The organism is Pseudanabaena sp. PCC 6802, assembly GCF_000332175.1.
In the GTDB taxonomy this organism is placed as follows: Bacteria; Cyanobacteriota; Cyanobacteriia; order Pseudanabaenales; family Pseudanabaenaceae; genus PCC-6802.
Map to the genome: position 1 here is coordinate 2,115,485 of NZ_KB235914.1, position 43,883 is coordinate 2,159,367.

A 43,883-nucleotide genomic window follows, 5' to 3' on the forward strand; every position below is an offset into this window, starting at 1 on the left:
GGGAAGAACTTGGAGCTGAAAGTGAGAAGCTTTTTCAAGCCCTGTTTGAGGATACAATACTCGGAATCTCCTTCCCTACTTCTAGCGAACACAAAACAGCAAAACCACAGAAAGTAGTTGGGAAACAGCCAACTGGATCAACTGAAACTGAAGCAACTATGAAGGTGCGTGTTGGACAAGATTTTTTTCGGCAAACTGTGTTGGCAAACTATAATGGTCGTTGCTGCATTACAGGAAATCCAGTACCCGAATTACTGACTGCCAGCCATATACTGCCCTGGAGCAAGTACCCTGAACATCGACTTAATCCTCACAATGGTTTATGTCTCAGCAAAACTCAAGATGCCGCTTTCGACAGAGGGCTGATCGCAGTTGACGAAAACTATCGACTAATTCTCAGCAGCTACCTCCAGAACTTTTTACCAGAACCAAGTCTAGAGCAAAACTTTGTTGCATATTGTGGACAGCAGTTACTCTTACCTGAAAAATTCCAACCTGATTTGGAGTTTCTGAAGCGTCACAGGGATGAAATTTTTCTTGGATAAGTTGATAGATTCTAATAACAGAAAATTTGTGTGCTGAGTTTCGCTCGAACATGACTGATTTTTCCCACATCAATTTTCTCGCGGATCGTCTGCGGGTGGATGCCAACCACCGAGAATCCAGAATTGTCGCGCTTTGAGGATAAAACCATCATTGTGGCGATCATCGTTTAGATCCAAGCGATCGCAGGTTGCACGTCCAACTGCAGTTTTGCCAACGATGCGCTGCCCATCAACTGACCAGATAAAGTGCTCTGGCCACTTTTGCGTGCGAGGATTAAAAAGCTTTACTTCAGAACCCGTTTGCGGATCTTTGCCTGTAGTGAAATTGTAGTGTCTGCTGTTACAGCGAGAGCAGCAGAGACATAAGTTTTCAGATTCATCTGAGCCACCAAGCGATCGCGGCATGATGTGATCTACGGTAAAGCCATCTGGACTCAAATATTCAGGTGAATGGCAATATTCACAAAGATACCTGGCACGTTTTCGGATTAGTTTTCGAGTTTGCTGGGACACCATTTAGCATTTGCAGCAATCTGCGCGTTAATGAGTGTAAAAATACGTTCTAACTCTCCAATCCCTTCTAATTCCGCCTTTTGCTCTTCGGCAAGCATATCATTTTTGTTTTGTTCTAAAAGTTGCTCCAGACGCAGTTGTAACTCTTCTGTAAACTTAAATAGATAAAAATCTCCAAAAGGTTCCAGCCTCAATCCCGAAGGCAAAAGGGAAGAAGGTTGAACCATTGTTTGTGTCAGCATAGACTCTCTCCTTTCAATTAAGGCTCTATGAAGCTTTCGTTTACTGATCGTCCCCTAAACCATTATGACTTAATGCGGGGCTGATAGATTGCTGTGCTTATCCTTGCAAGCGATCGCCATATTGGGGACAGGAAAGTTGCACAACTGAGCGTGTAGATTAACCTGGCAGCCGATGTATATCCTCTAACTCTTTTGCTCCTGCATTGCACGAATTTTTTTGGCAAGGCTGGCAACTGTTTCACCCGCAAACATGCGATCGCGTGTTTTAAGGTAGTCACCATCATCCGAGAACCATAGAGAGATTGGCTCAACCAATTGAGATGGTTCCATAGTTTGCCATAGGATATTCATTGCCTTTCGCATAATTTCTTGTTCAGACTGCATTTTTACATTCATTCTTACATATCAAGCAGGGTGTCCCTATAAACAAAAGTACATCATTGGGTAAAGCTCAAGATTTTCACTTTCCTCATTGTGCTATTGAAGTAAAAACTACCGTCACCCAACAACCCGAACGTCTAACTATTTCCAACGAACAGCAGCTTGATGACAGTGGTATTGAGACACTACTGCTGCTACATTTGGCATTTGACATTCACTCTAACGAGGATGAAACGTTACCCAGTCTTGTCGAAAGCCTGCGATCGCTACTTCAAGATTTTACTGCGGCAAAAATGGCTTTTGAACGTTCGCTTTTTCATGCAGGTTATCTAGATATTCACGCTCCTCTCTATGCATCTACAGGCTACAGGCATCTAAGTAGTAGCTATTTTCGAGTAGCAAGCGGTTTCCCGCGTCTTGTACCGAGCGATCTAGTCACAGGTATTTCACATGTGCGTTATGCAATTTCACTCAATGCCTGCCGACCCTTTGCGATCGCAGAATCTGAAGCACTGAAAATTCTCAATAGTCAAGAGTAAAGGTAAAACTATGAATGAAGATATCGGACTAGAGCAGTTTGCGGAAGATTTGAGGCAAGAGGTTATTGCTAGATCGGATGCTGGAGAAGAGCGTGAGTTTCGTGAAAATGAGTTCACGCGCATTGCGATCGAATATCTCTGTGAAGCAGGTGAGTTGGAGGATGGCGAGGTTTGTTTCTACCAGGCTCGCGGTATGAAGGTCAATGGCTACAATCTTCAGGAAAACGAAGGGAGGCTCGATCTATTTGTATCGATTTTTACTCAGCACATTCCACCTGCAACCGTTCCTAAAGCAGACATCGAAACTGCTCTGAAACGGCTAAAAGGTTTCCTGGAACAGTGCCGCAAAGGTCTGTATAAATCTCTTGAGGAAGCTTCTCCCGCGTTCGATCTAGCACAATCAATCTACAAGTGCAAAGAACTGACCAATATTCGTCTGTTTCTTTTTACCGATGGACTGACCACAATACAGACCCGACAAAGTACGACCATTCATGACAAATTCTACTCTGTCAATATCTGGGACTTACGCAGAATCTATCGCAGCATCAGTTCGGGACGGAAACGCGATGCGATCGAAATAGACTTCACAACCCAGTTTGGCTGTACTATTCCCTGTCTGCCTATTCCAGAATCAAACGCTGACTACAATGCCTGCATGTTAATTATCCCAGGAGAAATTCTCTATAAACTATATGCTGAATATGGGTCTCGCCTGCTAGAGCGCAATGTCCGTTCTTTTCTCCAGGCACGGGGCAAAGTCAACAAGGGAATTCGGCAGACTATACTCAAGGAACCGCAGCGTTTTCTGGCATACAACAACGGCATCTCCGCAACTGCTGAGTCCGTCAAATTCACAAGCGAAGGGCGTGGTATTGAGAAAGTAAGGGATCTTCAAATTGTCAATGGCGGTCAGACAACAGCATCAATTTACCAGGCAGTTCGCAAGGATAAAGCCGATCTGTCACGGGTCTACGTCCAGGCGAAGCTAACTATCGTATCGAGCGATCGCATTGACGAAATTGTGCCGCTTATCTCTCGTTACGCCAACAGTCAAAACAAAGTTAGTGAGGCTGACTTTTCCGCAAACGAACCATTTCATATCCAGGTTGAAGAACTCTCTCGTACAATCTGGGCACCTGCCTTCGATGGTACTCAACGGCAAACACGCTGGTTTTACGAACGAGCGCGAGGACAGTACCTGGAAGAAAAGGGAAGGGAAACTACTGCAGCAAAGAAGAAAGTCTTTGAGGAAACCTACCCAAAGTCTCAGATGTTTACAAAGACCGATCTAGCAAAATTCCAACATACATTTGAGCAAATTCCCCATATAGTCAGCAAGGGAGCACAAAAGAACTTTGCCGAATTTACGGCTCGCCTGGCAGAGAAAAAAAATATACAAGCAGATGAAACCTACTTTAAGCATCTGATCGCTAGGGCGATCCTGTTCAAGGGTACTGAAAAAATCGTTCAGGCGCAGAATTTTGGTGGCTATCGTGCCAATATTGTCACCTACACGCTCGCTTACCTGAGCTATTGTGCTGAGCAGCGCATAGATCTCGATGCAATCTGGAAACAGCAAGCAATCCCACCAGACCTTGGTGAAGCGATCGTAATTGTATCGAAACAAGTTCACCAGTCGATCTTGAGCGCTCCAGATGGTAAGAACATTACAGAATGGTGTAAGCAAGAAACTTGCTGGAAACAAGTTCAGATTCTCGATATCGATTTGCACTCGACGCTTTAGAATCAGAAATCAGAGTAAACAGACTTTTGTCATTTAAGCAACTGCGACAAATTGAACGTCTGGCAGAAAAGCCAGAATGATATCTTGTTCGGGAATGCCGTGGGCAACTAAATCCTGGGTAATACCGCGTTCCATACCATCGTATTCGATATAAACTTTCTCGTCCTGGAGAGTCACGTAGATCAGGTTACCGCGCACGCGCCGCCCCTTATCCCAGCCAACTTGCATGAGCGCAAAGCGGTTTTGCATGTCATCGAATACGGTCTCTAAACGAATGTCTCCGTGAGAAGGACGCAGTTGGGCGTAACGCGAAATTACCTGCTTGACGATCGCTTGATAGGTCTCGATGGTACCCATTGGCTTACCTCCTTTTTCTTTAAGTCTACAACAACAAGCTTGAGCGGCAGTTCGGCGATTACAAGTGTGCCAATCGGTTCGCTGAAAATGTCACTGTAAGTTGCTTCTGAAACAGCCAGGTATAGATCGCGTTCTGGATCGACCTGATTGAGCAACAGGCGATACAGGGTGTATTGCCCGATTGCTTGCTCTAGATCGGCAATCTGGGACTGACCGCGAAACTCTTTAATTTCGATCGCAATGCGCGTGTCCCCTTTTCTAGCACCAATAAAACCCGTGCGAGTGGTGGCAAAAGCACCAAGATCGACGAACAAAAAACGCTCGCCATAGGAGATCACGTAGGGATCGTCGGTGACCTCCCAACCATCTTTCGAGATCGCTTCCTTGACAACCCCATGAATCGAGTCTCTAACTGGCACTTTACCTCTATATTTCTACATCGTGAATTACCTTGACGACCACACCCCAAATTGTAAGTTCCATGTGCTTAGCAATATGTAAGGGTCTATAGTCATCGTTTTCAGGTTCGAGCGTAATCCGACCGTTGCGCTTCCTGAGTCGCTTGACAGTCAACTCATCATCGATGGAAGCAATGACGATACTACCATCCGATGGCTCGATCGCCCGATCCACAACCAACCAATCCCCAGAAAGGATATGAGCATCGATCATCGAATCGCCTTCCACTGGCAAGATAAAGGTCTCATCGGGATGCCTGGTCAACAAGCAAGCATCGAAATCATTATCGCGATAATCCTCAGTATGCACGGGATGTCCCGCCGAGATGGGGCACGTAAACATTGGTAATCGAGCCTTACTCAAAGGATCGAGCTTAAGAATAGCCTTAACTCGCATATAAACCTCACTTTCTGAAATGAGTACACTATTCATCGAACCACAAATCTCAATAAGAATCAATCAATTGGCTAGATTGCGAGGCATTTATGTCACTAATTCTTAATAATTGCTTTAGCATAAGCCTCCGAAATTTGCGCCTCACTAATCCACTGTTGATAGGTTTGCATGTGAACGTTAGGGGAGTGTCCGAGCATTTTTGCCATTACAGGGACAGGCATACTAAAGACGACGGTTCCGCGAACCGCATACGCATGTCGCAGATTGTACGGAGGAAATGGCAGTTTGTATCGACGGAATGCCTTGCAGACGCGATCGCCTAATTCTTTGTTCGCTTTAGCCACGCAGTTAGGTAGCTCAAGCGTGTCGATATCGATAAATTCTGCCCATTCTTGAGGAATTGGCAATACTTTACGACTGCCTGTTTTGCCTTCGGTCACGAGTATCTCTGGAAAGTTCGACACATCTAAATAGAAAATTTCGTGGGGGCGCAAACCATAGGCAGCCATCAACGTGTAAGCGTTTTGCCATTTGGGATTAGTAATGCGATCGCGCACTTCCAGGATCAGGTCATCGCTTGGCAGATCGCGCGCGCTTACTTTCGACGGCGAGTAGTTGCCCGTATAGCTAGTCAAGTCAAGTTCAATGCCCGAAAACTTAGCCAGAGCCGATAATGCCATACACGCACGGCGACGGCTGCGCGTATCGGGTTGAGAACTAAGCACCACCTGCATAATCCTATCTGTCGTCAGTGGATAGTCCTGTGGCAGTTGCTTGTAGACCGCAAGGTAATCATTGCGCCACGTACTCTCACTCTTTGCAGTGCGTTGCCGTTTCGCGAAATAGTCCTGCTCAAACCGTTGCACCCAGTCTGCCGTTGTTTCTGGCGCAGTATATTCGCGGATTTTGAGCCATTGCGACCAATTGAAAGTCTTGCTAATCAAACTGCCACGAATCGCGATCGCATCCTTCTCAGCTTGCTTGATTCCCGCTTCGCTGACAGGGTAGCTGAGGTAGATCCTTTGCTGATGGGGAAACTGATTCTTGCTATCCTCCTTCGGCGGTAACGTTCCTCTCAAGCACAAGCGATCGCGTTTAATTTCTAAGATCAAACCCACTTTCCCAGATTTGAGACGGTTATTAGCACGGTCTACAAGCTTCTCCGACATGGGACTAAATTGCATCCTAAAATAACGTCATACTATGTCATTTTATGGCAGGATGTGTCATGTAGGAAAGGGCTTACAAGCCTTGTAATGTCGAAACTACGTTAAATATGCTTCTGTCTCATAATCCGTAGGTCCCCAGTTCAAGTCTGGGTGCTGCTATTAAGAAAAAACGCAGTTTTCGCATCAGATATGGCTTCCAGAGCTTGTTTCTTCGTAGGCATCTGTTGTGAAAACTGCTACTTATGACAACAATTCGCACATTTTGGTTAAGCCACTGGCTTAAATTTAAGCCATAATTAAGCCAGTAAGCCATCGAAAATGACTGGCTTAATTAGGCAAGCCATGAACAGTACATCGAAAACTGAGACTAAGCTGAAGGCATCCCTGACAGAAGCCAATACACGGCTCAAGTTGGGTAAGTGTGGCATAGCGATCGCTCAACGTGGCGCTCGATTGTCCCTGGTTGCTACTTTACCCCCTAAGCCAAATAGTCAGCATACTAATTGGTATCAACAGCGCATCCCTCTGGGTATCTACGCCAATTTCGATGGCATCAGATTTGCCGAAGCAAAAGCCAAAGAGGTTGGAGCATTACTAGCCCAAGACAAATTTGACTGGTCGAAGGTAGCCGATATCGTAGGGACTGAAGAAACACCTAACAAACAGCCTCCTTGCTCTCAACTGGTTGAAACTTTAAAGGCTGAGTTTTTCGTGCGGGAAAAGCGCAGCCCCATTACGTGGAAAAAGGACTACGAAGCGGTCTACAACCACTTGCCACAGGAGCGACCATTGACCGAAGCAGTCATCCTGGAGATGGTTCGCGGTACAGAGCCGAACACGCGCCATCGCAAACGGTACTGCATCGCCCTCAATGCTCTTGCTAAGTTTGCAGGCGTGCAGGTAGATCTGAAGCCCTATTCGGGTAACTACTCGTCAACCAAGGTACAACCTCGCGACATTCCCAGCGACGAGGAAATTTTGCATTACTACCACGAGATCGTAAATCCAGAGTGGCGTTATGCCTATACTCTGTTGGCAGCATATGGCATACGTCCCAACGAACTTGGCTTTCTTTGTTTTGATGAGTTACCCACGCTAAAGGTAATCAAAGCTGCGAACACGACTAAGGGAAAAAGAGCAGATCGACAAATTTACCCATTGCCGCCCGAGTGGGTGAAAGAATTCAGTCTTGAGATCCCCCAAGCCTTACCAAACGTGCAAAGTTTTGGCGATCGCGCTTGCCATCGGTTTCAAGCTTACAAAATCCCGTTTCAGCCGTATGACCTGCGCCATGCGTGGTGCGTGCGCGGTACGGTGCGGCTCGGCCTGCCGATTCCTGTAATGGCAAAGATGGCAGGACATTCGCCCAAGGTGCATCTCGATACTTACCAGCAGTGGCTGGAGAATGAGGAGATTATCAAGGCATATCAGAAGATCCAGCCAGCTATGGAAATCATCGACTCATGAATTTACAAGAATTACAAAGCCTGGTGGCGAGAAGGGAATCTGAGACTCTGGAGTTTAAGCGCACAACTGGAGAGATGAAGGAAGGCTGCCAGACAGCCTGTGCCATGTTAAACGGTTTGGGGGGCTTTGTGCTTTTTGGCGTGCATGATAACGGCACTATTCAAGGGCAGCAAGTTTCTACCCGCACGATTGAGGATATTGTCAACCACATTCGCCTGAAAATAGAACCGCCAGCGTTTCCAGATATCGAGACTATTGCTCTGAGTAGTGGTATGGCAGTGGTGGTGGGAGCATCTCAACTTTGCACTGAGTAATAATGCTTAATATAGATGGGTAGCCAAAAGGGGGAAGAAATCAGAAGATAGGAATACGAGAAACCAACCCCAAGGAGAGCAACCATGACTCCAGAGCAGGAAAAAGAAATGCAAGCGCACGTTCAAGCTATTGCCGCCATCCTTTATCAGAATACACCATCGGAACAACTAACCAGCTTGGAAGGGATCGAAATCGCTGTGCGGCAGCAAATCCTCGAACATGTCAGCCCAGAAATAGGGAGTTTTTTATCCGCACAGTTACGGGCACAGAAGCAGGACGCCGCAGGCGAGTGCAAAGCAGCATCGGACAGCTCCACCTCACGCAAAAGCAAGCGCAGAAGCTCAAAGTAGCCCCCTATAGCCAGGTGAGCCCGTATGTGGAAAGATGTAGCCTGATCTTGAGTGCGAATGTATCCTACGAACAAGCCGCCAAAGACTTAGCCATGTTGATGGGAGTGCAAATATCGCGCAGTACACAACAGCGCCTGGTGCATCGCCATGAATTTAGCCCCCTAGAGGTAGAAGAGTCGGTCGAGGAATTAAGTGTCGATGGAGGCAGAATCAGACTGCGCACGCCACTTGGACAGCCAAGTGAGTGGAAGGACTATAAAGCTGTGAACTTGCATGGACAAGCCATATTTGCCACATTTCAAGATAACATTGCCTTAACAGACTGGGTAAATCGACAGCCTTTAGCAGATATGGTTACCTGTATTGGGGATGGACATGATGGGATTTGGAATATTATTGCCCAGATCTCTATACCTGATAGTCGCTATGAAATCTTGGACTGGTTCCATTTGGTGGAAAACCTGCATAAAATTGAGGCTACAGCTCAACTTTTGACTGGGGTCGAAGGAGAGTGCTCAGATTTTTGTGTAAGCGAGAAATAAGGTCAGTAATTTAAACGTCCTGGGAATAGGATAGCAAAATATGACAACGCTGCCTTCCAATCTTTAAGGGGGCGAGTCCAACGCTTGGCAATGTTATGCATGGCCAAGAACATGAGCTTTAAAGTGCTCCCCATTGTCAAGACAAAAAACTACAAAAATTAAGATAGGAAGTCGCGCAGATAAAGGGTAAGCAAAATAACTACATATTTACCTCCCTATCAGGGTTGTTTAAAATGAACTGTAGACGGGGGCTGATAGCCCAGAGACTGATGCAGTCTTTCATTGTTGTAGAAGTGGAAATATTTCTCCAATTCCTGCATCGCTTCTTTAACCGATGTATAAGCTTTTGGGTATACCTCCTCGTACTTCACCGATCGCCATAGTCTCTCTACAAATATGTTGTCTAACGCTCTTCCTCTGCCATCTTGGCTAACCGCTATCCCCTTTTCCTCTAATCTGCTAGTGAACGCCACACTGGTAAACTGACTGCCTTGATCGGAGTTGAATATCTTGGGTGTGTTCTGAGTCAAAGCCTTCTCCAAGGCGCTCAGGCAAAAGGTGATGTCCATCGTGTTGGATATTTCCCAAGACAGTACATACCTGCTATACCAGTCGATGACTGCTACCAAATAGATGTATCCTTGGGGCAGTGGAATGTAGGTGATATCTGTACTCCAGACTTGGTTGGGAGTCGTAATCTCCTCCTCCTTTAAAAGATAGGGATACTTTCTCACATTGTCTTTGGCTATACTGAGGTTTGGTTTGGGATAGATGGCCTCTAGACCCATCATTCGCATCAACCTTCTCACCCGTTTAGGGTTGACAACTTCACCTTGGGTCGCCAACCAGGCAGTCATTCTTCGCACACCGTAGAAGGGCGTTGCAGTGAACTGTCGGTCTAGCATCCGCATTAGTCTCAGGTTATGCTCGGTTTCTGGTTTGGGTTCGTAGTAGAAACTAGACCTTGCCAGTCCCAATAGTTCGCACTGCCTGCTGACAGAAATTGACAGATGCGCCGGTTCAACCAATTTTTTTCTCTCAGCTACTGACAATGCCAGATTTTTTTTTCACCCAGTCCAGTTCCACTTTGAGCTGACCTATTTGCTGGTAGAGCGCTGCAGTCAGATCCTCTTGTGTTTTTTGCTTCTGGCCTCGATTACTGGCAAAAAGGGTTGGTATTTCCTCTAGCAGTTGCTTCTTCCATAGTGTGACTTGTGTAGGGTGTACTTCTGCCTCACTAGCTATTTCGTTGATTGTTTTCAATCCTTTGGCTGCTTCTAGTGCGATTTTGGCCTTGAATTCCGCACTGTGTTTTTTTCGCTGCATTGTTTATAATTTCTCCATACTATTGTGGTGATGGTTGGCAGCTTTTCTATCTTAACCTCCTGTCCGATTTCTAGGGAGCATTATACTTGAAGACAGATTCCTCATCGGGGAAGACAGCCTTGGTTTTAATCACCTTGCGCAGGGAGCGATTGAGGGATTCAATGGCATTGGTAGTGTAGATGACTTTGCGGATGTCCATGGGATAGTCAAAGATGGGGATAATGTTCTGCCAATGGCGCAGCCAGATTTGGCTAATCGCGGGGTATAGGCGATCCCACTTGGCGGCAAAAGCCTCAAGCGCAGCTTCGGCTTCTGCCAAAGTGGCAGCATGATAAATGGGCTTGAGGTCAGCCACAACAGCTTTAGCGTCTTTCCAGGGCACATGACGCAAACAGTTGCGGATCAGATGCACAATACATAGTTGCACCTGGGTTTGCGGGAAAACAGCCTCAATCGCCTGGGGGAATCCCACTAAGCCATCGCAACAGGCAATCAGAATGGGAGCATCTCAGTTTTGCAAGGCAAGGTTAAGAGAGCCATTAAGGTAAGCAGAACGGTGTTTGAGGACTTGTGGCACATTATCACGGTTCCATTGAGCGCCAGAGATTTTGATGCGTCTAGCGATTTGCTTAACAGCAGATTCCACTGCGCCAGAACCAATAGAGCAAATCTGCTCGGTTTGGAAATACCAATAATCAGGAATACGATGGCGATGCTTGTGCAGATAAGCAATAAAATTGATGCTCTGAGGACTAGCTAAGTGATTGAGCTCAGCAATAGCTGCAGTCACATTACCCCGCCACAAAAAAGCTTCGACCCCAGTCAAAAGTTGAGCTGTAGCCTCAATTTTATGCAGGTTTTCCACCAAATGGAACCAGTCCAAGATTTCATAGCGACTATCAGGTATAGAGATCTGGGCAATAATATTCCAAATCCCATCATGTCCATCCCCAATACAGGTAACCATATCTGCTAAAGGCTGTCGATTTACCCAGTCTGTTAAGGCAATGTTATCTTGAAATGTGGCAAATATGGCTTGTCCATGCAAGTTCACAGCTTTATAGTCCTTCCACTCACTTGGCTGTCCAAGTGGCGTGCGCAGTCTGATTCTGCCTCCATCGACACTTAATTCCTCGACCGACTCTTCTACCTCTAGGGGGCTAAATTCATGGCGATGCACCAGGCGCTGTTGTGTACTGCGCGATATTTGCACTCCCATCAACATGGCTAAGTCTTTGGCGGCTTGTTCGTAGGATACATTCGCACTCAAGATCAGGCTACATCTTTCCACATACGGGCTCACCTGGCTATAGGGGGCTACTTTGAGCTTCTGCGCTTGCTTTTGCGTGAGGTGGAGCTGTCCGATGCTGCTTTGCACTCGCCTGCGGCGTCCTGCTTCTGTGCCCGTAACTGTGCGGATAAAAAACTCCCTATTTCTGGGCTGACATGTTCGAGGATTTGCTGCCGCACAGCGATTTCGATCCCTTCCAAGCTGGTTAGTTGTTCCGATGGTGTATTCTGATAAAGGATGGCGGCAATAGCTTGAACGTGCGCTTGCATTTCTTTTTCCTGCTCTGGAGTCATGGTTGCTCTCCTTGGGGTTGGTTTCTCGTATTCCTATCTTCTGATTTCTTCCCCCTTTTGGCTACCCATCTATATTAAGCATTATTACTCAGTGCAAAGTTGAGATGCTCCCTTGTGAAAGTGCTTAAACCAGAGTGGCGAGCAACGCCAACACCTGGAGCCAAGCCTAAACTCGGACTAGAAGACCGCATATTGGTTGCCTTCGAGTATTGGCGGGAATATCGCACCTACTTTCACATCGCCACTAGTTGGGGCATCAGCGAGTCTACAGTTTGTCGAATAGTGCATTGGGTAGAGGAGACTTTAATCCGCTCACGTCGCTTTCGACTACCTGGGAAGCGCCAGTTGGTGCGGGGCTTTGGGATACCTACAGTCGCGATCGTTGATGTGACTGAAACTCGCATTGAGCGTCCTAAGCGGCACCAACGTGCCTTTTATAGCGGCAAACAGAAAGGGCACACGCTCAAATGTCAACTCATAATTGACGCTCTTACTGGGCAGATTATCTGTACGTTTTTCGGCAAGGGGCGACGGCATGATTTCAAGCTGTTCAAAGCTTCTGGCATCCATTTCCATCCTCAAACCGAGAGTTTGCAGGACAAGGGTTATCAAGGCATCCAGAAACTGCATCTCTACTGCCGCTTACCCCACAAGAAACCGAAAGGTGGTCAGCTTGCGCCTGAGCAGAAAGCGTTCAACCGCCAACTTGCGCGCCAACGGGTTGGCATTGAGCATGTTAATCGCCGCTTGAAGATCTTCCGCATCTTATCTGGACGCTATCGCAATCGTCGTCACCGCTTTGGTTTGCGTTGCAATCTAATTGCTGGTCTCTACAATTTTGAACGCTCTCAAGGCTCCTCAGTTGGCTAATTTGCAAGAGGTCTATTATTTTGTGTGGTTCAGAGCTTAACCCCCTGTCCAGTTTTTGGGGTCCACCTCACTGTTCCTGTCCATCAAGGTCAAAAAACTCATCGGCGGCAAATTTTGGGAAGAGTGATAGCTGTTCTTCTGGTTCGCGCAATACTTCCAAGCGTCGTTCGAGAGTAGTACGAATGGCTCGCGTTGAGGAAGTCACTAGCCGTTGCATTAAAATCATCAAAAAGCCGACATAGCTTTGCTTTTGTTTGCGAGCTTGGTTATAGCCTTCACGGGCATAGTCGGTCACGGCATCATAGAGCCGCTTTTGATCGCGGTGTTGCGGTTGCCAAGCGATCGCGATCAGTTGCGTATGGCGCGGTTGAAACAAAGGTTTGCCTTGGGCATCGATCGCTCGGCGTTTGGGTATGCGGATTACATAAGGTTGTACGCGATCGCGAGTGACACTAGGCACGGTAGGGAATGCTTGGGAATCGAGCAACGACATCAAGCGATAAAAGGCTTCAGTCTTGCCTTGGTGTGGCGTTGCCGATAGCAAAAGTAAATAGGGGGCTGCCTCTGCCAGTCCTTGCCCTAGCCGAAATCTTGCTACGCGATCGCTACTGCCGCCCAGTCGATGTGCTTCATCCACAATCACCAAATCCCAGCCTGCGGCAACTAGATCGCCAAAGCGTTCTTGGTTATAGGTTGCCTGTTGCTTGAGCGATCGCCCCTTCCGATTTTCGATAGGCTTCACCGCATCCATCGGACAAATTACCTGTGCGTGTAGAGACCAAGGATTAATTGCCTCTGTGCCGTCTTCCCCTTGTGGGATAGTAAGAGATGATGGGTTTAGTACCAGCCGAAAGTCTTCGTTAAAGTGGGTTTTCATTTCGCTAACCCATTGGGAGACAAGTCCTTTAGGTGCGACGATCAGAATGCGCTTTGCTAGTCCGCGCAGTTTGAGTTCTCGTAAAATTAAGCCAGCTTCGATGGTTTTTCCCAAGCCCACCTCATCCGCCAACAGATAGCGCACGCGATCGCTCGACATAGCACGAGTCAAAGCTTGAATCTGGTGCGGTAGTGGAATCACCGAGGCTTCCATTGGTGCTAGCAGAATATCTTCGCTAAGGGCATCGGCAACTTTGGCCGCCGCCACTAGATAACGCAGGCGATCGCCACTATAACCAGCAATATCATCAAAACTTTGCAGCATCTCGGCGCGTAGTCTTACGATCGCATCCTGTTGCGTCAGCCAGACACGACAATAGGTTTGTCCAAATAGTTGTTGAACTTCAAAGATCTGACAGAGTTGCTGGTGTTCTATGCTCCAGTAGCGATCAGCTATTTTGATCATTAAGTCTTATCACAAGAATTTTAAGTTAAACAGAGTAATTCTGCACTGCTGAAGGCGCAGTTTCCAATGTTGCTTAACCCCACAAACCCAGAAGAGACACCTACTCAAAGTCAATATTTTCGTAAAGATCGGCTATTTGGATTGGCAAATCTATAAATCGCAAAGTAATCGTCACTGATGGATCGTCATATTCTGAGAAGAGCCATTGGTTGACCCCAGTTTTGACATGATGTTCCACATGAACACGGTATTGATCGACTAATAAATATTCCTGAAAGTTATCAATTGTGCGGTAGGCGACAAACTTTTCACTGCGATCGTAGTTTTGGGTGGATTTAGATAACACCTCTGTAATAAAGCAAGGATTAGTGATTGTGTCTTTTCGTCCAGGTTGCATTTCTAGAGGATTGGGAGCAACCATCACGTCAGGATATGTGTATTCTTTTAAACTTGGAATCCAGACACGCTGATCAACGTGAAAGACACGATACTCTTTTATTTTTAAGTTTGTTTTTAAGAGTGCTTTTAATAATATGTATATATTCCCAGAAATATCGTTATGATTTGGGGTTCCACCAGTCATCGGAATAATTTCTCCGTTACGATATTCGCTGCGAATATCCGAAACAACTTCTAGCTCTAGATATTCGTCAATAGTATAGTTTTTTTTAGTAAGTTGAGTAACCATGCTGTTTTACCTGCGATCGCTATCTATTCTAAACACAATAAATTAAATACATCATCCACTGTCACCCGCCAATTTAAAACGTCCAAAACAGGCAAAACATCCGCCCCAGACATTCTTTCAGGTAAGCGATCGCCTTCATAAACCATAATCAAATCTTGCGCTGGAGAAATTAGCCAACCAAGCTCAGAACCATTAGTAATAGCCGAACTGATTTTGTTCATTACCCGCAAAGGTGATTGATCTGGCGAAAGAATCTCAATAATCCAATCAGGAGCAATAGGAGCCGTATTCGCAATTCGTTTATTTTCTAAAAAAGGAATATTCGCCCAACGCATCACCGCAATATCAGGCACAATCGATATATCGCCAAAATTACAGCGTAACTCAGGAAATGCAAAAGCAAGTTTTTGAGGCTTACCAACTAGATTAATCGCAGTGGCAATTTCTACCTGAAAGGTACTGTGCTGAAACTGAGGCATAGGTTTCTGATAAATTTGACCATCAATATATTCACTGGCAGGTTGGGTTTCTGGTAAAGCCAAAAACTCTTCGATTGATAATGTGTTTGAGTTTAGCGGCTCACTCGCTTCTAAATTTTTGTACTTATCTGATGCGATCGCCATTACCTAAACCTCCATAAGAATCAGAAAGCTCATATACGCACTATATCAAAAACTTTAGGGTACACATTAAGCTTCTCCTAAGCGTGTTAAGGCATTATCGTAAAACATCAAGAGTTTTTCGTCTTCCTGAATGATTTTTTCGAGGCTGCTGTGTTTGCGAGCAACATCGACTATCTTGCGGAAATCCTTCTCAGCCCATGCTTTTTTGAAACCTGCGCGGATGGCTTCTAGGCGGAAGATTTTGAGCTTTTGGGTGGATTGGCGATATTCTTCAAACTCTTTGAGCAGAGACTGTTCGCGGAGTTTGTCGAGGTCGATTTGTTGATTGAGGTCGGGGACATAGTAGCGATCGCGTGCTGCTTCAACTAATAACAGGTCATCGGTTTCAAGGGGCTCATCGTCTGAATAAACAGCAACGAATTTAGCTTTGCTAACCTCAAGACAGTACTTGAGCAGGTCAGCTTTCTGGTTAACAGCGAGCGCGATCGCTCGTTTCTGTTCATCCGTCCAAAGTTGTGATGGCTGATGTTCGACAGATGCCTCAGTCTCAACCAGCTTGTAACCCTTGCCATCGTGAATTAGTTGCACGTCCTGACCCTTCTTAAGCAAGGAAATTGCATCGTCGGGTTTACCCCAGACCTTAACCTCTTCACCGCCAGCAGTAATTACTACATTGATGCGATCGCCGTGTCCGTAGTCCTTGGCTTTGCCAGCAGCATATTTAACCTTACCCGCAATGAGCGTTGCGCTTGTCATGGCTTAGACCTCCACACTCGCTTCATCGACAACCTGACCGAACTTGGTGAAGGTTTTCTGGATAGTTGGAGCTTGCATCTTGGGCGGCAAGTTAGCTTTGAGTTGCTCCTTTGCCAGCGAAAACAGGTACTCGCATACAGCCGATTCATCCTCATCGACATCTACTTCAGACCAGAGACTGACAGACATTTCCAGGGATTCGTAGTTACCGAGATTGAACTTTCGGGCATATGTAATAGAAGCAGTTTTGACTCTCATAGTTAGTAATTGTTCAAGTGTTGTACGAGTTCGTGATGCGGTGCTTGCAGCCAGTCGTGCGCGATGTCGAGGTAGTTAGCCATCGTTTCTTGATAAAAAGCATCGCGCTGGTCGGTGTCTAGATCCTGTGCTTGCGCTTGCTCTGCGGCGATGTCGTTAATGACCATTGCCAGAGCGCATTTATAGAGGTCGAGTTCGTTGATTTCCATTACGTCCTCAATCAGCAGCAAGTAAGTACAAGTCGGTACCGAACCAGTCGTTAAGCACGATTGCGGCACAGAAAAGCCGATCTACGCTCTTTGCAGCGGCAGGCTCTACTTCGGTCTCGTTGAGGAGTTCGCGGTCGTAGTTTGTGGTTTTCATGAGTTTGTCAGTTGGTCGTGTAAATGTGTCGGTGGTGGGGAGCGCTCGCTCCCCCAAGAAGCTAGAAATCGTCGATGTAGTCAGGATCGGGGTTGTAGGCGGCAAACAGCGCGTAGTCTTGTTGCTGTTCCTGCGTGTAGTAAATGCGATCGCCATCTTCAGCAAACCAGTAATCGTTAGCTGGCTGCGTAATGCGGGTGTTGATGCGCGTCTTAAGAATGAGAGCCTGACGGTCTAGCGCGTTGATGAGTAGATTTGTCATTGTTTTGATTCCTGAAATGTGATGTGTAGAGCGGGGGATTGAGGCTCCCCCTTGCCTTTGCGGTCTTACCAGTTGCCGTCTTGAACGCGGGTGTTGTATTCGATGCGTAGGGCTAAGCGTTGCTCGGCGGTGAAGGCTTGCCATTGCTTTTTGGTAAAACCCATCAGTTCGTAGGTAGGGGTTTTATCGGTGAAAGGAACGGGACGATCTAAGTGGTAGCCTTGCTTGGTAGAGGGTTGGCGGTGTGGGTTCGTGCGTGTTAGCATTGTTGAAAGCTCCTTTTTGGGGTGTTTGTTTTTTGCAAAGGCGATCGCTGATTCTTGGTCGGAGAGGCGGTCGCTTTTGTTGTGGGTTAATTACTTAACTTATTACCAATAATAGTACTACTATAAGTAGTAGTCAACAATAGTAGTATTACAATTTGTGGTAGAGTTGCGGCAGCTTTATAAGAGATTCTTATTACTTTATGTAGTAGTAAAAATCGTAGTATCACTTATTATGGTAGTGTCGAGCTTGTGATGCCTGTGAAACTTAGACTAAAAGAAGTCAGAGAGGAGAAGGGTTTGTCCCAGTTTGAGTTAGCTCAACTAACAGAAATGTCTCCACAAAATATCCAAAAACTAGAGCAAAGCAGAAGCAAAGGCATTCAGTTTGATACGCTTGAACGCCTTTGCACTGCCCTAGAAGTGGACATTAAAGACTTGCTAGTTCTAGTTCCTCGCTGACCAATTGGCTCCTAAAAAATTAAAAGCCGTCGTGTTGCCCTGAAGAAGTTACATGACGGCTACCCCGTTTATAAAGAGGTACTTACATTATGCCCACAAACACTGACTCCCAAACAACCGAAATCAGCCACAAGGTTCCCGAAGACCTAAAGCCCGAACTTGACGCATATGTCCAAACTGGCGAAGCATTGGGGTGTAAGATACGCGATCGCGTTGCCAACGAACTTACTAGTCCTGCTTTTCGCTTGTGTCACTGCTTAAGCAAGATAGAGGACATTGCCGCACTGCTGCACGTGTTGTATCGCTCGTCATTGATGGAAGACGACGTTACACACGATGAAATCATCAACAAAGGTCTTGCGGAATATGGCGATTCTGCCTTAGTCGCACTCATTAACGAGGAAGTTAAAAGCCTGTACGAGGAGCTTAAGGACATAGCTAAAGCAATTCGTGCTTGATTAGCGCTCTGCCACCAAATCCGACAACGTTGTCGGATTTGCTCGTCTTGAAGGTTGTAGGATTCTATAAGCTTTTGTTTTATCAGACGGCAGAAAGATGTATGTCACAAACACCAGAGAGTAAAGCTACTCGCGCTACTGTGCAGATTGGCTCTTTAACCGTCGATGGCTTCATGCTGTCTGATGGTAGTTACAGGATGAGTCAGACGCAGGCAGCAAAGTGTATTGGGAAACCCGAAATTAACGCCCGACGCTTTTTGGAATCAAAAGCGATCAGATCCTTGCTAGGAGAAGGTTATACGCCCGACACCGTAGAGATAGAATCAGAGGTCAGGCAAGTACGAGGTCAGAGTAGATTTAATGCTCTTCCTCTTGAGGCTGGAGTTTAGACTAAAAAGTGGTAAAAAGCAGCCAGCCATTGCAGACTGACCGCTTGATGATGGAAGCTGAAAAGACTATAAAATCAACAGCTTCATCATGATTAGTTTGGATAAACTTGAGCAATTTCGCAAGTACACGTACGAAATTATAGGGAACGGGAGAGATGCGCTGTTCGACTTGATGGATGCGGTACTGACGAGTCGGAGTGTTTCATCGTTTGTGGAACTTTCGTTAAGCCCATTATTTCGGAGGGAGTGGTCGAGTATCTATGAAGCACTGCAAGATAGTCATCCTCCACGTGAAGACTTGATGAAGCAATACATACAGCAAATGCCGGCAGCAGAGGTGACGATATTGGCGGGCGACCATACAGCCTGGTCGCGTCCCTATGCGGTGACATTACAAGAACGCACCTACGAACATCAACCTCAACCGGGAGTAGGAAGCAAACCTGTTACGGTGGGGCAAGGATACAGCACAATTGCCTGGATTCCAGAGTCAGAAGGGAGTTTTGCCTTACCGTTGCGGCATGAGCGGATCACCAGTTTCGAGAACCCGATTCAGAAAGCCGCTAGTCAGTTACGCTTGGTTTGTGCGGAAATTCCTGGGACTGTGCTTTTCCTGGGGGATGGCGAGTATGGGTGCGCACCATTTTTGCAGCAAACAGCAGACATCCCGTGTATCAAGCTGCTCAGGCTACGCCCCAACCGGGTTCTGTATCATGCCCCAAAGGATTACGAGGGGCATGGGCGACCCCATAAGCATGGAGAGAAATTTAGCCTCAAAGACTCTGACACTTGGTCTATTCCCCAAGCAGACATCACAATTGCAGAGCCTAAACTGGGACGATTGCAAATTCGTCGATGGCCAAACCTGCACTTAAAGCAAGCCGCAGACCATCCCTTTACACTCATTCTGGTCGAACGTCTTGATATGCCTGAATCGAAACCCCTGTGGTTGATTTGGGTCGCTAAAGACGAGCCAATCTTGAGTGAGGTATGGCAAAAATATCTGCGCAGATTTGCCATTGAGCATTGGTATCGCTTGGTGCGTCAACGTCTCCATTGGACAATCCCTCAGCTTTCTACCCCTGCTCAGATGGAGACTTGGTCGGACTTGATGCCTTTACTTACTTGGCAATTGTGGCTCGCTCGTGAACTTGTCCAAGACTCTCCTCTGCCTTGGCAGAAACCGATGACTAAATTGTCTCCTGGTCGAGTTGCAAATGCTTTTGCTTTAGTTTTGGTCAGGATTGGCTCTCCTTCCCCTGACCCTAAACCTCGCGGTAAGTCTCCAGGTTGGCCTCTTGGGAAAAAACGAACCCAACGGATTCGTTATCCTACTGTCAAAAAACGCTATGCCAAGCCCCTCAAAAAAGCTTCCGCTGCAACTGCTTAGCTCAACTTCTTCCCTTTTATCCTCTCTCTCGCTAGTTTCTATCTAGCGAGATGCTTCTTGTTGCCTTTTAGTCTAAACTCCAGTTGAGGTTGTCACCGCTTATTGGTTTAGTCAAGCCACGGAGGGAAACAAACAGGCAATTGCCTTGGTTTGGGCGTTGCTCACCGAATCCTTAGAGCGTAGGTTTGATAGTGCGTTTGGGGTAATTCGTACTGAGCAAGAGCTTAACGAGCAATTATCTCAGCGTGTTCTACAACTTGAAGCAATCCTGACTCAACTAGGTGAAGCATTTGCACTTGATGATGACATCAGGCGTGAACGAGATTACCTGGAGTCCTTACTAAGACAGCAAGGTATCGATCCTTGGGGATTGCCTCAAGGTGAAGAAGAGTGACTGGGATAAACGCTGACAGCCCATCGCCGCCTTTCAGGACGCCGTAGATTATATACCCACGTCGCCGATCGCCTTTTCGATCGCACCAAAATCCCGCTTCGCCAATTGCGCAAACAAGGCTTGCTGGCCGAGGTAGAGCAGGTGCAGATCCTTAAGCAGCTTTTTCGCGCTTTCGAGATCCACTGCCTCCACCTGCTGGCAAAACAGCGCGTGAGCAAATTCTTTCTCCGTTGGCAAATTATTCATGAACATCCGCTCCTACTCGTTTGCACCAAGCCTTCAGTCCCTCGATCGCTGCTCTAGCCGCTTCGTAGGTAACTATCCAGTCAATCGACTCCACGCCCGTCTGTTTTTTCAGCTAGGCATTCAGCCCCTTGCGCGTCCCGTCGCACGCGCCCGCATCGCGAAGCAAGTACCACAGCTTCCAGATTTTCTTCTGCTCGCGCGAGTTCTCGATCCGGCGGGGCGGAGAAGCGCCGCGTTTGACTTTTGGCATCCAGCCCTTAGCCCGAAACGAGTTGAGCACTGTATTTAGCTCGGAAAGGCTCATGTCTGCCGTGGATTCCTTGCGAGTCAGCGAAACCAGAATCGTGCGGTACGCTTCGTCGCTCAGGCCGAGATCGGCTTTGGCGATATGCACCAGAGCCTTCAGTCGGTTTGTTACCCCTTTAGGCGGCGCATTACTCATCGTTTTCTCCCTCCTGTTCATAGCCAAAAGCGCGTATGCAGCCATCTATCAACGTCTCGCCAATCAGTTGCAAGAAACGGTGGATTGCATTTGCCGCAGTCACGACCGCTTCCCTCACACCATAAAGCGCTATCAAAACGATCATCAGTATCGTCAAAACCAGAGACAGCAAGAAGCTACAGACTACTTCCAAGACGTGCAATAACCAATCAGGAATTCGATTCATCTTGAGCGACCTCCTCGGTATTAAGTGCTGCCAGCCTCCTGAGCGCGAATCGGCGCGAAACTTCGCTGAGAGCCGGATTGTAGGCTTGTCGCCTGTAGTGCTCCGCCAGCTCGTGCTTCAGGCTACTATTATTGCTATCACCCCTCGGGTGCGTCGTGTTTTCAGTCAGCTTGCGAGCCACAATTTTCCTCCCTATCTTCTTCAAATTCTTGCAGCGCAGCGATCGCTTCGATCATCCCCTCGAACGGCTTAGCCTCCGAAAGGTAATAGCCCGTATCCAGGTCTACAGAACTCTCGGCGACGGCGATCGCACTGGCGGCGACATCGCACAGGTAATCGCGCCAGGTCTTCACGGCTTCCATATAAACTCCTCAGCACTCTGCATGCCCGGAGCGCTAAGCCTGATATCAAAAATTGCATCGTAAATCTGGCGATGCGATTCTTCCTCGCCGTCGCGCAAGTAGGCGACGCGCCCGACAATGCGGTAGACCCGATGAATGTAAGCTCCCATGAGACCAAAGACTTCCGCTCTTTGCTTGCTGGAAAAGAAGTCGAGCGGCAAAATAAACAGGCAGCGCCCGCTACGCTTAATCAAGGTCAGGCAGTGCGCCAGGATTGGCAGGGCTTTCGAGAAAGGCAAATTGCCGATCGCCACATCAAAAGTCTCAAGACACGACTTGGAAGGTTATTCAAGCCGAGGACAGAATGTCAGATGAATCTAAGCAGGCATAAGCACCTCCAATACCTGAGCTATAGAACGTCCGTTGGCAAACAAGCCATGAGCCAACTCCAGTAGTTGAGCAAGCGCTTCACGCGAGAGGGAATGGAGCTTCTGCCCGATGGTTTGCGTTCCCTTAGCAAACGAAAAACTTTCCGATTTTCCGCCCGAGCCCGTTACGCGTTGGAGCAAAGACTGCGCTAGACAACATAAACGCAAGTGGCGTTTGACCGCTTGCTGGTTGCGTACCTGAGCCGCTTCCAATCCTGTAACTTGCTTGCAGAACTCATGAAAGACTTCACAAGACCAGCGATAGTTCCAAGTTTCCATGATGCGCGTGCTTTCCCAATGTTGGGCATCCGTGAGTAAAAAGCGCGGGGCATCACCCAAGTCCGACTGCTCGTGTACAATGACCAAACGCTTGCGTCCATAGCGTTTCAGCCGTATCACTTTCGTAAATGCCCACATGGTCTTACTTTGACCATTACGACAGGCGATCGTCACAGCCCGAAAGCTCTGAGGATGCTGAGACCGTAACAGGGTGGCGACAGCATCAACTCGTTGCCACTGGTTATCCCAAAGGATATGTCGCGATGATTCAATTTCGCTGACCCAGTGCTTGCCCTTACTTTCAATCAAACGCGTCAACTCCAGGGTCAATACGCCGTTGTCAAAAGCATAGTGGGCGTTGGGGAACTGTCCCTCTGTTTCCAGTTGTTCCACGAGGTCTCGCACGATTTCCGTGCGTTTACGATACTCCAGCCGATTGCTCTGGTAGCTGATTAACTCGCTCAGACGCGCCATTACCTGCGTCATCTCCGTGTAACTCTGTTGTGCGCTCATCTGCAAATATGCTTTCTCTGCCTCCTGCCAATTCGGTGGTTGCACTACCACGTCTAACCCATCGATATACTCCCGATTTGAGATTACTGCAGTCACCACTGTTTGGTAGTTGCTCATGCGATGCTCTACATAATCGTAACTGCGTTTGACTCCAAAGATTTCTTGGGAGCATCTCAGTTTTGCAAGGCAAGGTTAAGAGAGCCATTAAGGTAAGCAGAACGGTGTTTGAGGACTTGTGGCACATTATCACGGTTCCATTGAGCGCCAGAGATTTTGATGCGTCTAGCGATTTGCTTAACAGCAGATTCCACTGCGCCAGAACCAATAGAGCAAATCTGCTCGGTTTGGAAATACCAATAATCAGGAATACGATGGCGATGCTTGTGCAGATAAGCAATAAAATTGATGCTCTGAGGACTAGCTAAGTGATTGAGCTCAGCAATAGCTGCAGTTACATTACCCCGCCACAAAAAAGCTTCGACCCCAGTCAAAAGTTGAGCTGTAGCCTCAATTTTATGCAGGTTTTCCACCAAATGGAACCAGTCCAAGATTTCATAGCGACTATCAGGTATAGAGATCTGGGCAATAATATTCCAAATCCCATCATGTCCATCCCCAATACAGGTAACCATATCTGCTAAAGGCTGTCGATTTACCCAGTCTGTTAAGGCAATGTTATCTTGAAATGTGGCAAATATGGCTTGTCCATGCAAGTTCACAGCTTTATAGTCCTTCCACTCACTTGGCTGTCCAAGTGGCGTGCGCAGTCTGATTCTGCCTCCATCGACACTTAATTCCTCGACCGACTCTTCTACCTCTAGGGGGCTAAATTCATGGCGATGCACCAGGCGCTGTTGTGTACTGCGCGATATTTGCACTCCCATCAACATGGCTAAGTCTTTGGCGGCTTGTTCGTAGGATACATTCGCACTCAAGATCAGGCTACATCTTTCCACATACGGGCTCACCTGGCTATAGGGGGCTACTTTGAGCTTCTGCGCTTGCTTTTGCGTGAGGTGGAGCTGTCCGATGCTGCTTTGCACTCGCCTGCGGCGTCCTGCTTCTGTGCCCGTAACTGTGCGGATAAAAAACTCCCTATTTCTGGGCTGACATGTTCGAGGATTTGCTGCCGCACAGCGATTTCGATCCCTTCCAAGCTGGTTAGTTGTTCCGATGGTGTATTCTGATAAAGGATGGCGGCAATAGCTTGAACGTGCGCTTGCATTTCTGAGAGTGTTCAGATTTTTGTGTAAATTGAGTCCTGAAGTACGTATTTACGCTGTTTCAGAGGCTCGATACACAAAATTCCGATCGCACCCGCATTTCTTTTTCCTGCTCTGGAGTCATGGTTGCTCTCCTTGGGGTTGGTTTCTCGTATTCCTATCTTCTGATTTCTTCCCCCTTTTGGCTACCCATCTATATTAAGCATTATTACTCAGTGCAAAGTTGAGATGCTCCCGTTAAATGATTTCTTTGCCCCGTTCGTGATGTGCCAACGTCCAATCCAGGCTGATTACCTCTTTCCCCTTGCCTTGATGCTCCGATGATAATGTCTCCCGATGCTTTTGCATTAACTCTTCGCTATCCCACCCTGCCTCAAACACTGCCTCGTGCATTGCCCGTCGGCTCACGGCTTCTCCCTCTGGCCACACTATTTGGCTGTGGATCCCTTGTAATGTCTTGTTGGGACTTAGAATCAAACCATTGACATATCGACTGACGTGGTTAAATCCCTCTTCGCGACAAAACACGCTGCGATATGCCTGCATCCCTTTAGCTATGGTTGGTGCTACTCCTACCAGCCTGAAAAAAGGTAATAACATTGGCAAAACAAGGCTTTTTCGTCGTTTATTCCTTCATCTTAGCCTTTTGTTGCCCTTTTTAGACCTTACCTGCTTAACCTTCCAAGTCGTGTCAAGAAGCTCGCAATCCAAAATGCTGGCATGTGCCCACATCCGCCCCGACAGCATTCTGCCTTCAGAGTATCGGGTTTCGTCGATCTCGTAGCAGGTAGTCCCAAAGGGCAGGTACTTGGCTACCTGTCCGGTACCCGCCGTTGGCTCCAGTAAAACTTTTTCGTGCGGCTCCAAAAGATTCGCTAAAATCTGCGCCAGCCAGTCTGGAGTTTCCCAATTGTCGGGACTCCAGTCATCTTTCTGTTCTGATTTTTTGGGCTTCAGCAGCGCTTTTGCCAGTTTCAGCGTCACCTCTTGATCTTGGGCTACTTCGATCGCGTTCTCCAGCACTTCATCGGGAGTACTGGGCGCGGTGAGCAGATACAGTGCCGACGGCTGGATTTGCAAATCCGACAACGTTGTCGGATTTAAACGGCGGGCTACCTGCATAAATCGCTGTGCCATGCGCTCGTCCCAGTCGAGTTCGCGCTTCATCCAGGCCAGAAACTTGCCGTGCTCGACGCGCTCCTTTACCTCCAGCAACATCGCACCTACCGAGGCGATCGCATAGGGAATGCGCTTCACCGTATTGCGGATTTCTTGGGCGCGATCGCGCAGGAAATCGTCGTCGTCCAAGACTTTAGACTCAACTACCTCCACTTCTCGCGCTTCTAGGGTCAAAATTTCTTCCATTCGCTAACCTCCAATCTTATTTTTCTCAACCATCTCGCGCAGGCGCTTCAGGTTTGCGTGGCGCTGTTCCGGCGTTAGCTCCGCAGGAGCAGGCACATCTCGATCGTCCACAACTCCAACACCATCACTACACCCAGCAACAAGATCGCCAGCCATAGCGATGCTCGTGCTGCGTCGTTCTTCGCGTTTTGCCCCATATGCCTCCCACTGCAACGTTACCAACTCAAATCTCTCCAGGACAAAGAAACCCTTATTAATCCAGGCTTTCGCGTCGGTTACGCCGTGCGGCTGCTTGCGCTCCTCCAGATAGCGACAAATCCAGCGCACAAAGTCCGGATCGAAATCGAAGAGCTTCGCGCTTACCTGCCACGGTTGCAGGCTGACACCGCTGCGAAACCTGGCACCCATAGGATCGAAGGTCATCGCCAGCCTCCGACCTTATCGAGGTAGTACTTGTCGACAGAAAAGAAGAGATCGTTCTCTTCTTTTAATTCCACTAAGAAGCTATCCGAAGCCTTGTCGTCCGGCAGATAGAGAGCGTACTGATTACTTCCGTTCAAATTTGGATGATTTGCTCGCAAGTGACACAAGTTGGCTACTTCCCACCTCTGACAGCCATAACTTTTCTTGGTATCGCGGCTCCAGAATGGGCAATTTATTTTTTCGCAAACTAAAGCGCTCACTCTTGTTCCGCCTCCCAAAACGCGATCTGACTCACCTGCAAACCAGCAGGTGAGTCGCCATTGAAATTAATAAAAGAAACTCTGTCGTTTACGTTCCTTGTGAATTCCTTGTAGGTGGACTCAAGAAATTTATGGAATACAAGCTCTCGTCCGTTCACAAACACAATTCTGAGCTTCACTTCAGTCCTCCCTGATTAATTAAAAACAACGAAATCGCCGCCGTCACCGCTCGCTCGGCATCCCATTCGGGACGGGAATTGACGAAGCGGCGCAGTCGATCGCTCAGATCTTTAGGAATCTCCAAAACAATCGGCACCACTTCCGCAGGCGGCATGGGCGCGGAACTGCCAACCGGCAGCCGTAGCTGCCCGACCAAATCTGGCATCGCTCGGCTTGCGGAGGACGGGCGTGCAAGCATGGTCAGGCAAGTTTACTAGATAAACAAACCTCTGATGCCGCAAGGCGTTGAGCATTTAACTCAAAAACTGTAATATCAAGCTGAGTTTGGCAATGCAAGACAAACCTCTAATGCCGCAAGGCGTTGAACACCATAAGGTTTTAAACTTCTCCCTGCCCGAAAGCTTAATCGCCGATCTAAGGGAGATAGCAGATTCCCAAAGTCCCAAGAAATCGCTCTCTGAATTAGCAGCAAAAGTTCTACGCGAGTGGGCAGATGAGCAGCTATCAAATTGCGTGCTTGAACTAATTTCAAAGCCAAAAGTTTGGGATAGAACCTACCCTTTGGTAGACTCGCAAGATCAAGCGCTTGCTGATTCCGTAAAGTGGCGAGCCACTTCAAACGGTTGGGTTAATCGCAGGCACGTTGACGGCAAGCAGGCAGCCGTCTACCTGCACAGAGAAATCTTGAAAGTGACAGGCAATCAAAGCTTTCAGGTGACCTTTAAGAACGGTGACAGACTAGATTGCAGGAGAGAAAACCTGATTTTGTTGACGATGTCGGAATTGCGATCGCCCACCTAAATCCGCGCATCCGCAAACCCAAAGCTAGCGCCAGTTCCCCGCGTTGCTTGTCATGAACCCTAACCCGCCTTCGGCTGAGGTTAGGGTTGCAGCACCAGCTTGAATACCTCCATGTAAAAATCAAACGCCCTCCCAGAGCCACTCAAAAAATCAAGTCAGCCCACAGAGCCAGTTTGATTGTTGCATTATAAACCCCAAAAAAATTCCAAAAATCTGCTTATTGAGAATGGCTTTTTTGCTCGCGATTTACGCCGATCCAAAAACGGCTGCTTTTTTTTGATTTTTAGTTTTTTTCACGAACCACCTCAAAGCCTTTCATCCCAATCAATCCCAGTAAGTCCCGGTTGGTACCGCCGATCCAATAATGAATGCGTGCATACAGTGTGGTTACGGATGTATTACAGCGATTAAGGAGAGGTACCAGGCCACTGGGTAGTTTTTAGCATGAATCAACCAAACTAAAACATTTGGACAATCTTTGGTTGTCGGTTGAGGTGGCGAGCTAGCCATTTATCTTGACCTATGTGTAAGAGCGAGAGCTTTTGCACAGTAGTTGTTTGTGGGATTTCTAGGTGCCTATCAGTTCTCGAACTCTAGCGATCGCCGTAAGGATAGACTTATGTTTATACCTGGTTTATATCCGAAAACAGCAACTTCAAGTCAACACATATACTTAGGAGTACAGACTTTCAGGTTTTGGGTACTATATAAGCAAATGATTCATGAACTGAACAAGTTGTGAACTGTAAACTGTTACTGAGCAAGGCTCCTTAAGGTTAAAAAGTTGGCGTTAAAGGATCTGGATATCAAAGGTGAATATCGCAGCGATCGCTGCGATCTAATCCAAGATTTCTACATTCCTTGCTTAGAAAAGGCCACGTTATATAGTCGGGCAGTTGGCTTTTTTTCTAGCACTTCAATGGCAGCGGTGGCGAGTGGTCTGACCGCATTGATTCGGTCGAGGGGAAGATGCGCTTGAAACTAGAATATTTTCGCACTCTTAGCATTCAATAAAAGAGATGAGATAGGTTCTATAAATCCTTGTAAACTTAAAATTAATTCAAAATGAAGCCAAGATTAGAATATTACGCCAAAAAACTTTCTAGGCTCAACACTAATAAAAATAAATCGAGAGGAGTTGCCCCTCATAAGCCTATTCTTCTTCTATCAGTTATTGAATTGATTGAACAAGGACTTATAAAGCAAAACAAAATTTTTCTCTCCCCAGAACTGATTGCAGCCTTTCTAAAATATTGGAGTCATTTAGGCTCAGATCTCCATCGTTCCAATATTTATTTGCCATTCTTCCATCTTAAAAGCGAGGGATTTTGGCACTTAGCAATAAATCCAAATTTAGAGTCTTTTGCTCCCAGCTTTAAGCCTTCTAGCCTTACCGCGCTTCAAGAGTTTGTTAACTATGCTTACCTTGACGAAGAACTTTATGAGATTCTCCAAGATCCAATAGGAAGAACCACTTTAGTTAATGTTTTAGCTTCCACTTATTTCTCTGACAAGACAAAGTCAATCGAAAACCTCTTCCAAATTAATTCTTTCAAAGACTTTCAAGACAGATTGAGAGAGCAAGGTGGTAAAGTATACACAGTCGAGGAATTAGCTGATGAGGGCAAATCGGTTGTAAGAGATGCAGCATTCAGAGAGGTTGTTGTCTCTATCTACGATCATCGCTGTGCTTTCTGTCATTTGAGAGTCATCAGTTCTAATAGCCAGAATATTGTAGATGGATCGCATATCAAACGCTTCTCAGAATTTCGAGATGATCGAATTGACAATGGATTATCTCTTTGCAAGAATCATCATTGGGCTTTTGATAGAGGATGGTTTACAGTAGATGATGATTATAGAATCATTATTTTTGAAGGCTTGAGAGAAGAATTCCCCAATACAAAGCCAATGAAAGAGTTTCATGGTGAGCATATTATCTTACCAAATCAGTCTAGCTACTTCCCAAGAATTGATGCACTTCGCTGGCATCGTGAGACTATTTTTAATCAGAACGAGCAGTTATCTTTAACATACGAAGACTCCTAAATATTACTCCCTATCTTGTCTGCTTAGTAAGTTATATCAAGTCTACTCATGAATTAAGATCGAATTGTCTTTCTGAGGGTTTGAACGAGGTTTCGGGTGCGTCTTCTCCCATCTTCAGTTTCTCTATGTGCAACCAAAATGAGCGGCACTTCATCATCACCAAGCTCTGGTTTGGACTTAACTGCTTCTCTCATTCCAGCTAGGCGATGTTCTCCATCTACAGCAAACATTTTCTCCTCGCCAGTGAAACTTAGGAAGCCCACACTACCTTTAGCATAACTTGGTATATCTTCGATATTAATGTCATCTTGAAGTGGATGAAAATTCTCGAATCCATGCCATGAAGGCTTACCTCCGCATAGTGCTACAACCAATGAGTTGAAGAAACGTTGCTCTTCACTTTGCAGGTAAGTAGTAATCATTTTGACCTGATCTTCGCTCAACTCTCGTTGAATCATATCTGAAAGCTTTTGACTTTTGTAAATTTCATCAGCAAACCATGCACGGTTAACTACTTCCGACATAGGGATAAGGCAGGTGTAGTATACCCAATTGCCGAAGAGTCCGCGTAATGCTGGAAGATAGTACTGTTTCATAATGCTTTTATAGCTTTCTTACATACACTTTTTTAATCTGGCGACATGAGATAAATATTAAAGCAGAGATAGGAACACTTTAAGGGGCTTACCTGGGAAATGCCCTATCGATGATTGCTAGGCTAATAGCTTGAGTGTTTTGGTACTTGTAGGAATTGGCAGTATTTACAAAAAGTTTAGAAAAGACAGCAATGTCTAATTGATCTGAAGGTGGTAACACTTTAGCATTTGGTTTCAATAGTCCAACTCATCTTTGTACGGGAAACATCGTGCGTCAAGAATACAACAAGCTGACCAGGGATGACATACCTGAATTTGCCCATGCCATTTTGTAGAAGTGTCTAAATCAGAGTACCGACCAACACCACGTAAAAACCTTCTTCTACCTGCGAATGCTGGATACGGTCATCTTGACGCTGTAGGCACGATCGTAGCGATCGCCTCATTTCTGTTTTTGCGGTAAATGACAAAATCGCTGTCTAGGGTAAGTACGCTGCTATCAGGATAAAGTTCTGCCATCCTGACCAAACAGGCATCTGCCAATGCCATAGGTACAGATGAGTAACGCCTCATCGATTCTTCAATGGCTTGAGCTTCTTCACTCAGATCGAAAGGAATTTGTACAATACCTAGATGTAATAATGCGATCGCCGCTTCCTTGCCACCGTAAGTGCTACTCAACAAGAAACAAGCCTCTGTCATTACAGCCTCACAGGTAAGTATGGGGGGTTCAATATTTGCCCACATTTTTTCCGCCCATGAGTGAAAGCGATCGCCGCGATTGAGAAACGCAACAAGCGGACCTGTATCAAGCAATACCCGTCGCCTCATCAAGTGCCAAAGCCTTCCATATATTTCGGATTAGTAGATAGATCGCTAGGCCCCTCTACGCAGCCCACCCAATCTCGGGATACGTCCAATGCTGACATTCCTGGCTGCCAACCTTCTACAGGACGTTCGCGCATCTTATCTGTTAGCAGAGACTCCACAAAATGAAGCACTTGCTGCTGGCGATCGCTGGGCAATAGCCTAAGCTGTTCGACAATTTGCTGTTCGATATTTTGGGTTTCGGTTGGTGTGGTCATGGTTTGCCTCCTTAGTTGCACACGATCCTACTGCTTCTGATGATAGTCTTTTTTCTAGCGCACAAATGAGGTTGCAATAGTCATTTGCCAGTGGAAGGGCTATGAATGCATTTGTATCAAGCAAAATTTCGATGCTATGCCAGCAAAGTCAGGTTGGCAAAAAACTGCCGAATGCTCTGTACGTCCATGCCTCAGCTCTAGCTGCTCTCGATTCAAAACTACAACAGTACGAAAGCCAAGCCAGAAAACTACTGCCAGAAAGCCTTAACAACTTTACCCTCGTTAAATTCAGCTACAACCAAACAAAAATTTCCTACCTGATCTATCCTGACTTCGACACCGATCCTCATCCTGAACTACAGACCAGCATTCAAGTTAACCTGGAAACCCAAGAAGTTCAGCACCGAGACTATAGCGACTCTCAGAATCCACCGCTTCTTCATCGAGAAGAAACCTTCATTACACCTGACTATCCTCACTATCAGACATTTGACAAACTAACTCGCCAGGAAGAAGCGATCGGGCTGCTACGCGAACCTCGTACTATCGGTACGCGCAACGGCTGGATGCAACGCTTACAAGAATTTAACGTCAAGATTGAAGGGCATCGAGTCATTCCATTACAGGTCGATCGGCAGGTTCAATTTCAGCCAAAAATAGATCGCCACAAAGCAGCCATTCATCGCCCCGATCTATCAAAACCCGTTCGTCTTGCACTAGAGGCAGGGTTATTAACTGAAGGCTCCACCTTTTTTGACTACGGCTGCGGTCATGGTAGCGATATTAAGCGTATTGCCGAAAGAGGGTTTGTCAGCAACGGCTGGGACCCGCACTACCATCCACACACAGATCGCACCCCATCTGAGGTTGTCAATCTGGGTTATGTTATCAATGTTATCGAATCCCAATCAGAGCGACGCGAAGCCCTAATCGATGCATGGAGAATTACTCAAAGAGTTCTCATCGTCGCAGCACAGGTACTTATTAGTGACATTAGTAGAGGACAAATTGCCTATGGCGATGGAGTCATCAGCAGTCGTAACACCTTTCAGAAATACTACGAACAGGAAGAACTAAAACTCTATATCGACCAAGTTCTAAATGTCGATTCTGTTCCCGTTGCCCTAGGGATCTACTTCGTCTTTCGAGATGAGGCACAAGCCCAGAGCTTCCGAGCCTCGCGCTTCCACTCTCGCGCTACAACTCCCAGAGTACTGGTAGCTACGAAACGTTTTGAAGATTATCAAGAACTTCTGACTCCTCTCATGAGCTTCTTTACCGAGAGAGGTAGATTGCCCGTTAGCGAAGAATTGCGAGGCTTTGAGATAATGCTAGCTGAGTTTGGCACCATGCGCCGCGCTTTCAACGTCATTGTGCAGGCAACTAATCAAGATGAATGGGATGCGATCGCGGACAAGCGCCGCCAAGACATTCTCGTTTACCTCGCCCTCAGTAATTTCGACAATCCTTACAAGCGACCAAAATTCAACCAATTCCCTCCCACGTATCAGACGGATATTAAAGCCTTATTTGGTTCCTATCAAGCAGCTTGCACCACGGCTGACCTCATGCTATTCAACCTGGGTAAAATTGGCTTCATAGCTACCTGTTGCCAAAACAGCAGAATTGGACGACTAGATGAACGTGCCCTCTACGTTCACATCTCTGCCTTGGATGCCCTCGATCCGATGTTGCGCCTGTATGAGGGCTGTGCTAGTCGCACAATTGGACGGATGGATGGTGCAACGCTGATTAAATTCCATTTGCACAAACCCAAGATCGCTTACCTGTTCTACCCTGATTTCGATACCGACCCCCATCCGAAGCTGCATACGTCTATGCAGATCGACTTAAGAGATCTGCACGTTCGCTATCGCAATTACACCAATTCCAACAATCCACCTGTATTGCATCGTAAAGATAAATATGTAATCGCCGACTACCCCCAGTACGAAAAGTTTGCCAAGCTGACTCAGCAAGAAGAAAACTGGGGATTATTGGATAACATAAAAGAGATCGCTAACTTGGAAGGTTGGTTACAGTGTTTGCAAGACAATTGTGCCGAACTTCAAGGGCATCGCATTGTATGGCGCAAGGATGCTACCCCTGACAGAGTAAAGCAGTTGCAAGCTCAGCGTAAAACGAAGAAACCTCCGAGTAATTTTGTGGCAGATGAACCCCTATGATTATTGTCAGCAATTAAGCTCGATCCACTATTGCATCCAATTTGACAATAACCAAAGCTAGGGGCTGGTTTGTCCGTCATGCTGGCAATAACTGAGTCAGAATAATTCTCACGCTCATCTGGGGAAGCAGGTGAAATGGCAAAATAAGAGTGGGCCGATTGCATGAATTGTCAAACTAGCCATGATAAAGTTTCCCCTGACAGAGTTGTTAGACGAGCAAGCCTGCTACGACTGGTTACTAAAGATCCTACATCCTGGGGGTTTGCATTGTCCAAACGGGCACGCTCTACCGGACAGACAAGCACCACACGACCGCAAACGCACCCCCATTGTGAAATACAAGTGTCGGGAATGCGGCAAAGTGTTCCATATATTTACAGGCACAGACCTGTGCGGTAGCCATTACAACTGTGGCACGATTGTGCTGCTGTTGCGGGGATTCTTACAAGGGCAAACAACACAACACATAGCAGAGGAGTTAGGACTTGACTATGGGACGGTATTGGCCTGGCGGCATCGCATCCAAGGCCGAGGATTTGCACATTTGATTAACACAGCCATTCCCGATCAAGAGTCAGAGATGGACGAGATGTTTCAGAATGCGGGGGAAAAGGAGCCAAACACGACCCGATTACCGACCCACCGCGACGACGAGGCAATCAACGCAAAGGCAAGGGCACGATGGCAAATGACCGTCCACCCGTTGTCGGCACCGTTGGACGCAGCAGTGGTCAGATCCGTCTGAAGGTTTGTGACAATACCCAACAAGTAACCATCCAACCGCAGGTGGAGGCAACCACTTTACCTACCGCGACTGTCTATACCGATGAATCCGATGCCTATAACCGCGTACCTGCTTCAGGTCGTGGGCATCAAACTGTATGTCACTCGCTAGGGGAATATGCCCGAGATGCGGATGGGGATGGCTTTTGCGAAGTGCATTGCAATACTATGGAGGGAATTTGGGTTGGGTTGCGCAATTTCCTGCGTCCGTTTCGAGGTATTCACAAAAAGTATTTGCACTTATATGTAGGCATATTCGAGTGGTCATACAATCTACGTTGGATTGATTCTGACTTCCTCCGTCGTCTTCTCATGCCTCCTTCCACCTATTTACCTAGATGAGCGCTGATATTTCCTTATTCTGCCCCTCTTGGCAAAATAACCTCATCCTAATTTGCAAGAGGTCTATTGATGAGACAAATTAGTTCATTACCTCTCATTAATAGCGTTTGTAGTAGTGCCAAACAGATCGTAGCAGTCGGCCTCGGTAATTTCTACAGGTAGTAAATCACCTAGAGAAGCTTTGCCATTGGGATCGCTGACGTAAACAAGTCCGTCTACGTCGGGAGCAAAGCGGGGCGATCGCCCTATTAGCTCGCCAGTCTCGGGGTTTTCCTGTTCGATTAAGACATTAACAACCTTACCTACTTCAGCTTGATTCTTTTTGAGGGAAATTTCCTGTTGTACTTCCATCACGGCATCGCGTCTTGCTTGCTTGACCTCTTCGGGTAATTGATCCGGCAGATCGAAAGCGGGAGTCCCTTCTTCCGCTGAAAAGGTGAATACACCGACGTGATCGAATTCGTGTCGTTGGACGAACTCTAAAAGGTGCTGGAATTGTGCTTCAGTTTCACCAGGAAATCCCACAATAAAAGTGGTGCGCATTATTGCACCCGGCATTGCAGTCTTAATTTGTTCGATTATTTTGTCGTTAACGCGCCCTTGCCAGGGACGATTCATCGCCCGCAATACATCGGGATGGGAATGCTGCAATGGCAAATCGAGGTATGGCAAAACGTTGGGTGTAGATTGCATTGCCTTTATGACCTTAGGCGTTAAGCCCGTGGGATAGGCGTAGTGCATCCGGATCCAGGGCACATCGACTTTACCGAGGGCTTGCAGCAGTTCGGCCAGACGAGGTTGACCGTAGATGTCCATGCCGTAGTTGGTGGTAATTTGCGATATCAAGAGTATTTCCTTCACGCCTTCGCTGGCAAGGCGTTGGGCTTCGGTAACGATTGACTCAATGGAGCGCGATCGCTGGTTGCCGCGCAGATGGGGAATAATGCAAAATGCACAGCGGTAATCGCAACCTTCCGCGACTCTCAAGTAGGCGACGGATTCGTTAGTGGTACGGTAACGCGGCACGGTATCGTCAGCGATGTAGGTTGGTTCTGCCGAGACCTCCTGCACCCGCTCGCCTGCCTCTGCCCGTTCGATTACATCGACGATTTTGTGGTAGTCCCCCGTCCCTACGATCGCCACCGCTTCGGGAATTTCATCTAATAATGTCTGTTGAAAATGCTGCGCCATGCAGCCTGCTATGACGACGCGCTTGCCCGCCTCCGCTAGTTCTACAAGAGTGCGTACCGACTCCTCGCGGGCAGTTTCGATGAAGCTACAGGTATTGACAATTACGTAGTCGGCCAGATCCTCATTGCTATCGACCCCGTAACCTGCCTGTACGAGCAACCCGAGCATGTGTTCGGTATCGACGCGATTTTTCTCGCAACCCAAATGGGAAATAGCGATCGTGGGTTTGACCGTTTTGAGCATAGTCTTGAAATTTAAGAGTAAGAGGCATTGGCTAAATAGTGGCCTTTACTAGGTTAACACCACAGGATTTAGATCGCCCCCGTTTTTCCTGCCCGTCGGTAAAAGCGTTTGGCGATCGCGGTAATCCGTGTAATAAAAACCGTCTTTGCTTGCGTATAGGCAGTGCGGTATTCTAGAAAATCTGGGCACTCATGGTGTCTAAATCGAATTCAAATCGTTGTTCGTAATTCGTTTCACCATAAATATTAAAACTAATTGTTGGTTCGTCCCCCAGGGCTTCAATACTGTGAATTGTATCTGACATAAAGGTAACGATCTCTCCAGCGGTGATGACGCGATCGCCAACTCGTTCAATTTTGCCTGGGAATTCAACTGTAGGCGATCGCCGCCAGAATGTATTTTTCTCTTTGCCGCTAATCAAAGCAACCAACCCCCACGCTCCGTGGTTGTGGATAGGTGACGCGATTCCTGGCAGCCATGCGACCAACTGGACAGTGAGGGGAAAGAAAGGCTCGTCGTAAAGCATCTGCACGGACCAGCCCAACTCGGGATCGGGCGGTTGTTCGGGAACTTGCAGCCAGTACGAACTGGTGAGCAATCTCTGGACTAGCGGGCAGATGGCCTGGAGGCGATCGCGATCGCTACTTATGCTGGCTAACAAGTCTTCGAGATCGTTGAGAAAACGGTAGAGGCGGTAGGGAGAATTTGAGAATTCGCGATCTGGAACTTTTATCTCTTCACAAATACCGCGATCGTCAACCAAGAGGTAATCCATTTCTTATCCCAATTGATGCAAATAGACAATCCATAGCGACATCCTAAGGCTATATCGCTACGGCAATCAACAAAATTACGAAAAGATACACCCCTGATGTAGGGGCAGGTTTTGCAGTAAATCTACGATTAGAACTATTAGATTCAGGCTAAACCTGACCCCCTACGGGGATTTCATTTGCCAGAAATTTTCTTAGCCTGCTAGCGATCGCAAGGCTCCTGGCTGATTAGCGATGGACGACCTTATTGTTCAGAACACCAGGCCAGTTTGCATCGGCTTTCTTAATATTTCCAGCTACATCTTGCATCCACTGTGCCTGCACGTCTTTATCGTAGTTGAGATAAAGTTTACCATCTACGATCTTCCAGGCATCAGCTTCAGTTTTAGCCAGATTGCCCTCGCTCACTGCCTTGGCACAATATCCGCCATACTGAGGTGCGTACTGCATGGGATTTTTGGCAAACAGATCGCGGTGGAGAGCGCTAGAAAACTGCCAGGTGACACCCTTCCACTTGTAAGTGTACTTATTACTCCCCGCCATCGGCTTGCCTTGGGTGAAGTAAGCAACCACATCTTGTCCCTTTAAAGCGATGCCCTCGCGATCTGAATAGATATCGCTCTGGAGCGTTTTACTGGCACAGGGATTCGTGCTAGCGGCAGGTTTGGCTGCGCAGGGATTCGGCTTGCTAGCACAGGGCTTAGCAGCACAGGGATTTGGTTTGCTAGCACAAGGTTTAGCGGCACAGGGATTTGGTTTGCTAGCACAGGGCTTAGCAGCACAGGGATTTGGTTTGCTAGCGCAAGGTTTTGCCGCACAGGGGTTGGGTTTGCTAGCACATCCCTTAGACTTAGTTTGAATAGCGGCAGAGTTAGATGTAGATACGTTGGTATCCGCGATCGCATAGCTGCTATTACCCATCACCACTCCCAGAATTGCAGCGATCGCAACAGCAGCCAGATACTTAATTTTCATGAGATTACAGTCCCCTAATCGATAGAGCTAGATCGAGATCGTTTGGTTGATAACACTGCGATGCAGTTCGTGATAGTGTTAACTCTTCTACTACGGATTAGGCATGATTTTGGATTGCCTCAAAATTCACCAGCCATAAAAAATCCCTTACCAGTAGTACTAGGCAAGGGATGTAAACTTACTTGAAACTATGCTAGGTATCTACAAAACCACACCTTTCTGGATATCGATGGGCTTGAGTAAATAAAGCTTCAGGAATTGCAAACCATTGGAAACATAGTAAGGCAGCTTGCGTAGGGTCTTCAGGAACTTAGGTGCAGAGGAAGACTGAATTTCGCTCAATTGGGTATTATTATCGACGCATTTATCTAAATATGCCCAGAATTTAGGGTTATCTAGATCGAGGATAACTGGAAATGCCTTAGCTGAATCGCGGTTAGTATCTCGCAACACCTCATCGACATACTTTCTGGTATCCATACCAATTGCTGCGTAGAAATCAGCACGGTTGCAGATATCGTTAAGGTACATGGTGGCAAATACAGACAGCAAGAAGAACCTGCACCATAACTTTGCCTTCCAATCATTCAGGAATTGGGGCTGGCTCTTGAGCAAAAGATTGCAGAAATCGCCGTGGCGGTTTTCGTCTTGACACCAGTTTTCAAAGAACTTAAAGATGGGGTAAATCCGATTTTCGGGATGAGCTGCTAAATGCTGATGGATCTTGATGTAACGCCAGTAGCCGATTTTCTCGGATAGGTACGTGGCATAGAAAATAAACTTAGGCTCAAAGTAAACGTATTTTTTGCTCTTGGACAGAGATGACAGGTCGAGGGACAACTTGAAGTCGGGCATGGCCTTATTCAAAAATCCGGCATGGCGTGCCTCATCGCGACTCATCAACGCAAAGATCTCCGCCATCAAAGGATTTTTTTCCTTCATCTTGACTGAGATTTCTTTATAAAGCAAAAAGCCAGAAAATTCTGAAGTGCAAGAGCCTTCGAGGAAAGTGCGGAACGATCTTTGAATATCTGGGTCGATGTGATCCCAGGATTGGTCGAATTCCCGATCGCGAACAAAGTGTTTGCGGTTATAGTCCGCTTTAAACTCTTGCAAAATTGCCTCAAAATCAGCCTCTGTCAGAGAAATATCCATATTCGCCATCGCATCAAAGTCAGTCGTATAGAAGCGAGGGGTCAAGATGGTTTCGTGCCGATCTGTTTTATTTGCCTTGGTTTGGCTCTGTTCTTTTGGTAAGGAAGCAACCATAGTCTGTCAAAAAGTTTTAGATTAATTTATCTTAAATTATGCCTAGGTCTAGTCTAGGAGCATTTACGTCGATCGCCTGTTAAGAAGAGTTAAGCAAATACTGCTTTTGTAGCTTTAATTATAGCCATAGACAGATCTGTTAGGACAGGGGGTGTGGGGGCTGCGCCCCCACGCAGGGGTGGAACCCCTGCACCCCGTCCTAAGCCTGTTGGCTATAGCTATAACAAAACAGTACCTACTAAACCCCTAATAGTTCTAGATTCAGATCGGACGCTGCGCGTGCCAAACTGGCTAGATCGCTGATATTGGATAGGTGGGACAGAATGCCTAATACGGGGATGTTGGTGAGGGAATAGATTAAATCTGGCGGTGCCCATGCCTCAATGTCTTCATCGGAACAAGCCTGTCCGCAACTCAGCACCATCCCTTTCAGATTTACTTTTTGCAAATTAGCAAGTGCTGCATTTGCTACTGCTTGAGAGATCGCGCCCAAGCGCACGGGCACTACCAGAACAGTAGGAATATGCCAGTCTCTAGCTAGATCTGCCACCGTGTATTCATAGGTAATCGGCGATCCCAGGCCGCCCATCGCTTCCACCAACAAACATTCATAACGCTGTTGTAAAGTCTGAAACTGCTGCCAAATTAAGCCCAGATCTATATGCTTGCCTTCCCTGACTGCCGCGATCGCAGGCGCAATTGGGGTTTCAAAGTAAAGCGGGGTAATTTCTGCCAGCGACTGACTTAACTTGAACGTGCGGTGATAAAACTCGCGATCGCCTTCTCCAGACTGCACGGGTTTGTAAATTCCTAACGTGTCGGGATTGCGGTAAGTTTGCCAGTAGGCAGCCAGCGCGGCGGTTAAGATCGTTTTACCCACACCAGTATCCGTACCAGCAATCAGCAAAGGTTGCATGTGCTTGCAAAATTTCTATGTGATGTATCAATAATTATCGTAGGGTCAGTGCCTTGTGCCTGCCCTATCCTTCCGCCCTAAACCAATTTGGTTTTAACCAAGAATTTGCGGTACGCGGAAATAATCATCTTCCCGTTCCGGTGCGCCATCGAGCAGCACTTCCTTATCTTCCCAAGGTTTGAGGTCATCTTGGCGCGTGACATTGACCGTAGCGATCGCTCTGGTAGTCGGCTCAACTCCAACCAGAAGTGGATCGAGTTCGTTCAACTGCTCGAAATAATCTAAAATCTCACCAAGTTGCGTTGTAAAAGCCACTTCCTCAGCTTCACTGAGTTGCAAGCGACCGAGATGGGCGACATGCCTTACTTGTTCGCGATCGATCATGGGTTAAGTTACCAGTACCTTTAATTAAGTAAGCGATTGGGGGATTTACCCAAACCTTGATTTGTTAACCCCTTTTCTCAGAGTCTGCGCAGGCAGACTTTGTTTGTGCAGCCGCGACTTCCAGCCGCCAGGCCGTATTAGGGATAATAATCGGTGCAGATTTGGTATTAACTTGTAGGGTGCCGTTAGCGTCAGCGTAACGCACCATCTACAAATGTAAAATTGGCACATTATCTTAGCGCTAGTTCTTCAGATTAAAGGAAATTAGCTAGAAAAATACATTAATATCAGCGCGACCAGTGGTCTTCAGCCAGTTTTGTGCCTCAATGTAATTGTTAGGCGCAATGCGGATCGCCCTCACCCAATAATCAGCCGCCTGCGTGAAAAATTCTTCCTTCTCCTCAGCATCCTCGGTTTGCTCGCCCTTGTAATGATAAATCACCGCGATATTGTTCAAAGCTTGGGGTAAGCGGGGATTGAGATCGATCGCCTGGGCATAATACTCCAACGCCTTGTCATGATCGCCATTACTAGCGTGAATCAGCCCCATGTTGTAAAGAATATAGCTGCGATCGTAGGAATTATCTTCCAGTTTCAGCGCTTCCTCGTAATTAGAGAGCGCTTCGGCATATTCACCATCACCCTGAGCCGACATACCATCGCGGTAATAGGCGAATGCCTCCTTCTCTCTCTTGCTGGCAGGAAAGATCTTGAGAATCGTATCCGCAATCACTGTAAAAGTCTGATCGACAAAATTATCGTTACGTTGAGATCTAGGCATGGTGTGAGCTAGTGATTTTGTAAATTAACTAAACTTAGGGGTTGCAGGGGGATACCCCCATGCTGGTTCTGCTCTTTTTAAGTGCAGGAGCTATAAGGTAAATGTAAAACTACTTACTAGCATACCTGGTACTGCGATCCCACCTAGCGATCGGCTGCCATAGGTATCAGTGGCGGGAATAAATTCCTGAAAATCCGTGAATGCCTCCAGATTAGCGTTTAAAAACTCATAAATGCTGTCATCAAACCGCAGATTCTCAATCGGTGCAACTATTTCCCCATTTTCCACCCAGAAACAGGCATAACGAGTCATACCTGTAATTCTGCCACCAGGGCGATCGCTCCAATTCAGGTAATGCAAATTAGATAAATACAAGCCCGTACCCAATTTAGTCAAAATTTCTGCTGCGGGCAAATCGCCCACACCCACTTCCGGCGCGCGCATATATTCGCTGCTACCAGCACCATTTGCCGTCTTGCTATATTCTTTCGCAGTGCGCGTACTCACCAGGGGATTAACTAGCTGACCCGCCACAATTACCGATAATTCTTCAGGGGACATCTCGCCTAATTCATTGAAGCGGGGAACCGTGCCACCCCGAAAATTTTCCTTCAGATTTAATAAAGGTGATAGCTGTCTTTCGCCTTGGCGCAGTTTCAGTAAGGCACTACTCCCCTGTTGCAAAGATGCCTCGCCCACTGCACCTCGCAACATGCCCAACAATTCCGCCGCCGCATCAGGTGCAAAATAAGTACGATACTGCCCCCGCCGAATTGACTTAGCAGGTAGACTTAACGCCTGTAATTGCTGCTTAGAGCGATCGATCTGAGCAGCATACGCTGCTTGCTCCCAATGTCGCCCTGCATAGCCGCCTTTTACAGCGCGATCCGCAGTGCTTTTGCCCGCTAAATTATCAGCCGCCTCCACTGAGGTAAACATAGAGTAATCAATCGAAAAGGTTTCTGTAGCAAACCAATGCTTTTGGCCAGCCGAGTTGGCATTAGCTCGCGCGATCGCTCCCGCCGCATAAAACCCGATGAAATCAACACCCTGTGCTGGCTCCAACAACGCATCGATCGCCTGCTCTGCGGTTAGCAATTCACCCTCGTACACCTCGCGGCTAGATCCTTTATTTTCCGGTAATACCGCGTAGGGATTTTCCGGGATCTGAGCCACTTCCTGCCGCAAATAACTCAAATTATCTAAAGCTCTGGTACTATCGACCGTCCAATCGCCAGTAAAAGGAAATGCCGCACTTGCCTCTCGTCGATCGCAAATTAAATTCAGCGACATGGTGCCATCTGCGACTACCCCAGTCTGACGCACCTTGGCATTGTTAAACCGCGTAAACTGGCTGCGCTCGCTATTCAAACCGATCGTTAAGTACTCGTCCTTATTTAAACTGTCAACTAAATAATCGGCTAACTGGTTAAAGCCCGCTTCGATAACTTCAAGCTCAGATTGACTCATAGATATACTTAATACTCTCTACAGCATTCCTTAACAATTGCTTCCCTAAAAGCCGACTGCTAATAGCCGATCGCCGATCGCTAATTTATCGATGCCTCTAGAAGTGAAAGCATTGACTGGGAAGCTAATCGCGGATTTTCGGCTTGCATCAGCGATCGCACTACTGCCACCCTCCTGGCACCCGCTGCAATTACTTCTGGCAAATTTTCAAGATCGATACCACCGATCGCAAACCAAGGAATCGCGACTCGATCTGCTACGTAGCTCACATATTCTAAACCAGCCGCCGCCTTACCCGGTTTAGTTGGAGTGGCATACACGGGGCCAACCCCTACATAGTCGGCTCCAGACTCCAGCGCCCGCTTTAGTTCGTCTGGATTAGTGGTGGACTGACCGATAATATAATCCTTGCCCAAAATTGCCCTAGCAGCAGCGATCGGCATGTCTTGCTGTCCCAAATGCACCCCATCTGCCCCCACTGCCTGCGCGATATCGAGGCGATCGTTAACTAAAAAAAGCGCGTTATACCTATGACAGAGTTCGCATAATGCAGTCGCCATCTCTAGACGAATGCCATCTTCTTGTTCCTTATCGCGATACTGTACGAGTGGTAATCCACCTTGCAGTCCTGACTCCACTACTTCCAGTAAGTTTTCAGATGGCATCGTCACTAAATATAAACGTGCATTGTGTAATTTTTGGCAACGATCCTGCCCCATTACATTACTTTCAAGCACGTAAACCCGATAGCGGATCTGCTTTACTGCCGCAGCCATGTCAGAGTTGTAAATTTTGCCGTATTCCTCAAGGACGCGCAGCGCCTCCTGCACGCGACTCAAATTAGCCCTCAATAATGCATCTATATCAGATCGGGTTTCCTCATTCTGGTGGCTCAGTCCCGTTCCCGGATCGCCGATCGTATCCCTTGCAGATCTGAGATCGTCAGTGTGCCAAACTGCCAGTTCCTGCCGCGATCGCTTGCATTCTTCTGTAAGCGCGGCATTCTCCAGGCCAAAACGACACCACTCCTCAATTACGCGCAGACCTTCACGAGCGCGATCGAGGTTAGCATCTAGAATTCGGCACAGGGTGCGATCGGATTTACTCAAATATTGCACGATAAATCTAACTTATAAGGTAGCTCGAAAATTAACTACTCTCTATCCTGTCTCCGAATCAGCGTCTCAACGATACCAACAAGTCTGTCAATATTTTTCTCTTGACGGATAGCAACTTCTTTCATTTCCGCAAAGCCAGTCCTGACCTCGATTCCTAGCGCTTTAACCTCAGTACCCAACGCCTTAACTTCAGTGCCCAAAGCCCTAACCTCTGATGCAAGGTGAGCTGTTTCGTCGCTAAGAGTAAGCAAAACTGACTCAATACGATCTATTTCTTCTGGTAGTGCCGTCATAATTCATCTTAAAAATTTTCCAATTAACTCGAGTTACGATCTGCTAGATAACTATAACAGTCCCACCCATATGAATTGTTTCTAAAGGCTGAATGCCGATAGCTAGCTTACACGCATCATTTCAGAGCTTACGCGCATCATTTCAGATTGCTATAATAGCCGCATAAATCAGCAAAAGCTATGTCCGCAAACATACTCCTAGTTGACGACGAACCCAGACTCAGAGAAGCCGTGCAAGCATATCTAGAAGAC

The 43,883-nt window shown here is 47.1% G+C and carries 62 protein-coding genes and 4 pseudogenes (2 of these 66 running past the window's edge); 20 read left to right on the forward strand and 46 right to left on the reverse strand.

Annotated features, from left to right (window positions below; genetic code table 11):
• A protein-coding gene (locus PSE6802_RS0115080) for an HNH endonuclease (protein WP_026103320.1) crosses the window boundary here: on the forward strand, positions 1 to 545 show its 3' portion. The gene continues 262 nt to the left of window position 1, outside the view; the window shows 545 of its 807 coding nt (coding positions 263-807); its start codon lies off the left edge, out of view; its stop codon occupies positions 543 to 545.
• A gap of 69 nt (positions 546 to 614) precedes the next feature.
• Here PSE6802_RS0115080 and PSE6802_RS0115085 read toward each other — a convergent pair whose 3' ends face one another.
• The 3 genes from PSE6802_RS0115085 to PSE6802_RS0115095 all read right to left on the reverse strand — a co-directional run bounded on the left by PSE6802_RS0115085 (position 615) and on the right by PSE6802_RS0115095 (position 1,684).
• Positions 615 to 1,061, reverse strand: coding sequence for an HNH endonuclease (locus PSE6802_RS0115085; RefSeq protein WP_026103321.1), 447 nt, complete (start codon positions 1,059 to 1,061; stop codon positions 615 to 617).
• Positions 1,034 to 1,300: a hypothetical protein gene (locus PSE6802_RS0115090; RefSeq protein ID WP_019500894.1), complete on the reverse strand. Its 267-nt coding sequence runs from the start codon at positions 1,298 to 1,300 to the stop codon at positions 1,034 to 1,036. The genes PSE6802_RS0115085 and PSE6802_RS0115090 overlap by 28 nt, the downstream gene beginning before the upstream one ends.
• Positions 1,301 to 1,483: 183 nt before the next feature.
• The gene (locus PSE6802_RS0115095) at positions 1,484 to 1,684 is read right to left on the reverse strand and encodes a hypothetical protein (protein WP_026103322.1); all 201 of its coding nucleotides are present in this window, start codon (positions 1,682 to 1,684) and stop codon (positions 1,484 to 1,486) included.
• A gap of 56 nt (positions 1,685 to 1,740) precedes the next feature.
• On the opposite strand from PSE6802_RS0115095, the gene PSE6802_RS29115 reads away from it, so the two are divergent.
• Positions 1,741 to 2,220 carry a PD-(D/E)XK motif protein gene (locus PSE6802_RS29115; RefSeq protein ID WP_019500896.1) on the forward strand — a complete coding sequence of 160 codons (480 nt, stop codon included), beginning with the start codon at positions 1,741 to 1,743 and terminating at the stop codon, positions 2,218 to 2,220.
• Between the two features lie 10 nt (positions 2,221 to 2,230).
• Complete coding sequence (locus tag PSE6802_RS0115105; protein WP_019500897.1) at positions 2,231 to 3,967, forward strand: AIPR family protein; 1,737 nt, start codon at positions 2,231 to 2,233, stop codon at positions 3,965 to 3,967.
• A 33-nt stretch (positions 3,968 to 4,000) separates the two neighbouring features.
• Here PSE6802_RS0115105 and PSE6802_RS0115110 read toward each other — a convergent pair whose 3' ends face one another.
• The 4 genes from PSE6802_RS0115110 to PSE6802_RS0115125 are packed head-to-tail and all read right to left on the reverse strand — an operon-like array spanning position 4,001 to position 6,348.
• A complete protein-coding gene (locus PSE6802_RS0115110; RefSeq protein ID WP_019500898.1) occupies positions 4,001 to 4,324 on the reverse strand; it encodes a XisI protein in 324 nt (107 codons plus the stop codon).
• Complete coding sequence (locus tag PSE6802_RS0115115) at positions 4,282 to 4,743, reverse strand: XisH family protein (RefSeq protein WP_019500899.1); 462 nt, start codon at positions 4,741 to 4,743, stop codon at positions 4,282 to 4,284. The genes PSE6802_RS0115110 and PSE6802_RS0115115 overlap by 43 nt, the downstream gene beginning before the upstream one ends.
• Before the next feature lie 7 nt (positions 4,744 to 4,750).
• On the reverse strand, positions 4,751 to 5,215 hold the full coding sequence (locus tag PSE6802_RS0115120; protein WP_019500900.1) for a LexA family protein: 465 nt from the start codon (positions 5,213 to 5,215) through the stop codon (positions 4,751 to 4,753).
• A gap of 59 nt (positions 5,216 to 5,274) precedes the next feature.
• Positions 5,275 to 6,348 (reverse strand): site-specific integrase, encoded by a 1,074-nt coding sequence (locus tag PSE6802_RS0115125; RefSeq protein ID WP_019500901.1) that lies wholly within the window; start codon positions 6,346 to 6,348, stop codon positions 5,275 to 5,277.
• 318 nt (positions 6,349 to 6,666) lie between these two features.
• On the opposite strand from PSE6802_RS0115125, the gene PSE6802_RS0115130 reads away from it, so the two are divergent.
• The 4 genes from PSE6802_RS0115130 to PSE6802_RS29120 all read left to right on the forward strand — a co-directional run bounded on the left by PSE6802_RS0115130 (position 6,667) and on the right by PSE6802_RS29120 (position 9,022).
• Positions 6,667 to 7,815, forward strand: coding sequence for a site-specific integrase (locus PSE6802_RS0115130; RefSeq protein WP_019500902.1), 1,149 nt, complete (start codon positions 6,667 to 6,669; stop codon positions 7,813 to 7,815).
• A complete protein-coding gene (locus tag PSE6802_RS0115135; RefSeq protein WP_019500903.1) occupies positions 7,812 to 8,129 on the forward strand; it encodes an AlbA family DNA-binding domain-containing protein in 318 nt (105 codons plus the stop codon). Before PSE6802_RS0115130 ends, PSE6802_RS0115135 begins: the two co-directional genes overlap by 4 nt.
• A gap of 84 nt (positions 8,130 to 8,213) precedes the next feature.
• Positions 8,214 to 8,480 (forward strand): hypothetical protein, encoded by a 267-nt coding sequence (locus tag PSE6802_RS0115140; protein ID WP_019498094.1) that lies wholly within the window; start codon positions 8,214 to 8,216, stop codon positions 8,478 to 8,480.
• Between the two features lie 47 nt (positions 8,481 to 8,527).
• Positions 8,528 to 9,022 (forward strand): hypothetical protein, encoded by a 495-nt coding sequence (locus tag PSE6802_RS29120; protein ID WP_156815540.1) that lies wholly within the window; start codon positions 8,528 to 8,530, stop codon positions 9,020 to 9,022.
• A gap of 2 nt (positions 9,023 to 9,024) precedes the next feature.
• Here the strand turns inward: PSE6802_RS29120 and PSE6802_RS35850 are convergent.
• The 4 genes and pseudogenes from PSE6802_RS35850 to PSE6802_RS0115165 form a co-directional block, all read right to left on the reverse strand.
• Positions 9,025 to 9,150 (reverse strand): annotated as a pseudogene (locus tag PSE6802_RS35850) (IS256 family transposase); the annotation flags it as partial.
• A gap of 90 nt (positions 9,151 to 9,240) precedes the next feature.
• A protein-coding gene (locus PSE6802_RS32675; RefSeq protein WP_156815370.1) for an IS3 family transposase occupies positions 9,241 to 10,348 on the reverse strand; the annotation gives its coding sequence in 2 pieces (ribosomal slippage) (positions 9,241 to 10,080 and positions 10,082 to 10,348; 1,107 coding nt in all).
• An 85-nt stretch (positions 10,349 to 10,433) separates the two neighbouring features.
• Positions 10,434 to 10,847 (reverse strand): annotated as a pseudogene (locus PSE6802_RS0115160) (IS256 family transposase); the annotation flags it as partial.
• A gap of 9 nt (positions 10,848 to 10,856) precedes the next feature.
• Positions 10,857 to 11,932, reverse strand: a protein-coding gene (locus tag PSE6802_RS0115165; protein ID WP_156815358.1) for an ISKra4 family transposase whose coding sequence is annotated in 2 segments (ribosomal slippage) — positions 10,857 to 11,774 and positions 11,777 to 11,932 — 1,074 coding nt in all. Because the reading frame shifts where the segments join, the coding sequence is not laid out codon by codon here.
• A 108-nt stretch (positions 11,933 to 12,040) separates the two neighbouring features.
• On the opposite strand from PSE6802_RS0115165, the pseudogene PSE6802_RS29125 reads away from it, so the two are divergent.
• Positions 12,041 to 12,802 (forward strand): annotated as a pseudogene (locus PSE6802_RS29125) (IS5 family transposase); the annotation flags it as partial.
• Between the two features lie 70 nt (positions 12,803 to 12,872).
• Here PSE6802_RS29125 and PSE6802_RS29130 read toward each other — a convergent pair.
• The 9 genes and pseudogenes from PSE6802_RS29130 to PSE6802_RS0115220 all read right to left on the reverse strand — a co-directional run.
• Positions 12,873 to 14,144: pseudogene (locus PSE6802_RS29130) on the reverse strand (DEAD/DEAH box helicase); the annotation flags it as partial.
• A gap of 100 nt (positions 14,145 to 14,244) precedes the next feature.
• Positions 14,245 to 14,832 carry a Uma2 family endonuclease gene (locus PSE6802_RS0115185; protein ID WP_019500908.1) on the reverse strand — a complete coding sequence of 196 codons (588 nt, stop codon included), beginning with the start codon at positions 14,830 to 14,832 and terminating at the stop codon, positions 14,245 to 14,247.
• A gap of 23 nt (positions 14,833 to 14,855) precedes the next feature.
• Positions 14,856 to 15,455: a Uma2 family endonuclease gene (locus tag PSE6802_RS0115190; protein WP_019500909.1), complete on the reverse strand. Its 600-nt coding sequence runs from the start codon at positions 15,453 to 15,455 to the stop codon at positions 14,856 to 14,858.
• Positions 15,456 to 15,521: 66 nt separating this feature from the next.
• Positions 15,522 to 16,211 (reverse strand): hypothetical protein, encoded by a 690-nt coding sequence (locus tag PSE6802_RS35380; RefSeq protein WP_019500910.1) that lies wholly within the window; start codon positions 16,209 to 16,211, stop codon positions 15,522 to 15,524.
• A 3-nt stretch (positions 16,212 to 16,214) separates the two neighbouring features.
• Positions 16,215 to 16,469: a hypothetical protein gene (locus tag PSE6802_RS0115200; RefSeq protein ID WP_019500911.1), complete on the reverse strand. Its 255-nt coding sequence runs from the start codon at positions 16,467 to 16,469 to the stop codon at positions 16,215 to 16,217.
• 2 nt (positions 16,470 to 16,471) lie between these two features.
• The gene (locus PSE6802_RS0115205) at positions 16,472 to 16,678 is read right to left on the reverse strand and encodes a hypothetical protein (protein ID WP_019500912.1); all 207 of its coding nucleotides are present in this window, start codon (positions 16,676 to 16,678) and stop codon (positions 16,472 to 16,474) included.
• Positions 16,679 to 16,685: 7 nt separating this feature from the next.
• Positions 16,686 to 16,832, reverse strand: coding sequence for a hypothetical protein (locus tag PSE6802_RS33500; RefSeq protein WP_019500913.1), 147 nt, complete (start codon positions 16,830 to 16,832; stop codon positions 16,686 to 16,688).
• A 61-nt stretch (positions 16,833 to 16,893) separates the two neighbouring features.
• Positions 16,894 to 17,094, reverse strand: a complete 201-nt coding sequence (locus tag PSE6802_RS0115215) for a hypothetical protein (RefSeq protein WP_019500914.1) — start codon at positions 17,092 to 17,094, stop codon at positions 16,894 to 16,896.
• A 65-nt stretch (positions 17,095 to 17,159) separates the two neighbouring features.
• On the reverse strand, positions 17,160 to 17,360 hold the full coding sequence (locus PSE6802_RS0115220; RefSeq protein ID WP_019500915.1) for a hypothetical protein: 201 nt from the start codon (positions 17,358 to 17,360) through the stop codon (positions 17,160 to 17,162).
• Between the two features lie 252 nt (positions 17,361 to 17,612).
• Between PSE6802_RS0115220 and PSE6802_RS0115225 the strand changes: the two genes are divergently transcribed.
• The 5 genes from PSE6802_RS0115225 (at position 17,613) to PSE6802_RS29140 (ending at position 20,450) form a co-directional block, all read left to right on the forward strand.
• Positions 17,613 to 17,819: a helix-turn-helix domain-containing protein gene (locus PSE6802_RS0115225; RefSeq protein WP_019500916.1), complete on the forward strand. Its 207-nt coding sequence runs from the start codon at positions 17,613 to 17,615 to the stop codon at positions 17,817 to 17,819.
• An 89-nt stretch (positions 17,820 to 17,908) separates the two neighbouring features.
• Positions 17,909 to 18,277, forward strand: coding sequence for a hypothetical protein (locus tag PSE6802_RS0115230; protein ID WP_019500917.1), 369 nt, complete (start codon positions 17,909 to 17,911; stop codon positions 18,275 to 18,277).
• Positions 18,278 to 18,378: 101 nt separating this feature from the next.
• On the forward strand, positions 18,379 to 18,666 hold the full coding sequence (locus PSE6802_RS29135) for a hypothetical protein (protein ID WP_051050580.1): 288 nt from the start codon (positions 18,379 to 18,381) through the stop codon (positions 18,664 to 18,666).
• 88 nt (positions 18,667 to 18,754) lie between these two features.
• The gene (locus tag PSE6802_RS0115240; protein WP_019498766.1) at positions 18,755 to 20,056 is read left to right on the forward strand and encodes an NF041680 family putative transposase; all 1,302 of its coding nucleotides are present in this window, start codon (positions 18,755 to 18,757) and stop codon (positions 20,054 to 20,056) included.
• A 145-nt stretch (positions 20,057 to 20,201) separates the two neighbouring features.
• Positions 20,202 to 20,450: a hypothetical protein gene (locus PSE6802_RS29140; protein ID WP_019500919.1), complete on the forward strand. Its 249-nt coding sequence runs from the start codon at positions 20,202 to 20,204 to the stop codon at positions 20,448 to 20,450.
• 48 nt (positions 20,451 to 20,498) lie between these two features.
• Here PSE6802_RS29140 and PSE6802_RS0115250 read toward each other — a convergent pair whose 3' ends face one another.
• The 13 genes from PSE6802_RS0115250 to PSE6802_RS29165 all read right to left on the reverse strand — a co-directional run bounded on the left by PSE6802_RS0115250 (position 20,499) and on the right by PSE6802_RS29165 (position 26,614).
• Positions 20,499 to 20,696 (reverse strand): hypothetical protein, encoded by a 198-nt coding sequence (locus PSE6802_RS0115250; RefSeq protein WP_019500920.1) that lies wholly within the window; start codon positions 20,694 to 20,696, stop codon positions 20,499 to 20,501.
• Between the two features lie 112 nt (positions 20,697 to 20,808).
• Positions 20,809 to 21,138 (reverse strand): regulatory protein GemA, encoded by a 330-nt coding sequence (locus PSE6802_RS29145; RefSeq protein ID WP_019500921.1) that lies wholly within the window; start codon positions 21,136 to 21,138, stop codon positions 20,809 to 20,811.
• Complete coding sequence (locus tag PSE6802_RS0115260) at positions 21,131 to 21,364, reverse strand: hypothetical protein (protein WP_019500922.1); 234 nt, start codon at positions 21,362 to 21,364, stop codon at positions 21,131 to 21,133. The genes PSE6802_RS29145 and PSE6802_RS0115260 overlap by 8 nt, the downstream gene beginning before the upstream one ends.
• Positions 21,348 to 21,545 carry a hypothetical protein gene (locus PSE6802_RS33505; RefSeq protein WP_156815542.1) on the reverse strand — a complete coding sequence of 66 codons (198 nt, stop codon included), beginning with the start codon at positions 21,543 to 21,545 and terminating at the stop codon, positions 21,348 to 21,350. The genes PSE6802_RS0115260 and PSE6802_RS33505 overlap by 17 nt, the downstream gene beginning before the upstream one ends.
• A complete protein-coding gene (locus PSE6802_RS0115265; RefSeq protein ID WP_019500923.1) occupies positions 21,526 to 21,726 on the reverse strand; it encodes a hypothetical protein in 201 nt (66 codons plus the stop codon). The genes PSE6802_RS33505 and PSE6802_RS0115265 overlap by 20 nt, the downstream gene beginning before the upstream one ends.
• Positions 21,714 to 22,004, reverse strand: a complete 291-nt coding sequence (locus PSE6802_RS0115270; RefSeq protein ID WP_156815543.1) for a hypothetical protein — start codon at positions 22,002 to 22,004, stop codon at positions 21,714 to 21,716. Before PSE6802_RS0115270 ends, PSE6802_RS0115265 begins: the two co-directional genes overlap by 13 nt.
• 78 nt (positions 22,005 to 22,082) lie before the next feature.
• On the reverse strand, positions 22,083 to 23,042 hold the full coding sequence (locus PSE6802_RS29150; RefSeq protein WP_020699935.1) for a transposase: 960 nt from the start codon (positions 23,040 to 23,042) through the stop codon (positions 22,083 to 22,085).
• 56 nt (positions 23,043 to 23,098) lie between these two features.
• Positions 23,099 to 24,150, reverse strand: a protein-coding gene (locus PSE6802_RS0115280; RefSeq protein ID WP_156815544.1) for an ISKra4 family transposase whose coding sequence is annotated in 2 segments (ribosomal slippage) — positions 23,099 to 24,016 and positions 24,019 to 24,150 — 1,050 coding nt in all. Because the reading frame shifts where the segments join, the coding sequence is not laid out codon by codon here.
• Positions 24,151 to 24,385: 235 nt separating this feature from the next.
• On the reverse strand, positions 24,386 to 24,748 hold the full coding sequence (locus PSE6802_RS31180; RefSeq protein WP_019500926.1) for a hypothetical protein: 363 nt from the start codon (positions 24,746 to 24,748) through the stop codon (positions 24,386 to 24,388).
• A 33-nt stretch (positions 24,749 to 24,781) separates the two neighbouring features.
• Positions 24,782 to 25,513, reverse strand: coding sequence for a DUF3102 domain-containing protein (locus tag PSE6802_RS31185; protein WP_019500927.1), 732 nt, complete (start codon positions 25,511 to 25,513; stop codon positions 24,782 to 24,784).
• Between the two features lie 3 nt (positions 25,514 to 25,516).
• The gene (locus tag PSE6802_RS0115300) at positions 25,517 to 25,936 is read right to left on the reverse strand and encodes a hypothetical protein (protein WP_019500928.1); all 420 of its coding nucleotides are present in this window, start codon (positions 25,934 to 25,936) and stop codon (positions 25,517 to 25,519) included.
• 256 nt (positions 25,937 to 26,192) lie between these two features.
• On the reverse strand, positions 26,193 to 26,375 hold the full coding sequence (locus tag PSE6802_RS0115310) for a hypothetical protein (RefSeq protein WP_019500930.1): 183 nt from the start codon (positions 26,373 to 26,375) through the stop codon (positions 26,193 to 26,195).
• Positions 26,372 to 26,614 (reverse strand): DUF2811 domain-containing protein, encoded by a 243-nt coding sequence (locus PSE6802_RS29165; protein ID WP_083901711.1) that lies wholly within the window; start codon positions 26,612 to 26,614, stop codon positions 26,372 to 26,374. Before PSE6802_RS29165 ends, PSE6802_RS0115310 begins: the two co-directional genes overlap by 4 nt.
• Positions 26,615 to 26,706: 92 nt before the next feature.
• On the opposite strand from PSE6802_RS29165, the gene PSE6802_RS0115320 reads away from it, so the two are divergent.
• The 3 genes from PSE6802_RS0115320 to PSE6802_RS29170 all read left to right on the forward strand — a co-directional run bounded on the left by PSE6802_RS0115320 (position 26,707) and on the right by PSE6802_RS29170 (position 29,226).
• The gene (locus PSE6802_RS0115320; RefSeq protein WP_019500932.1) at positions 26,707 to 27,177 is read left to right on the forward strand and encodes an HNH endonuclease; all 471 of its coding nucleotides are present in this window, start codon (positions 26,707 to 26,709) and stop codon (positions 27,175 to 27,177) included.
• Positions 27,178 to 27,961: 784 nt separating this feature from the next.
• Positions 27,962 to 28,156 (forward strand): phospholipase D-like domain-containing protein, encoded by a 195-nt coding sequence (locus PSE6802_RS0115325; RefSeq protein WP_019500933.1) that lies wholly within the window; start codon positions 27,962 to 27,964, stop codon positions 28,154 to 28,156.
• Positions 28,157 to 28,242: 86 nt separating this feature from the next.
• Complete coding sequence (locus PSE6802_RS29170) at positions 28,243 to 29,226, forward strand: HNH endonuclease (protein WP_019500934.1); 984 nt, start codon at positions 28,243 to 28,245, stop codon at positions 29,224 to 29,226.
• Between the two features lie 53 nt (positions 29,227 to 29,279).
• Here the strand turns inward: PSE6802_RS29170 and PSE6802_RS29175 are convergent, their stop codons facing one another.
• The 3 genes from PSE6802_RS29175 to PSE6802_RS0115345 all read right to left on the reverse strand — a co-directional run bounded on the left by PSE6802_RS29175 (position 29,280) and on the right by PSE6802_RS0115345 (position 30,907).
• On the reverse strand, positions 29,280 to 29,822 hold the full coding sequence (locus tag PSE6802_RS29175) for a DGQHR domain-containing protein (protein WP_019500935.1): 543 nt from the start codon (positions 29,820 to 29,822) through the stop codon (positions 29,280 to 29,282).
• A 405-nt stretch (positions 29,823 to 30,227) separates the two neighbouring features.
• Positions 30,228 to 30,653, reverse strand: a complete 426-nt coding sequence (locus PSE6802_RS0115340; protein ID WP_019500936.1) for a type II toxin-antitoxin system VapC family toxin — start codon at positions 30,651 to 30,653, stop codon at positions 30,228 to 30,230.
• Positions 30,653 to 30,907, reverse strand: a complete 255-nt coding sequence (locus tag PSE6802_RS0115345) for a hypothetical protein (protein WP_019500937.1) — start codon at positions 30,905 to 30,907, stop codon at positions 30,653 to 30,655. Before PSE6802_RS0115345 ends, PSE6802_RS0115340 begins: the two co-directional genes overlap by 1 nt.
• 101 nt (positions 30,908 to 31,008) lie before the next feature.
• Here PSE6802_RS0115345 and PSE6802_RS0115350 point away from each other — a divergent pair, with 101 nt between their 5' ends.
• The 3 genes from PSE6802_RS0115350 to PSE6802_RS32020 all read left to right on the forward strand — a co-directional run bounded on the left by PSE6802_RS0115350 (position 31,009) and on the right by PSE6802_RS32020 (position 34,218).
• On the forward strand, positions 31,009 to 33,093 hold the full coding sequence (locus tag PSE6802_RS0115350) for a DNA phosphorothioation-associated putative methyltransferase (RefSeq protein WP_019500938.1): 2,085 nt from the start codon (positions 31,009 to 31,011) through the stop codon (positions 33,091 to 33,093).
• 181 nt (positions 33,094 to 33,274) lie between these two features.
• On the forward strand, positions 33,275 to 33,838 hold the full coding sequence (locus tag PSE6802_RS33510) for a hypothetical protein (RefSeq protein ID WP_026103004.1): 564 nt from the start codon (positions 33,275 to 33,277) through the stop codon (positions 33,836 to 33,838).
• The gene (locus PSE6802_RS32020) at positions 33,775 to 34,218 is read left to right on the forward strand and encodes a transposase (RefSeq protein ID WP_071592253.1); all 444 of its coding nucleotides are present in this window, start codon (positions 33,775 to 33,777) and stop codon (positions 34,216 to 34,218) included. The genes PSE6802_RS33510 and PSE6802_RS32020 overlap by 64 nt, the downstream gene beginning before the upstream one ends.
• 87 nt (positions 34,219 to 34,305) lie before the next feature.
• Here PSE6802_RS32020 and rimO read toward each other — a convergent pair whose 3' ends face one another.
• From rimO to PSE6802_RS0115405, 10 genes are all read right to left on the reverse strand, one after another.
• Positions 34,306 to 35,652, reverse strand: coding sequence for a 30S ribosomal protein S12 methylthiotransferase RimO (rimO, locus tag PSE6802_RS0115360; RefSeq protein WP_019500939.1), 1,347 nt, complete (start codon positions 35,650 to 35,652; stop codon positions 34,306 to 34,308).
• A 172-nt stretch (positions 35,653 to 35,824) separates the two neighbouring features.
• On the reverse strand, positions 35,825 to 36,427 hold the full coding sequence (locus PSE6802_RS0115365; protein ID WP_019500940.1) for a cysteine dioxygenase family protein: 603 nt from the start codon (positions 36,425 to 36,427) through the stop codon (positions 35,825 to 35,827).
• A 226-nt stretch (positions 36,428 to 36,653) separates the two neighbouring features.
• Positions 36,654 to 37,400: a YHS domain-containing (seleno)protein gene (locus PSE6802_RS35385; protein WP_019500941.1), complete on the reverse strand. Its 747-nt coding sequence runs from the start codon at positions 37,398 to 37,400 to the stop codon at positions 36,654 to 36,656.
• A 201-nt stretch (positions 37,401 to 37,601) separates the two neighbouring features.
• Positions 37,602 to 38,669 (reverse strand): magnesium-protoporphyrin IX monomethyl ester (oxidative) cyclase, encoded by a 1,068-nt coding sequence (gene acsF / locus PSE6802_RS0115375; protein ID WP_019500942.1) that lies wholly within the window; start codon positions 38,667 to 38,669, stop codon positions 37,602 to 37,604.
• 238 nt (positions 38,670 to 38,907) lie between these two features.
• Positions 38,908 to 39,585, reverse strand: coding sequence for a dethiobiotin synthase (gene bioD, locus PSE6802_RS0115380; protein ID WP_019500943.1), 678 nt, complete (start codon positions 39,583 to 39,585; stop codon positions 38,908 to 38,910).
• Positions 39,586 to 39,678: 93 nt separating this feature from the next.
• Complete coding sequence (gene gatC, locus PSE6802_RS0115385) at positions 39,679 to 39,969, reverse strand: Asp-tRNA(Asn)/Glu-tRNA(Gln) amidotransferase subunit GatC (protein ID WP_019500944.1); 291 nt, start codon at positions 39,967 to 39,969, stop codon at positions 39,679 to 39,681.
• Positions 39,970 to 40,237: 268 nt separating this feature from the next.
• Positions 40,238 to 40,750, reverse strand: coding sequence for a photosystem I assembly protein Ycf3 (locus tag PSE6802_RS0115390; protein ID WP_019500945.1), 513 nt, complete (start codon positions 40,748 to 40,750; stop codon positions 40,238 to 40,240).
• 90 nt (positions 40,751 to 40,840) lie between these two features.
• Entirely contained in the window at positions 40,841 to 42,220 is a 1,380-nt protein-coding gene (locus PSE6802_RS0115395; protein ID WP_019500946.1) for a TldD/PmbA family protein, read from the reverse strand.
• A gap of 80 nt (positions 42,221 to 42,300) precedes the next feature.
• Positions 42,301 to 43,338 (reverse strand): thiamine phosphate synthase, encoded by a 1,038-nt coding sequence (locus PSE6802_RS0115400; RefSeq protein WP_019500947.1) that lies wholly within the window; start codon positions 43,336 to 43,338, stop codon positions 42,301 to 42,303.
• 35 nt (positions 43,339 to 43,373) lie between these two features.
• Entirely contained in the window at positions 43,374 to 43,631 is a 258-nt protein-coding gene (locus tag PSE6802_RS0115405; RefSeq protein ID WP_019500948.1) for a hypothetical protein, read from the reverse strand.
• A 180-nt stretch (positions 43,632 to 43,811) separates the two neighbouring features.
• Between PSE6802_RS0115405 and PSE6802_RS0115410 the strand changes: the two genes are divergently transcribed.
• Positions 43,812 to 43,883 carry the start of a response regulator transcription factor gene (locus PSE6802_RS0115410; protein ID WP_019500949.1) on the forward strand. It continues 630 nt past the right edge of the window, so 72 of the gene's 702 nt are visible here — the first part of the coding sequence; the start codon lies at positions 43,812 to 43,814; the stop codon falls past the right edge of the window.

Excerpts from the sequence above, each read along its gene's own strand:
- PSE6802_RS0115345 (WP_019500937.1), bottom strand. The coding sequence starts at position 30,907 with ATGACCACACCAACCGAAACCCAAAATATCGAACAGCAAATTGTCGAA.
- PSE6802_RS0115190 (WP_019500909.1), bottom strand. The coding sequence starts at position 15,455 with ATGGCGATCGCATCAGATAAGTACAAAAATTTAGAAGCGAGTGAGCCG.
- gatC (WP_019500944.1), bottom strand. The coding sequence starts at position 39,969 with ATGATCGATCGCGAACAAGTAAGGCATGTCGCCCATCTCGGTCGCTTG.
- PSE6802_RS0115365 (WP_019500940.1), bottom strand. The coding sequence starts at position 36,427 with ATGGATTACCTCTTGGTTGACGATCGCGGTATTTGTGAAGAGATAAAA.
- PSE6802_RS0115140 (WP_019498094.1), top strand. The coding sequence starts at position 8,214 with ATGACTCCAGAGCAGGAAAAAGAAATGCAAGCGCACGTTCAAGCTATT.
- PSE6802_RS0115320 (WP_019500932.1), top strand. The coding sequence starts at position 26,707 with ATGCAAGACAAACCTCTAATGCCGCAAGGCGTTGAACACCATAAGGTT.
- PSE6802_RS0115215 (WP_019500914.1), bottom strand. The coding sequence starts at position 17,094 with ATGACAAATCTACTCATCAACGCGCTAGACCGTCAGGCTCTCATTCTT.
- PSE6802_RS0115185 (WP_019500908.1), bottom strand. The coding sequence starts at position 14,832 with ATGGTTACTCAACTTACTAAAAAAAACTATACTATTGACGAATATCTA.
- PSE6802_RS0115095 (WP_026103322.1), bottom strand. The coding sequence starts at position 1,684 with ATGCAGTCTGAACAAGAAATTATGCGAAAGGCAATGAATATCCTATGG.
- PSE6802_RS0115135 (WP_019500903.1), top strand. The coding sequence starts at position 7,812 with ATGAATTTACAAGAATTACAAAGCCTGGTGGCGAGAAGGGAATCTGAG.
- PSE6802_RS0115125 (WP_019500901.1), bottom strand. The coding sequence starts at position 6,348 with ATGTCGGAGAAGCTTGTAGACCGTGCTAATAACCGTCTCAAATCTGGG.
- PSE6802_RS0115120 (WP_019500900.1), bottom strand. The coding sequence starts at position 5,215 with ATGAATAGTGTACTCATTTCAGAAAGTGAGGTTTATATGCGAGTTAAG.
- PSE6802_RS0115200 (WP_019500911.1), bottom strand. The coding sequence starts at position 16,469 with ATGAGAGTCAAAACTGCTTCTATTACATATGCCCGAAAGTTCAATCTC.
- PSE6802_RS0115225 (WP_019500916.1), top strand. The coding sequence starts at position 17,613 with ATGCCTGTGAAACTTAGACTAAAAGAAGTCAGAGAGGAGAAGGGTTTG.
- PSE6802_RS0115240 (WP_019498766.1), top strand. The coding sequence starts at position 18,755 with ATGATTAGTTTGGATAAACTTGAGCAATTTCGCAAGTACACGTACGAA.
- PSE6802_RS0115340 (WP_019500936.1), bottom strand. The coding sequence starts at position 30,653 with ATGAGGCGACGGGTATTGCTTGATACAGGTCCGCTTGTTGCGTTTCTC.
- PSE6802_RS0115390 (WP_019500945.1), bottom strand. The coding sequence starts at position 40,750 with ATGCCTAGATCTCAACGTAACGATAATTTTGTCGATCAGACTTTTACA.
- PSE6802_RS29150 (WP_020699935.1), bottom strand. The coding sequence starts at position 23,042 with ATGAGCAACTACCAAACAGTGGTGACTGCAGTAATCTCAAATCGGGAG.
- rimO (WP_019500939.1), bottom strand. The coding sequence starts at position 35,652 with ATGCTCAAAACGGTCAAACCCACGATCGCTATTTCCCATTTGGGTTGC.
- PSE6802_RS33500 (WP_019500913.1), bottom strand. The coding sequence starts at position 16,832 with ATGAAAACCACAAACTACGACCGCGAACTCCTCAACGAGACCGAAGTA.
- PSE6802_RS0115265 (WP_019500923.1), bottom strand. The coding sequence starts at position 21,726 with ATGGAAGCCGTGAAGACCTGGCGCGATTACCTGTGCGATGTCGCCGCC.
- PSE6802_RS33510 (WP_026103004.1), top strand. The coding sequence starts at position 33,275 with ATGATAAAGTTTCCCCTGACAGAGTTGTTAGACGAGCAAGCCTGCTAC.
- PSE6802_RS0115250 (WP_019500920.1), bottom strand. The coding sequence starts at position 20,696 with ATGAATAATTTGCCAACGGAGAAAGAATTTGCTCACGCGCTGTTTTGC.
- PSE6802_RS0115085 (WP_026103321.1), bottom strand. The coding sequence starts at position 1,061 with ATGGTGTCCCAGCAAACTCGAAAACTAATCCGAAAACGTGCCAGGTAT.
- PSE6802_RS31180 (WP_019500926.1), bottom strand. The coding sequence starts at position 24,748 with ATGTTATTACCTTTTTTCAGGCTGGTAGGAGTAGCACCAACCATAGCT.
- PSE6802_RS32020 (WP_071592253.1), top strand. The coding sequence starts at position 33,775 with ATGGCAAATGACCGTCCACCCGTTGTCGGCACCGTTGGACGCAGCAGT.
- PSE6802_RS0115405 (WP_019500948.1), bottom strand. The coding sequence starts at position 43,631 with ATGACGGCACTACCAGAAGAAATAGATCGTATTGAGTCAGTTTTGCTT.
- PSE6802_RS0115300 (WP_019500928.1), bottom strand. The coding sequence starts at position 25,936 with ATGACCTTCGATCCTATGGGTGCCAGGTTTCGCAGCGGTGTCAGCCTG.
- PSE6802_RS29135 (WP_051050580.1), top strand. The coding sequence starts at position 18,379 with ATGTCACAAACACCAGAGAGTAAAGCTACTCGCGCTACTGTGCAGATT.
- PSE6802_RS0115230 (WP_019500917.1), top strand. The coding sequence starts at position 17,909 with ATGCCCACAAACACTGACTCCCAAACAACCGAAATCAGCCACAAGGTT.
- PSE6802_RS29175 (WP_019500935.1), bottom strand. The coding sequence starts at position 29,822 with ATGAAACAGTACTATCTTCCAGCATTACGCGGACTCTTCGGCAATTGG.
- PSE6802_RS0115105 (WP_019500897.1), top strand. The coding sequence starts at position 2,231 with ATGAATGAAGATATCGGACTAGAGCAGTTTGCGGAAGATTTGAGGCAA.
- PSE6802_RS0115395 (WP_019500946.1), bottom strand. The coding sequence starts at position 42,220 with ATGAGTCAATCTGAGCTTGAAGTTATCGAAGCGGGCTTTAACCAGTTA.
- PSE6802_RS35385 (WP_019500941.1), bottom strand. The coding sequence starts at position 37,400 with ATGAAAATTAAGTATCTGGCTGCTGTTGCGATCGCTGCAATTCTGGGA.
- PSE6802_RS29170 (WP_019500934.1), top strand. The coding sequence starts at position 28,243 with ATGAAGCCAAGATTAGAATATTACGCCAAAAAACTTTCTAGGCTCAAC.
- PSE6802_RS31185 (WP_019500927.1), bottom strand. The coding sequence starts at position 25,513 with ATGGAAGAAATTTTGACCCTAGAAGCGCGAGAAGTGGAGGTAGTTGAG.
- PSE6802_RS0115350 (WP_019500938.1), top strand. The coding sequence starts at position 31,009 with ATGAATGCATTTGTATCAAGCAAAATTTCGATGCTATGCCAGCAAAGT.
- PSE6802_RS35380 (WP_019500910.1), bottom strand. The coding sequence starts at position 16,211 with ATGACAAGCGCAACGCTCATTGCGGGTAAGGTTAAATATGCTGCTGGC.
- PSE6802_RS0115090 (WP_019500894.1), bottom strand. The coding sequence starts at position 1,300 with ATGCTGACACAAACAATGGTTCAACCTTCTTCCCTTTTGCCTTCGGGA.
- PSE6802_RS0115220 (WP_019500915.1), bottom strand. The coding sequence starts at position 17,360 with ATGCTAACACGCACGAACCCACACCGCCAACCCTCTACCAAGCAAGGC.
- PSE6802_RS0115110 (WP_019500898.1), bottom strand. The coding sequence starts at position 4,324 with ATGGGTACCATCGAGACCTATCAAGCGATCGTCAAGCAGGTAATTTCG.
- PSE6802_RS29165 (WP_083901711.1), bottom strand. The coding sequence starts at position 26,614 with ATGCTTGCACGCCCGTCCTCCGCAAGCCGAGCGATGCCAGATTTGGTC.
- acsF (WP_019500942.1), bottom strand. The coding sequence starts at position 38,669 with ATGGTTGCTTCCTTACCAAAAGAACAGAGCCAAACCAAGGCAAATAAA.
- PSE6802_RS0115130 (WP_019500902.1), top strand. The coding sequence starts at position 6,667 with ATGACTGGCTTAATTAGGCAAGCCATGAACAGTACATCGAAAACTGAG.
- PSE6802_RS0115205 (WP_019500912.1), bottom strand. The coding sequence starts at position 16,678 with ATGGAAATCAACGAACTCGACCTCTATAAATGCGCTCTGGCAATGGTC.
- bioD (WP_019500943.1), bottom strand. The coding sequence starts at position 39,585 with ATGCAACCTTTGCTGATTGCTGGTACGGATACTGGTGTGGGTAAAACG.
- PSE6802_RS29145 (WP_019500921.1), bottom strand. The coding sequence starts at position 21,138 with ATGAGTAATGCGCCGCCTAAAGGGGTAACAAACCGACTGAAGGCTCTG.
- PSE6802_RS0115260 (WP_019500922.1), bottom strand. The coding sequence starts at position 21,364 with ATGAATCGAATTCCTGATTGGTTATTGCACGTCTTGGAAGTAGTCTGT.